This is a genomic window from uncultured Pseudomonas sp. (genome assembly GCF_943846705.1).
Lineage (GTDB): Bacteria > Pseudomonadota > Gammaproteobacteria > Pseudomonadales > Pseudomonadaceae > Aquipseudomonas.
Genome location: NZ_OX044366.1, coordinates 3925607 through 3981759, shown reverse-complemented (window position 1 = coordinate 3981759; position 56153 = coordinate 3925607). Strand labels below are relative to the sequence as shown.

52 protein-coding genes and 3 tRNA genes (1 of these 55 cut by a window edge) are annotated in these 56153 nt (G+C 57.9%); 24 read left to right on the top strand and 31 right to left on the bottom strand.

Annotated elements, in window-relative coordinates; all coding sequences use genetic code 11:
- Both Q0V31_RS18500 and Q0V31_RS18495 read right to left on the bottom strand, forming a co-directional pair.
- A protein-coding gene (locus Q0V31_RS18500) for a hypothetical protein (protein ID WP_298190268.1) crosses the window boundary here: on the bottom strand, positions 1-405 show its 5' portion. It extends 12 nt beyond the left edge of the window; the window shows 405 of its 417 coding nt (coding positions 1-405); the start codon lies at positions 403-405; its stop codon lies beyond the left edge, outside the window.
- Positions 406-502: 97 nt separating this feature from the next.
- Positions 503-1186, bottom strand: a complete 684-nt coding sequence (locus Q0V31_RS18495; RefSeq protein ID WP_298190266.1) for a hypothetical protein — start codon at positions 1184-1186, stop codon at positions 503-505.
- 150 nt (positions 1187-1336) lie between these two features.
- On the opposite strand from Q0V31_RS18495, the gene Q0V31_RS18490 reads away from it, so the two are divergent.
- Complete coding sequence (locus tag Q0V31_RS18490) at positions 1337-2380, top strand: IS110 family transposase (RefSeq protein WP_298190264.1); 1044 nt, start codon at positions 1337-1339, stop codon at positions 2378-2380.
- A 629-nt stretch (positions 2381-3009) separates the two neighbouring features.
- On the opposite strand, the gene Q0V31_RS18485 is transcribed toward Q0V31_RS18490, so the two are convergent.
- The gene (locus tag Q0V31_RS18485) at positions 3010-3549 is read right to left on the bottom strand and encodes a super-infection exclusion protein B (RefSeq protein ID WP_298190262.1); all 540 of its coding nucleotides are present in this window, start codon (positions 3547-3549) and stop codon (positions 3010-3012) included.
- Between the two features lie 93 nt (positions 3550-3642).
- Positions 3643-4296, bottom strand: a complete 654-nt coding sequence (locus Q0V31_RS18480) for a hypothetical protein (protein ID WP_298188872.1) — start codon at positions 4294-4296, stop codon at positions 3643-3645.
- A 599-nt stretch (positions 4297-4895) separates the two neighbouring features.
- Between Q0V31_RS18480 and Q0V31_RS18475 the strand changes: the two genes are divergently transcribed.
- Complete coding sequence (locus tag Q0V31_RS18475; RefSeq protein WP_298190260.1) at positions 4896-5864, top strand: integron integrase; 969 nt, start codon at positions 4896-4898, stop codon at positions 5862-5864.
- Between the two features lie 44 nt (positions 5865-5908).
- On the opposite strand, the gene rimO is transcribed toward Q0V31_RS18475, so the two are convergent.
- From rimO to Q0V31_RS18450, 5 genes are all read right to left on the bottom strand, one after another.
- Complete coding sequence (gene rimO, locus Q0V31_RS18470; protein WP_298190259.1) at positions 5909-7231, bottom strand: 30S ribosomal protein S12 methylthiotransferase RimO; 1323 nt, start codon at positions 7229-7231, stop codon at positions 5909-5911.
- 138 nt (positions 7232-7369) lie between these two features.
- Complete coding sequence (locus Q0V31_RS18465) at positions 7370-7921, bottom strand: cytochrome b (protein WP_298190257.1); 552 nt, start codon at positions 7919-7921, stop codon at positions 7370-7372.
- 130 nt (positions 7922-8051) lie between these two features.
- A tRNA-Met gene (locus Q0V31_RS18460) sits at positions 8052-8128 on the bottom strand.
- Between the two features lie 122 nt (positions 8129-8250).
- A tRNA-Met gene (locus Q0V31_RS18455) sits at positions 8251-8327 on the bottom strand.
- A 276-nt stretch (positions 8328-8603) separates the two neighbouring features.
- Positions 8604-8680 (bottom strand) — tRNA-Met (locus Q0V31_RS18450).
- 203 nt (positions 8681-8883) lie between these two features.
- On the opposite strand from Q0V31_RS18450, the gene Q0V31_RS18445 reads away from it, so the two are divergent.
- The gene (locus Q0V31_RS18445) at positions 8884-9099 is read left to right on the top strand and encodes a zinc ribbon domain-containing protein (RefSeq protein ID WP_298190255.1); all 216 of its coding nucleotides are present in this window, start codon (positions 8884-8886) and stop codon (positions 9097-9099) included.
- An 11-nt stretch (positions 9100-9110) separates the two neighbouring features.
- Complete coding sequence (gene dinB, locus Q0V31_RS18440) at positions 9111-10184, top strand: DNA polymerase IV (protein WP_298190253.1); 1074 nt, start codon at positions 9111-9113, stop codon at positions 10182-10184.
- Between the two features lie 258 nt (positions 10185-10442).
- Here the strand turns inward: dinB and rhlB are convergent, their stop codons facing one another.
- From rhlB to Q0V31_RS18420, 4 genes are all read right to left on the bottom strand, one after another.
- On the bottom strand, positions 10443-11885 hold the full coding sequence (gene rhlB / locus Q0V31_RS18435) for an ATP-dependent RNA helicase RhlB (RefSeq protein ID WP_298190251.1): 1443 nt from the start codon (positions 11883-11885) through the stop codon (positions 10443-10445).
- A gap of 226 nt (positions 11886-12111) precedes the next feature.
- Positions 12112-13050: a GGDEF domain-containing protein gene (locus Q0V31_RS18430; RefSeq protein ID WP_298190249.1), complete on the bottom strand. Its 939-nt coding sequence runs from the start codon at positions 13048-13050 to the stop codon at positions 12112-12114.
- 195 nt (positions 13051-13245) lie between these two features.
- Complete coding sequence (locus tag Q0V31_RS18425; RefSeq protein WP_298190247.1) at positions 13246-15147, bottom strand: acyl-CoA synthetase; 1902 nt, start codon at positions 15145-15147, stop codon at positions 13246-13248.
- 22 nt (positions 15148-15169) lie between these two features.
- Positions 15170-15829, bottom strand: a complete 660-nt coding sequence (locus Q0V31_RS18420) for an alpha/beta hydrolase (protein ID WP_298190245.1) — start codon at positions 15827-15829, stop codon at positions 15170-15172.
- 472 nt (positions 15830-16301) lie between these two features.
- Here Q0V31_RS18420 and Q0V31_RS18415 point away from each other — a divergent pair, with 472 nt between their 5' ends.
- The 4 genes from Q0V31_RS18415 (at position 16302) to Q0V31_RS18400 (ending at position 20496) form a co-directional block, all read left to right on the top strand.
- Entirely contained in the window at positions 16302-17330 is a 1029-nt protein-coding gene (locus Q0V31_RS18415; protein WP_298190243.1) for an amino acid ABC transporter substrate-binding protein, read from the top strand.
- Positions 17331-17431: 101 nt separating this feature from the next.
- On the top strand, positions 17432-18616 hold the full coding sequence (locus Q0V31_RS18410) for an amino acid ABC transporter permease (protein ID WP_298190241.1): 1185 nt from the start codon (positions 17432-17434) through the stop codon (positions 18614-18616).
- A gap of 9 nt (positions 18617-18625) precedes the next feature.
- Positions 18626-19723, top strand: a complete 1098-nt coding sequence (locus tag Q0V31_RS18405) for an amino acid ABC transporter permease (RefSeq protein WP_298190240.1) — start codon at positions 18626-18628, stop codon at positions 19721-19723.
- Positions 19724-19734: 11 nt separating this feature from the next.
- On the top strand, positions 19735-20496 hold the full coding sequence (locus Q0V31_RS18400) for an amino acid ABC transporter ATP-binding protein (RefSeq protein WP_298190238.1): 762 nt from the start codon (positions 19735-19737) through the stop codon (positions 20494-20496).
- A gap of 81 nt (positions 20497-20577) precedes the next feature.
- Here Q0V31_RS18400 and Q0V31_RS18395 read toward each other — a convergent pair whose 3' ends face one another.
- From Q0V31_RS18395 to Q0V31_RS18380, 4 genes are read right to left on the bottom strand one after another with little or no spacing between them, the layout of a single operon-like run.
- The gene (locus tag Q0V31_RS18395; RefSeq protein WP_298190236.1) at positions 20578-20979 is read right to left on the bottom strand and encodes an META domain-containing protein; all 402 of its coding nucleotides are present in this window, start codon (positions 20977-20979) and stop codon (positions 20578-20580) included.
- The gene (locus tag Q0V31_RS18390; RefSeq protein WP_298190234.1) at positions 20976-21416 is read right to left on the bottom strand and encodes a hypothetical protein; all 441 of its coding nucleotides are present in this window, start codon (positions 21414-21416) and stop codon (positions 20976-20978) included. The genes Q0V31_RS18395 and Q0V31_RS18390 overlap by 4 nt, the downstream gene beginning before the upstream one ends.
- Before the next feature lie 27 nt (positions 21417-21443).
- Entirely contained in the window at positions 21444-22436 is a 993-nt protein-coding gene (locus Q0V31_RS18385) for a 2-hydroxyacid dehydrogenase (protein ID WP_298190232.1), read from the bottom strand.
- A gap of 35 nt (positions 22437-22471) precedes the next feature.
- Positions 22472-25222 (bottom strand): ATP-binding protein, encoded by a 2751-nt coding sequence (locus tag Q0V31_RS18380; RefSeq protein ID WP_298190230.1) that lies wholly within the window; start codon positions 25220-25222, stop codon positions 22472-22474.
- A gap of 151 nt (positions 25223-25373) precedes the next feature.
- Between Q0V31_RS18380 and cysM the strand changes: the two genes are divergently transcribed.
- The 3 genes from cysM (at position 25374) to relA (ending at position 30021) form a co-directional block, all read left to right on the top strand.
- Positions 25374-26270, top strand: coding sequence for a cysteine synthase CysM (gene cysM, locus Q0V31_RS18375; protein WP_298190228.1), 897 nt, complete (start codon positions 25374-25376; stop codon positions 26268-26270).
- On the top strand, positions 26270-27622 hold the full coding sequence (gene rlmD / locus Q0V31_RS18370; RefSeq protein ID WP_298190226.1) for a 23S rRNA (uracil(1939)-C(5))-methyltransferase RlmD: 1353 nt from the start codon (positions 26270-26272) through the stop codon (positions 27620-27622). The genes cysM and rlmD overlap by 1 nt, the downstream gene beginning before the upstream one ends.
- A gap of 155 nt (positions 27623-27777) precedes the next feature.
- Positions 27778-30021 carry a GTP diphosphokinase gene (relA, locus tag Q0V31_RS18365; RefSeq protein WP_298190223.1) on the top strand — a complete coding sequence of 748 codons (2244 nt, stop codon included), beginning with the start codon at positions 27778-27780 and terminating at the stop codon, positions 30019-30021.
- Between the two features lie 133 nt (positions 30022-30154).
- On the opposite strand, the gene Q0V31_RS18360 is transcribed toward relA, so the two are convergent.
- Complete coding sequence (locus Q0V31_RS18360; RefSeq protein WP_298190221.1) at positions 30155-31162, bottom strand: NADP-dependent oxidoreductase; 1008 nt, start codon at positions 31160-31162, stop codon at positions 30155-30157.
- Between the two features lie 224 nt (positions 31163-31386).
- On the opposite strand from Q0V31_RS18360, the gene Q0V31_RS18355 reads away from it, so the two are divergent.
- Positions 31387-32148, top strand: a complete 762-nt coding sequence (locus tag Q0V31_RS18355) for an SDR family oxidoreductase (RefSeq protein WP_298190219.1) — start codon at positions 31387-31389, stop codon at positions 32146-32148.
- Between the two features lie 192 nt (positions 32149-32340).
- On the opposite strand, the gene cysB is transcribed toward Q0V31_RS18355, so the two are convergent.
- The 5 genes from cysB to Q0V31_RS18330 all read right to left on the bottom strand — a co-directional run bounded on the left by cysB (position 32341) and on the right by Q0V31_RS18330 (position 36286).
- Complete coding sequence (gene cysB, locus Q0V31_RS18350; protein WP_298190216.1) at positions 32341-33315, bottom strand: HTH-type transcriptional regulator CysB; 975 nt, start codon at positions 33313-33315, stop codon at positions 32341-32343.
- Between the two features lie 112 nt (positions 33316-33427).
- Positions 33428-33928, bottom strand: a complete 501-nt coding sequence (locus Q0V31_RS18345; RefSeq protein ID WP_298190213.1) for a universal stress protein — start codon at positions 33926-33928, stop codon at positions 33428-33430.
- 144 nt (positions 33929-34072) lie between these two features.
- On the bottom strand, positions 34073-34978 hold the full coding sequence (locus Q0V31_RS18340; RefSeq protein ID WP_298190212.1) for a 5'-nucleotidase: 906 nt from the start codon (positions 34976-34978) through the stop codon (positions 34073-34075).
- Positions 34971-35939 carry a putative 2-dehydropantoate 2-reductase gene (locus Q0V31_RS18335; protein WP_298190210.1) on the bottom strand — a complete coding sequence of 323 codons (969 nt, stop codon included), beginning with the start codon at positions 35937-35939 and terminating at the stop codon, positions 34971-34973. The genes Q0V31_RS18340 and Q0V31_RS18335 overlap by 8 nt, the downstream gene beginning before the upstream one ends.
- A complete protein-coding gene (locus Q0V31_RS18330; protein ID WP_298190208.1) occupies positions 35939-36286 on the bottom strand; it encodes a thioredoxin family protein in 348 nt (115 codons plus the stop codon). Before Q0V31_RS18330 ends, Q0V31_RS18335 begins: the two co-directional genes overlap by 1 nt.
- A 36-nt stretch (positions 36287-36322) precedes the next feature.
- Between Q0V31_RS18330 and Q0V31_RS18325 the strand changes: the two genes are divergently transcribed.
- Together Q0V31_RS18325 and Q0V31_RS18320 are read left to right on the top strand one after the other, a co-directional pair.
- On the top strand, positions 36323-36742 hold the full coding sequence (locus Q0V31_RS18325; RefSeq protein WP_298190206.1) for a PilZ domain-containing protein: 420 nt from the start codon (positions 36323-36325) through the stop codon (positions 36740-36742).
- 168 nt (positions 36743-36910) lie between these two features.
- Complete coding sequence (locus Q0V31_RS18320; RefSeq protein ID WP_298190203.1) at positions 36911-37987, top strand: 3-deoxy-7-phosphoheptulonate synthase; 1077 nt, start codon at positions 36911-36913, stop codon at positions 37985-37987.
- A gap of 259 nt (positions 37988-38246) precedes the next feature.
- Here the strand turns inward: Q0V31_RS18320 and Q0V31_RS18315 are convergent, their stop codons facing one another.
- On the bottom strand, positions 38247-39734 hold the full coding sequence (locus Q0V31_RS18315; RefSeq protein WP_298190201.1) for a PLP-dependent aminotransferase family protein: 1488 nt from the start codon (positions 39732-39734) through the stop codon (positions 38247-38249).
- Between the two features lie 364 nt (positions 39735-40098).
- Here Q0V31_RS18315 and Q0V31_RS18310 point away from each other — a divergent pair, with 364 nt between their 5' ends.
- From Q0V31_RS18310 to Q0V31_RS18290, 5 genes are all read left to right on the top strand, one after another.
- Entirely contained in the window at positions 40099-41103 is a 1005-nt protein-coding gene (locus Q0V31_RS18310; RefSeq protein ID WP_298190199.1) for a TRAP transporter substrate-binding protein, read from the top strand.
- Between the two features lie 116 nt (positions 41104-41219).
- Positions 41220-41801, top strand: coding sequence for a TRAP transporter small permease (locus Q0V31_RS18305; protein WP_298190197.1), 582 nt, complete (start codon positions 41220-41222; stop codon positions 41799-41801).
- Positions 41794-43137, top strand: a complete 1344-nt coding sequence (locus Q0V31_RS18300) for a TRAP transporter large permease (protein WP_298190195.1) — start codon at positions 41794-41796, stop codon at positions 43135-43137. The genes Q0V31_RS18305 and Q0V31_RS18300 overlap by 8 nt, the downstream gene beginning before the upstream one ends.
- A gap of 385 nt (positions 43138-43522) precedes the next feature.
- Positions 43523-44716 (top strand): 3-phosphoserine/phosphohydroxythreonine transaminase, encoded by a 1194-nt coding sequence (gene serC / locus Q0V31_RS18295; RefSeq protein ID WP_298190193.1) that lies wholly within the window; start codon positions 43523-43525, stop codon positions 44714-44716.
- A 388-nt stretch (positions 44717-45104) separates the two neighbouring features.
- Positions 45105-45860 (top strand): sulfite exporter TauE/SafE family protein, encoded by a 756-nt coding sequence (locus tag Q0V31_RS18290; RefSeq protein WP_298190191.1) that lies wholly within the window; start codon positions 45105-45107, stop codon positions 45858-45860.
- A gap of 186 nt (positions 45861-46046) precedes the next feature.
- On the opposite strand, the gene Q0V31_RS18285 is transcribed toward Q0V31_RS18290, so the two are convergent.
- The 3 genes from Q0V31_RS18285 to Q0V31_RS18275 all read right to left on the bottom strand — a co-directional run bounded on the left by Q0V31_RS18285 (position 46047) and on the right by Q0V31_RS18275 (position 48458).
- Positions 46047-47243, bottom strand: coding sequence for a benzoate/H(+) symporter BenE family transporter (locus Q0V31_RS18285; RefSeq protein ID WP_298190188.1), 1197 nt, complete (start codon positions 47241-47243; stop codon positions 46047-46049).
- Positions 47243-47854, bottom strand: a complete 612-nt coding sequence (locus tag Q0V31_RS18280; protein ID WP_298190186.1) for a LysE family translocator — start codon at positions 47852-47854, stop codon at positions 47243-47245. The genes Q0V31_RS18285 and Q0V31_RS18280 overlap by 1 nt, the downstream gene beginning before the upstream one ends.
- Before the next feature lie 169 nt (positions 47855-48023).
- Entirely contained in the window at positions 48024-48458 is a 435-nt protein-coding gene (locus Q0V31_RS18275; protein WP_298190184.1) for a MarR family transcriptional regulator, read from the bottom strand.
- A 110-nt stretch (positions 48459-48568) separates the two neighbouring features.
- Between Q0V31_RS18275 and Q0V31_RS18270 the strand changes: the two genes are divergently transcribed.
- From Q0V31_RS18270 to Q0V31_RS18260, 3 genes are all read left to right on the top strand, one after another.
- Positions 48569-49726, top strand: a complete 1158-nt coding sequence (locus Q0V31_RS18270) for a PLP-dependent aminotransferase family protein (protein ID WP_298190182.1) — start codon at positions 48569-48571, stop codon at positions 49724-49726.
- A gap of 29 nt (positions 49727-49755) precedes the next feature.
- Positions 49756-50358 carry a glutathione S-transferase family protein gene (locus tag Q0V31_RS18265; protein ID WP_298190180.1) on the top strand — a complete coding sequence of 201 codons (603 nt, stop codon included), beginning with the start codon at positions 49756-49758 and terminating at the stop codon, positions 50356-50358.
- 128 nt (positions 50359-50486) lie between these two features.
- Positions 50487-52430, top strand: coding sequence for a DEAD/DEAH box helicase (locus Q0V31_RS18260; RefSeq protein ID WP_298190178.1), 1944 nt, complete (start codon positions 50487-50489; stop codon positions 52428-52430).
- A 53-nt stretch (positions 52431-52483) separates the two neighbouring features.
- Here Q0V31_RS18260 and Q0V31_RS18255 read toward each other — a convergent pair whose 3' ends face one another.
- On the bottom strand, positions 52484-52954 hold the full coding sequence (locus Q0V31_RS18255; protein WP_298190176.1) for an Lrp/AsnC family transcriptional regulator: 471 nt from the start codon (positions 52952-52954) through the stop codon (positions 52484-52486).
- 126 nt (positions 52955-53080) lie between these two features.
- On the opposite strand from Q0V31_RS18255, the gene Q0V31_RS18250 reads away from it, so the two are divergent.
- Positions 53081-53500, top strand: a complete 420-nt coding sequence (locus Q0V31_RS18250) for a hypothetical protein (protein ID WP_298190174.1) — start codon at positions 53081-53083, stop codon at positions 53498-53500.
- 184 nt (positions 53501-53684) lie between these two features.
- Here Q0V31_RS18250 and Q0V31_RS18245 read toward each other — a convergent pair whose 3' ends face one another.
- On the bottom strand, positions 53685-54185 hold the full coding sequence (locus Q0V31_RS18245) for a lactoylglutathione lyase family protein (protein ID WP_298190172.1): 501 nt from the start codon (positions 54183-54185) through the stop codon (positions 53685-53687).
- Between the two features lie 96 nt (positions 54186-54281).
- Here Q0V31_RS18245 and Q0V31_RS18240 point away from each other — a divergent pair, with 96 nt between their 5' ends.
- Complete coding sequence (locus tag Q0V31_RS18240) at positions 54282-55163, top strand: LysR family transcriptional regulator (RefSeq protein WP_298190169.1); 882 nt, start codon at positions 54282-54284, stop codon at positions 55161-55163.
- Positions 55164-55182: 19 nt separating this feature from the next.
- Here the strand turns inward: Q0V31_RS18240 and Q0V31_RS18235 are convergent, their stop codons facing one another.
- Complete coding sequence (locus Q0V31_RS18235) at positions 55183-55584, bottom strand: hypothetical protein (protein WP_298190167.1); 402 nt, start codon at positions 55582-55584, stop codon at positions 55183-55185.
- A 129-nt stretch (positions 55585-55713) separates the two neighbouring features.
- Positions 55714-56085 (bottom strand): glutaredoxin, encoded by a 372-nt coding sequence (locus Q0V31_RS18230; protein WP_298190165.1) that lies wholly within the window; start codon positions 56083-56085, stop codon positions 55714-55716.
- Positions 56086-56153 lie beyond the last annotated feature (68 nt).

Sequence of the window (56153 nt, the reverse complement as noted above, 5' to 3'; positions counted from 1 at the left end):
GAGATTGGCGATTTCTGCGAGTAATTTTTTGTAGTCAATTTGGTCTGTGATATTTACAACGGTTCCATTGACCATGGTTATTCCAAGTGTATTTCGGTCAATAAAATTTAATGGTTCATGATTTTTGTCGAAATCAGACTTCCAGAGCCAGTTTACGTCTACCCAGTGCTCGATTTTATCCAGCTCTGCAAAGTCATGCCCCTTGAATCGTTCAAGCACGGCACCAACTGCAATTACACGATTTTGATTATGGTATAGAAGAACAAGATCGCCCTTTGCAATTTTGTCAATGGTTTCAGCTTTGTCATAAAATGCAGCGGCCTTGCTTTGTCTAAGCATGTATTTGTAAGCGTTTGGATTGCCGTTGTCATCTTTGCTATTGGTGTTTACGAGCCATGCTTTCATATCTGAATCCTTGATGTCGAGTTGAGGTTCTAACGTTTGGTTAAGGGGCGGGCTTTAGCCCGTCCCAGTGAGCGAAGCGAACGGTTTGAACCAATTGTTATACAAGCTTCCGATTGCTCGGTTTTGGTTCCAGGGCTATTCCAATATAGTTGTCGGAATCAGCTTTTCGCATGAAGCTCATTACTACTACGGCCATATAGAATAAAACTAGAGAGCCGTTCACCGGCTTTTCAATATACCAGGGGAACTGCTCAACGTAGCTTTGTATTTCAAATACTGTTGGCAACACCTCGGGCGGGGAGAGAGCCCATGCTGTAAAGGTTAATACTAAAATTCCTTGGGCGCAGGTTGAGATGAAATTTCGTGTTTCGATGTCTTGCTTGTGCTGTTCACAGTATCGAAGCAACGCCATGTTTCCTTCTTTGGCCGCACGGGCCATCAGCACTTCAGCTCGTGTAAAGCCATCGCTGGGCATTTTGCCGAAAAAGATACTACTATTTGTAATTTTTGATAATGCTATTTGCAGGAAAGGCCAGACAATGAACCAAAAGCCAGGTATTACGGCGGCAAAAACAAATGAAAATAGCCCCGTGCCAATAATCAGGTCTCTAATGTCTATATTTGTTTTTATCCATTCGAATGAGAGTATTGATACCCCGCTGCCGTGTTTTAAAATTAAATAGCAGTCAGCAAATGTAATTATGGTGAGCAGGCCAATAAGCCAGGAGAGCTGCATGGCTTTTTGCACTGCTGAGACTTTTACTTGACTCCAGACATCCATGTGATTTTCCAGTCTGTATAACGTTTGGTTAAGGGGCGGGCTTTAGCCCGTCCCAGTGAGCGAAGCGAACGGTTTGAATGCTGTAATGGACTCTCCCCGCGCCACAGTTCTATACCGAGAACAGTGGTGGCTGAAATTGGGAGTGTCGTGATGAAGCGAATAGCAGTTGATCTGGCCAAGTCCGTTTACCAAGTTGCCGAGAGTGTCCGTTCCGGCCAGGTGGTGCAGCGCAAGCGACTGAACCGAGAGGCGTTCAGGCGATATATACAGGAGCAAGCTGAGCCGGTCGAGTGGGTGATGGAAGCCTGTGGCACGGCTCACTATTGGGGGCGGGTCGCGCAGGCGCTGGGCCACCGGGTCAAACTGATCCATCCGCGCTATGTGCGGCCCTATCGCCGCCGTAACAAAACCGATCGCAATGACTGTGATGCGATGCTGGAAGCGGCGCGCTGCAAGGATATTCATCCGGTGCCGGTGAAAAACCAGGAGCAACAGCTGTTACAGCAACTGCACGGTATGCGCGAAACCTGGAAGAAGAGCCGTACCCAGCGCATCAACTTGCTGCGCGGTATTTTGCGCGAGGCGGGCATCGAAGCTCCAGCGTCCACCGCCGCGTTTATCCGCGCCGCCCATGAGCTGGTTGAACGCCCAGAGATCGCGCCTTTGAGTCATCAACTGCATATCGTTCTGGCAGAAATAAACCTGCACGAACAGTGCATGGCTGAGTGCGAGCAGCAACTCAAGCGCTGGCATGCCGACGATGACGTGGTGCGCAAACTCGATGAGGTCAGCGGTATTGGCCTGCTGACCGCCAGTGCCCTGAAAACCGCAGTCGGCAAGCCCGAGCGCTTTACCAGTGGTCGCCAACTCAGCGCTTGGTTGGGTATGACGCCGCGTGAATTCAGCAGCGGCGACCGACGCAAGCTGGGGCATATCAGCCGACAGGGCAACGTCTATGTGCGCACCTTATTGATCCACGGCTCGCGAGCGGCCTTGCTGGCGGCGCAGCGCTGTCAGGCCCGCACGCCGGAGAAGCTGACCCATTTACAACGCTGGGCCGTCGAGACGGCGGCGCGTATCGGCCACAACAAAGCGGCGGTGGCGCTGGCCAACAAGTTGGTGAGGATCTGCTGGGCGGTATGGTGCAACGAGCGACGTTTCAGCGGTGACTGGCAAAGCGTAAAGCCCGCCTGACGGCGGAGTGATCAGCAAGGCGTGATGGGTTTCTTGTGGTTGTGGTGAGCAGCAACACTGTCGGAACAGGCGAGTCCTGCAGCGGAATAAGGCCGATAACAATCATGATCTTGGTGATCGATTGAACGCTTGGCCCCCGCTGCGCGAACTACAGAATGGCCAGGGCGAAAAAGCCCAAAACAGGCCGGATATACGAATGCAACCGCGCTGACGACAGGGTTAGGAAAAGCTTTGCTCACTACTTGTGGGGAGAGTCCATATACCATTTGTTAGAACATGGATTAATATTAACGGCGTAGCCAGCGATCATGATCAAGATCGTTAAAGGCTGTAGAGTGCCCACCTAGGGTTGCTACAATAAATATGCATATAGCGCCTAGGCAGAGAGCAAGCTCGATATATTCCGAATTGAAAGAGAATATATAGCCTATAAATTTTCCTGACCATAGCCCTGCTGCGGCAGCAAGTGTTAAGCCAAATGAAAATAGTATGAGATATGTTATTGTTTCCATAGTCTTTCTGTAGTTTCAGCTGCTGAGTTAATTGAGTGTGTTCTAACGATTAAGCTAAGGGGCAGGCTTTAGCCTGTCCCAGCGAACGAAGTGAGCGATTTGAGCGCCTTGTTAGCTTTACCACGTTAACCCTCTTTTTTGCCTTGGAGTTCTTGGTTGACCAGCATGGCCATCCAAAAATTGAGGATTTTTCTCTAAATACTGACGTGCCCATGGCTGCAAGTTAAAAGCAAAGCCATTTAAAAGGTCGCCAACATTTGCTGCTAGATATGTTATGTCTTTTGACCTTAACCCTGCCATGATTCCGTCGTCCATGCCAACGTGAACAGTGTTCTGTTGGTCTTTAATATACGGTATTAGGTAGCCTTTTTCTTCCGGTGTTAAATTGTGTAAAGATTTTTGGCGTATTTTAGTATTTTTTCTTTGGTTGTACCCTTGCATAAAGAAAGTAAATACTCTTGCACTGCAAAATGAAATAACTAATAAAAATGCGGGCCCGAGGTAAACTCGAAACTCGTTCCTGAAGCCATCAACTGCAAGAATCTGTGCGTAATTTTCTGGCAGAAATAGAATTAACCCCAAAACAAATAGGATTGCGACTAGAAACGCTGCAGGTATTTTCCTGAAATAATCGAGAAGCTCAGTAAATTTATCCATAAGTGCTCGGTATCCAATAAAGAGCTAACGATTAAGCTAAGGGGCAGGCTTTAGCCTGTCCCAGCGAACGAAGTGAGCGATTTGAGCGCCTTGTTAGGTTCTTTTCCAAAACTCCCACCATTTTCGTATCTTCGGTTTTTCTGTGGTGCTAACTTGATAAGGTGATGTGAATGGTTTAGGCCATCCTTCTTTCTGGTTGCACTGGCCAGCAAGTTGGTACGACTCGCATTCTAGAAATTCTTCCTGATCCCACAAACCGATCAGATCAACCACACGCCTACTGAGTATTAACTCCCGCTTTTCTTTGCAGGAATTTATATGTTTAAGCGCAATGCGCAAGCTTTTTTCTAGCTCACCCGGCTGACTAAACCAAGATAGCTCTTCTGTACGGATGATTACGTTATTAAACTCTTCACTCTCTAAGCGTAAGATCCACTCTGAGAGCAGTGCAATTTGTACGGAATTTTTGGCAGTGCACTCGATAATTGAGTGCCAATCCGTGAGTTGCCGAATCGCTTTCTCTTTTTTGCAGATTAGATAAGGGTACGGGTGAGCATCAATATCTGCGCCTAAATCATCCGGCGAGATAATCTTTATATCTATCTCTTCATACATAAGCAGCCAGAATAAAGGGATACATGCTCCGGCTTCGTACTCTTTTCCTGATATAGAAAAGAAATTTTCTGTGCCAATCTCATGAGGCATTTCTGTTGCGTTTGTGCAGTAGAGGTAAACGCGATTGGTCATTGAGAACCTAACGTTTGGTTAAGGGGCGGGCTTTAGCCCGTCCCAGTGAGCGAAGCGAGCGATTTGAACCACTTGTTATGCTGTTACACAATATTTTGGTTTGGTGTATTGGTTTTTAGGCCGCAAATAAATGCTGATGCGCTACCTATTAAAAATATTAGCGAAAGCAGGGTGTAAGACATATAAAGTATTGTGTTGTATGGTTCTGGAGTAAAGCAATTTTCTGTGATGCATTGCGCTGATATGTTGGCTGGTATAAGAAATTGAACAAGACGCAAACATGTGCAGGTAAAGAAGCATGCAACAGAAAGCCAAGCGAAAAATGAAGATCGCTTACGAGCTAGAATAGTTGCTGAGGCCGTAAGTAAGGCAAACGCAAATGCCCATAATAATATTTCATAGTTTATAAGCGTCATTCCAATTGTAGCGGTCGGCTCGGTCATCGGGTTGCTCTAGGCATAACTATTATTAGGCGACATTGAATGTCGCGTTTGATGTCGTAAAAGCATGTCGGATAACGTTCCTTGTCGTCTCGTGAGACTACGTCTAGCTTGAAGGTGGTCGTGGCAAACGCGACATCATTCAGGGAGAAAAGCGACATGGAAGACGACAAGCCTCGGTTGCTCGATCAAGTCCGCCAGCAAATCCGGATCAGGGGCTATTCCATTCGTACCGAAAAGATCTACGTCGAGTGGGTAAAACGTTATATACGGTTTCACCAGTATCGTCATCCTGTAGAGATGGGGGCGCTGGAGGTTGAGGCGTTTCTGACTCATTTGGCCGTTACCCGTAATGTAGCGGCGGCCACGCAGAATCAGGCGTTGGCGGCGCTGTTGTTTCTGTACAAGGAGGTGTTGAAACTTGAGTTGCCTTGGCTGGAGGGGGTTGTGCGGGCGAAAAAGCCGGCGCATTTACCTACGGTCTTAACACGTGAGGAGGTGACTAGGGTGTTGGCCGAAATCTCGGGTGTGCACGGGTTGGTTGCCAGTTTGTTATATGGCTCTGGCCTCAGGTTGATGGAGGCGCTGCGTTTGCGGGTCAAGGATGTAGAGTTTTCCCGTGGCGAGATTTTAGTGCGTGACGGTAAGGGCCAGAAGGATCGCGTGACCATGTTGCCGCGTTCAGTGGTGGTTAGCCTGCATGAACATTTAGAGACGGTTAAGGCGTTGCATCAGCAAGACCTTGCCGAGGGGTTTGGTCGGGTTAACCTGCCGTTTGCGTTGGCTCGTAAGTACCCCAATGCGGCTGCGGAGTGGGGCTGGCAGTTTGTCTTTCCGTCAGGTAATCGCTCGCAAGACCCGCGTGGTGCTGGCACGTTTCGTCATCATTTGCATGAGAAAACCATCCAGCGCGCGGTGCGTGAAGCAGTGCGTCGTGCGGCGATAATCAAACCAGCGACGCCGCATACCTTACGTCACTCCTTTGCGACCCACTTGCTGGAGAGTGGTCAGGACATTCGCACCGTGCAGGAGTTACTGGGGCATGCGGATGTTAAAACCACGATGATTTATACCCATGTACTCAATCGCGGAGGGCTGGGTGTGCTGAGCCCGTTGGATCGCGCATAAAAAAGCCCCGCATGTGCGGGGCTTTTTAGGCTGTAGGCGAGGCGTTAGATCAGCTCAGCCCACATGTCGTATTCATCGGCATCTACGATGCGCACGCGGACTTTGTCGCCCGGCTTAACAGCGGTGCTGGCGATAAATACGCTGCCGTCGATCTCTGGGGCATCGGCGTAGCAGCGGGCGACGGCGCCTTGGTCGTCGACCTCGTCGATTAGGACGTCCATTTCTTTGCCGACCTTGAGTTGCAGGCGGGCGGTGCTGATGGCTTGTTGGTGGGCCATAAAGCGGTCCCAGCGGTCCTGCTTAACGTCATCCGGTACGTGGTTGTCGAGCAGGTTGGCGGGCGCACCCTCTACTGGCGAGTATTGGAAGCAGCCAACGCGGTCGAGTTGCGCTTCGGTCAGCCAGTTGAGTAGGTATTGGAAGTCTTCTTCGGTTTCACCGGGGAAGCCGACGATAAAGGTCGAGCGGATGGTCAGTTCCGGGCAGATTTCGCGCCAGTTTTTGATTCGCGCCAGGGTCTTGTCTTCGAAGGCTGGGCGCTTCATGGCTTTCAGCACTTTCGGGCTGGCGTGCTGGAAGGGGATATCCAGGTACGGCAGGATTTTGCCGGCGGCCATCAGCGGGATCAGTTCGTCGACGTGCGGGTAGGGGTAGACGTAGTGCAGGCGCACCCACACGCCCATGCTCGACAAGGCTTCGCACAGTTCGGTCATGCGGGTTTTCACCGGCTGGCCGTTCCAGAAGTCAGTCTTGTACTTCATGTCGACGCCGTAGGCGCTGGTGTCTTGGGAAATTACCAGCAGCTCTTTGACGCCGGATTTAACCAGGCGCTCGGCTTCGCTGAGCACTTCACCCACCGGGCGGCTGACCAGCTTGCCGCGCATGGAGGGGATGATGCAGAAGCTGCAGCTGTGGTTACAGCCTTCGGAAATCTTCAGGTAGGCATAGTGGCGCGGGGTCAGTTTGATGCCCTGTGGCGGCACCAGGTCGATCAGTGGGTTGTGTGAGGTCGAGGGCGGGACTACTTCGTGCACGGCGTTGAGCACTTGCTCATATTGTTGCGGGCCGGTGACCGAGAGCACGCTGGGGTGTACGTCGCGAATCGCGCCTTCTTCCACGCCCATGCAGCCGGTGACGATGACTTTGCCGTTTTCTTTAATGGCTTCGCCGATCACGTCCAGGGATTCGGCCTTGGCGCTGTCGATAAAGCCGCAGGTGTTGACCACCACCACGTCGGCGTCCTGATAGGTCGACACTACTTCATAACCTTCCATGCGCAGCTGGGTCAGGATGCGCTCGGAGTCCACCAGGGCTTTGGGGCAGCCGAGTGAAACGAAGCCGACTTTGGGCGTGGCGGGGGTGGACATGGCGGTAACCTCAGGCGTGTACGGACGGATGCTGGGCACTGAGTGTGCCTCTGATCAAAAAGTGCGCAATTCTAGCGGCGACGCTGGCAATTGACCAGCGCTGAGCGTCGCCTGAATAGGGATACGGTGCTCGTTAGTTCAGGCGTGCTTGCTCGGCAGAATGCGCGTCAGGGTGTTATCGCGGAGCACAAAGTGATGAAGCAAGCCGGCAGCGGCATGCAAGCCGATTAACCAGTAGCCAGCGCTGCCGGCAAGTTCGTGCCACTCTTTGATCTCTTTGGCCAGCTCCTTGTTCGGAGATAGCAGTGCAGGCAGTTCAAGGCCGAAGAAGGGAATAGGCTTGTCGGCGGCGCTGAGAATCAACCAGCCGGCCAGTGGTGCGCCGATCATCAGGGCGTAGAGCGCCAGGTGCATCAGCTTGGCCGGGATGGCTTGCCAGGCGGGCAGGGTGGGTGTGATGGCGGGTGTCGGTGCGATTACACGTGCCAGCAGGCGCAGCCAGACCAGGGCGAATACGCTGAGGCCGAGCATAAAGTGCCACTGCTTGAGCAGTTCGCGGGTATCGCTGCCCTTGGGGAAGTTGCCTTTGAGTTCAATGCAGGCATACACGCCGGCAATCAGCACCAGCATCAGCCAATGCAAGGCGATAGACAGGCTGCCGTAGCGGGCTTCGGTGTTTTTCCAGGGCATGGTGGTGTGGGCTCTGAGGAGGAGTGATGGCTGCCTTCATTCTAGGCGGGCAATGCTTAAGCTTTGCTGAAATCACTTAAATCGCGCACAAACAAAAAAGCCACTCGATTGAGTGGCCTTTTTGAGTATCTGGTTGCGGGAGCCGGATTTGAACCGACGACCTTCGGGTTATGAGCCCGACGAGCTACCAGACTGCTCCATCCCGCGCCGGCCATTCTATATAGATATCGTAAGCTGTCAACAGAATTGTGTTTTTAATCAAATGCTTAGGCTTGCTATAGGCGAGAAACAAAAAAGGCCACTCGTTTGAGTGGCCTTCTTTGAGTATCTGGTTGCGGGAGCCGGATTTGAACCGACGACCTTCGGGTTATGAGCCCGACGAGCTACCAGACTGCTCCATCCCGCGCCGGCCATTCTATATAGAAACGAACTCTTGTCAATCGATTAGTGGTTTTTAATCAATAACTTAAATCGCGGGTGGTGGAAATGCGGGAGGGAGCGATGCCTGAGTTGGCCGTTGCGGGCATGTTCAGCGCTTGTCAGGCGAGGGCTGAGGTCAATGCGCGGGCACTCTGTCGAGGTCGACCCGGCGAGCTGCGCAGAGGTCGCGAGCAATGTGGCTGGCGCTTGATTAAAACGCAGCCAAAAAAAAGACCACTCATTGAGTGGTCTTTTTAATATTTGGTTGCGGAAGCCGGATTTGAACCGACGACCTTCGGGTTATGAGCCCGACGAGCTACCAGACTGCTCCATTCCGCGGGGCCAATTGTAGCGCCTGAATGGATCATGTCAACCTGAATGTGGATTTAAGTCGTTTTTATTCAGATGTTTAGCCATATTGGCTCGGCTTTATGCATCTGCGTCCTATGAGAGGGCGGGCTGGAGGTACGCCGGTGTTTTCGCCGTAGCCTGTAACCGGACTGTTGGGCTAGAGTCCGTGCCCATTGAATGGGAGCAGTGTTATGAGTGGTGAATGCGAGTCTTGCGGTGCCCAGGTTTCAGCCGACGCTAAAACCTGCCCTGGTTGTGGTGCGGCGTTGGCGGCGAAGACCAAGCTGTTGCCGTTGGCGGCTTTTATGTTGATTGTGATCCTGATTATTCAGTCCTATATCAGCAAGCCAGATGAGGCGGAGAGTGAAGCCAAACCGGCCGCGCCGGTGAGTTCAGCCGCGCAATAGCGGCAGGGTTGATGAGTTTGACGATAAGCAGCCGCAAGATCATCCACGTTGACTGCGATTGCTTCTATGCCGCCATCGAGATGCGTGATGACCCGAGCCTGGCGAGCAAGCCCTTGGCGGTCGGCGGCTTGGCGGATCGGCGTGGGGTGATTGCGACCTGCAACTATGAGGCGCGCAGTTACGGTGTGCGTTCTGCGATGGCCTCCGGTCAGGCGCTGAAGTTGTGTCCGGATCTGCTGATCGTCAAACCGCGCATGGAGGTTTACAGGGCGGTATCACGGGAGATTCAAGCGATTTTCCGTGATTACACCGAGCTGATTGAGCCGTTGTCGCTGGATGAGGCCTACTTGGATGTAAGTGACAGCCCGCATTTCGCCGGCAGCGCCACACGCATCGCCCAGGACATTCGTCGGCGGGTGTCGCAGGAGTTGCACATCACTGTTTCTGCAGGCGTGGCGCCGAATAAGTTCCTCGCCAAGATTGCCAGTGACTGGAAGAAGCCCAACGGCCTGTTTGTCATCACTCCAGACCAGGTGGGGGACTTTGTTGCCACTTTACCGGTAAATAAGCTGCACGGCGTGGGCAAGGTCACGGCCGACAAGCTCGGACGTTTGGGCATTCGCACCTGCAGCGACCTGCGAGCGTGGAACAAGCTGGCGCTGGTCAAGGAATTTGGCAGTTTCGGCGAGCGCCTGTCGGGGCTCGCCCATGGCATTGATGAGCGCCTGGTACGCAATGACAGCCGGCGGCAGTCGGTCAGCGTGGAAAATACCTTCGACAAGGACCTGCCCGATCTGGCCGCTTGCCTGGAGCAGCTGCCCGCGTTGCTGGAGCAGCTGGAAACGCGCATGGCGCGGCTCGATCCGACTTATCGGCCGGACAAGCCCTTCGTCAAAATCAAGTTCCACGATTTCAGTCAGACCACTCTGGAACAGGCTGGAGCGCGGCGTGACCTGGACAGCTACAAGCGGCTGCTGAGTGCGGCTTTTGCCCGTGGCAACAAGGCGGTGCGCCTGCTGGGCGTAGGCGTGCGTTTGCATGACCTGCGCGGCAAGCACGAACAGCTGGAGTTATTTGCGCCCTGACGACAGGTGTCTGTTAGAGGTTGCCGCCTCGGATCGGTTAGCGCTGAGCGAAGCCCAACACGCAGCATCAGGGGCATGCCGCGACTGGAGGATTTTATCGCCGTTAAAGCGTCTCCTGCGGGCTGTGTGCGCTGCACAATAGCCAGTCAGTGCTAGCTCAGTCGCTTAAGTGCGCAGGCCGCCGATAACAGCGACTTCAAACAGGCAGCCATAAAAAAGGCGAAGCCGCAGGGCTTCGCCTTTTTCGTTACGCGCGGATCAGTTTTTGCGTGGCACCGGCTTGAGCAGCTCGTCGGGCGGCATTTCACAGGCGATCTTGCGGCCCAGCAGCGCTTCGATGCCTGGCAGGGCGTAAGCGTCGTCTTCGCCGGCAAAGCTGATTGAAGTGCCGCTGGTGCCGGCACGGCCGGTACGACCGATACGGTGCACGTAGTCGTCCGGAGTTTCTGGCAGGGTGAAGTTGATCACGTGGCTGATGGCATCCACATGGATGCCACGGCCGGCCACGTCGGTGGCGACCATGACGCGGATCTTGCCTTCACGGAAGCCTTCCAGGGCGCGGATGCGCTTGTGCTGCGGCACGTCGCCAGACATTTGTACGGCGCTGATGCCGTCGCGGGTCAGGCGTTCTTCGATGCGCCGTACTTCATCCTTGCGGTTGGCGAAAACCATCACGCGAATCCAGTCATTCTGGGTGATCAGGTTGTACAGCAGCTTGTACTTGTCGCTGCCGGCTACTGCATAGACGTGCTGTTCGACCGTGTCGCTGGCGACGTTTTCCGGCTCGATCTCGACGATTGCCGGGTTGGTGGTCCATTGCTTGGCCAGGTTCATCACGTCTTCGGTGAAGGTGGCGGAGAACAGCAGCGTCTGGCGTTCGTCCTTCATCGGGGTCTGGCGGATGATCTGGCGTACCTGGGGGATAAAGCCCATGTCGAGCATGCGGTCGGCTTCATCGAGCACCATCACTTCGACCATATCCAGGTGCACTTCACCGCGCTGGTTGAAGTCGAGCAGGCGACCTGGTGTGGCCACCAGAATGTCGCAGAAACGAGATTCGAGCAGCTTCAGCTGTTTGTCGAAGTCCATCCCGCCGACAAAGCTCATCACGTTGAGGCCGGTGTACTTGGTCAGGTCAGCAGCGTCTTTGGCAATCTGCACCACCAGCTCACGGGTTGGCGCGATGATCAGCGCACGCGGTTCGCCCATATAGCGCTCTTTCGGCGGTGGGGTTTGCAGCAACTGAGTGATGATCGAGATCAGAAAGGCGGCGGTTTTGCCGGTGCCGGTCTGGGCGCGGCCGATGGCGTCGCGACCGCTGAGGGTGTAGCCCAGTACCTGCGCCTGGATCGGCGTGCAGTAGGGGAAACCGAGGTCGTGGATGGCGTGCATCAGCTCGGGGGAGAGCTTGAAATCGTGAAAACGGGTTTTGCCCTCGGCCGGCGCTACAGCGAAGTCTTCCAGTTTCCAGGTGTCGACGGGCTTTACGGGACGTTCGCGGCGCGGTTTCGCCGGTTTTTCCTTGGCCGGTAACGATTTCTCAGCCGTTTTAGGGGAGCTTTGCGTGGCGCGGCGGCTGGTTTTCTCAGCGTTGGCGTCAGGCTGGACGCGCGGTGCGCTGGGCGTTGCAGGCGTTGTTGTGGTTGGGCTGGATTGCTCGCCCTCGGCTTTGCCGAATATTTTCTTAAGTGCTTTGAGCACGGTCATCTCATCAATTGGCTAAGGAGTGAACAGCCGCCAGTGTAATGCAAGAAGCCGGCGCGGCGAAGTGCCGCGCCAGATCGCGCCTGGCGGCGGGGATTTGTCGGTTATTTCAGTGTGCCGGCAGGCCGCTCAAATGCAGGAACTGTGCCTTGGCGCCTGTGAGTTGGGAGGGGGCTTGCATGGCTGAAACTCGCGTTAAACCGGTATGAAAGAGCGATATGTTTTAGCCGCAGAGGCAGTCGCGGCCCTGTTGTTTAGCTTGATACAGTGCGTTGTCGGCGCGCGCTATCAGGCCGGGCAGGTGGTCTTTTGGCAGCATCTGCGCGAGGCCGATGGACACGGTCACCCCAGGCAGTTCGCCAATTGGCGAGTGGAACGAGCTGATCCGATTAAGGGCCGTGCGCAGGCGATCGCCAATGCTGCGGGCCTCATCGGCGCTGATTTCCGGCAGCAAAATGATGAACTCTTCACCGCCGTAGCGGATCAGGCTGTCCTTGGGGCGCAGCTGGTTGCGCAGGGTGTTGGCCAGCAGGCACAGCGCATAGTCGCCGGCGAGGTGGCCGTGCTGGTCGTTGTAGCTTTTGAAGTGGTCGACATCGAGCATCAGCATGCACAGTGGGTTGCCGTTGAAGGCGCTGCGGGTGCTTTCGCGCTCGAAGATATGTTCTAGCCAGCGGCGGTTATAAGCCCCAGTCAGGGCATCGATATTGGCGGTCTGCTCGCTGTCGAGAATGATTCGATTGCCCAGGCGCACGCGTTCGCAGAGCAACTCCAGTAGGTTCTGCATCAGCTCGGGTGATTGGCGGAACAAATTGAACAGTGATTCGCGGTGCAAGCGCAGCACGCAGCAGGGCTCACTCGCCACCACAAAGGCAGAAGGCGGGGCATTGTCGATAAAGCTGATTTCACCGGCGCAGTCGCCGACGTTCAAGGTGCTGACGGCCTGGCTGTCGAGTGAGCCGAGGTGGACTTTGAGTTGGCCCTTGAGCAGCAGATAGAGGTATTGATTGCGATTGGTGGGCGAGAGCAGTACTTCACCAGCATCCAGGTCGCACGCCAGAAAATCTTTGAGCAGATGATCAATGCTGCTGGCGGCAACATTATTGAACAGTCGCAGATGACGAAGCTGTTGCAGGTCGGCCTGCCAAGGGGCGCTTTTCATCGGGGAGATGGGCGTAACGGCATGACAGATGGACGGGGCATCGTTAACGCTCCCTGTTGTTTGGACGATTACCGCGTTCGACCTTATGCCGCTGCCTGTGGGCTGACAATCCTTGTCTTACCCTCGGGCGACCAGCGGTATCAAAGTTGAATGGTTGGTCACAATTTCGGCGCGATCCCAGCGCCGGGCTATTGCTTACTCGGCTGGATGCAGCTCTATGGCGACGGCAAAGCCGCCCAAGCGCTGAGACACAGCGTCTGCCAGGGCGTTTTGGCCAGCAGGCAAATAGATGTGCGCAACCTGGCCGCGTTTATCGTCACTGAGGACTTCTACGCGCAGGCGTTGATCCAGCGCCGTGAGTGCCGCCTGGAGCACGCGAGCAATGGCGTCGTAACGCAGCGCCGGTTTAAAGGTCTTGCCCACGGCGGTCAGCGGAATTGTCTCGATGATCCAGGCGTCCTTGGGGATAGCGGCGCGTTCCGGAATGTGCTCGGCAGCATGCGCCAGCAATTCGGCTTCGCTGGCCTGAGCACCGGGTTTGAGCTGGACATACACCACTGGTAGCTCGCCGGCTTTCTCATCGGGCTTGCCAACCGCCGCTGCCATCGCAACGGCGGGGTGTTTGTGCAGCGCCTCCTCGATCATCTGCGGGTCGATATTGTGGCCGCCGCGGATAATCAGGTCCTTGCTGCGCCCCGTTAGCCAGATGTAACCATCGACATCCACGCGGCCCAGATCGCCGGTATTGAACCAGTCACCGTCAACCCAGATGCCGGCATTTTTGCTGCTCTGCAGGTAGCCCTTAAATACCGTGGCGCCACGGATGCACAGGTTGCCGATTTCATTGGGGGCGGCATTTCTTAGGTAGTTGCCTTGCTCGTCGAGCACCTTGATTGCCACTTCACAATACGGCATCGGCAGGCCGATTGAGCCAGGACGGCGTTCGCCTGCCGTTGGGTTGGCGCAACTGCCGCAGGTGCCTTCGGTAAGGCCGTACCCTTCGATCAGGGTCAAGCCGGTTTTGCTCTCGAACTGGCGTATTAGCTCCACTGGCATTGGCGCTGCGCCGCACAGGGCGAATTTCAGCGAGCTGAGGTCGTGGCCGTCGCTCGGGACTTGCAGCAGGCCGGCGTAGATGGTCGGCACGCCACTGAAGAAGCTGACTTTATGGCGTTCGATGATCTTCCAGAAATTACCGACCAGGTTTGGATTGCGATAACCCTGCGGTGTGGCTAGCAGCACTTCGGCCCCGCCGATAAACGCAGTGAGGCCGGTGACGATCACGCCATTGACGTGAAACAGCGGTAGGCCACAGAGGGTGACATCGCCGGGCGCAAAACCGGTGACCAGGTTCATGCTGTAGGCCATGGCCACTTCGTTGGCGTGGCTGTGTGGGGCCAGTTTCGGCGTGCCGGTGGTGCCGCCGGTGTGGAAGTAACTGGCAATCTCCTCGGGGGTGATGACCCGGCCGCTTTCCAGGTGATCGTCCGGGCAGTCGGCGATCAACTCGTCGAAATCCAATACGCCAGCCGGCAGCGAACCACGCTGCGCCTTGAGCGCACTGCGCTGCGGTTCAGGCAGCAGGTTGGCCATGTCCACGCAGATAATGGCCTTGAGGTTGGGCAGTTGCTCGCGCAGACCGTCGACTTTGGCCCATAAGTCGGTGCCTGGGAAGGGCGCGAGGGTGACCAGCAGCTCCGAGTCCGAGGCCAGGATCAGTTCGGCGATATGTTCAGGGTCGAGCATGGGGTTGATCGCGTTGACGATCCCGGCCGCTTCACCGCCCCAGATGGTGAAGTGGGTGTGCGGCAGGTTCGGCAGCAGAAACGACACCGCCTTGCCTGGGCGCAGGCCCAGGCGATGAAAAGCGTTAGCGGTTTGGTTGATCTTGCCCAGCAACTGCCCGTAGGTGAGGCGGTAAGTCGCCTCGTCTGCCGCACCCTGGAGGATAAACGACAGGGCCGGCGCATCAGGTTGACGCACTGCGCTGCGGCGGATCAGCTCATAGGTGCTGGTCGGCAGATTGCGCTCGGCCAACGGCGTTTGCTCGATCTGCTGGATGTCGCGCAGGGTCTTGATGGCGGGGATGGCAGGCATAGGCGTTCTCGCTCGCAGGCAGTCAACTGTTTAAGCGTTGCTCCAGCCAATCGGCAATATCGCGAATTTCCTCATTTACCACTTCGTGGCCCATCGGGTAATCACGCCATTGCACGTTGACGCCGGAGGCGCTCAGGTAATCATGGGCTGCGCGGCCCATGGCCGGCAGTACGATGTCGTCGAATGTGCCATGCAAACACAGCACGGGCAGTTGTTTTTTTGTATCTGCGAGGGAGATGTCGTCGCCAAAGGTCGGGGCGTAGGTCGACAGCGCCATTACCCCGCCCAGACTGAACTGCCAGCGCAGAAAGGCGGTGTGCAGCACCACGGCACCGCCTTGCGAGAAGCCCGCGAGGATGATGCGCGCCGGGTCAATGCCGCAGTCGCGTTGCGCTTCGATTAACTCGATAACCTGCTGCGCTGAAGCTTCCAGTTGATCGCGGTTGATCGCGCGGGCCGGGCTCATCGCCAGAATGTCGTACCAGCTGGGCATGGCGTAGCCGCCATTAATAGTCACCGCCTGGGTTGGTGCCTGCGGCAGGACGAAGCGGGTGCTGTGCAAGCGCTGCTGTAAAGCCTCGGCGACGGGCATGAAGTCGTAACGGTCGGCACCCAGGCCGTGCAACCAAATGACGCACGCGTCGGCCGTAAGTGTGGGGTGAAGAATCAAAGGTTCGCTCATATAAAGCTCCGCTGCGGTGCGTTCGCACTGATTTGGTGCGAGGTGAAATAGAGAGTGTGGCTATTATGGAAAGAAGATGTCGCCAGGCTGAAAGTTTTGCCCTTGACCTGTTCGTGTGGCCGCTGGGGCGCGCGACTGGTACGGCCCTTGCAATATACCTTGGAGACTGAGGCTGCCTGGAAGTGGTAACACTGCCACTCAACTGGGCGCGGAGACCGAACCGTCTTTACCGGCGCTTCACGGATTCGCTAGGCGCTGCAGGCTGTACGACAAGTCACTTGCTATCTGTCTCTAGCTCATTCAAATAATGAGCGGGTAAGAGTTTATGGCCGCTGGAGCAATCGGCAACTAGACTCGAACTAAGGTTTGATCCCCGGTTGAGTGTGTTGCTGCCGACACAGTCAACGAGCCCCATAAGGGTACGGTGGTAGAACCGAGACTCCAAACACAACAAAAGCAACTGGAGGTTTTAATGAAGATGGTGAAATCCACATTGGCAGTACTGACCACCGCCGCGGTTCTCGGCGTCAGCAGTTTTGCTCAAGCTGGCGCTACTCTGGAAGCAGTCCAGAAGAAAGGTTTTGTTCAGTGCGGCATCAGCGATGGTCTGCCTGGCTTCTCCTACGCTGACGAGAAAGGCAACTACTTGGGCCTCGACGTCGACGTATGTCGCGCCGTTGCTGCTGCAGTGTTCGGCGATGCAACCAAGGTCAAGTACAGCCCGCTGACCGCCAAAGAGCGCTTCACCGCGTTGCAGTCTGGCGAAGTCGATGTCCTTTCGCGTAATACCACCTGGACCAGTTCGCGCGATTCCGGCCTGGGCTTGAACTTTGCTGGCGTTAACTACTACGACGGCCAAGGCTTCCTGGTTAACAAGAAGCTCGGCGTTTCCAGCGCTAAGGAACTCGACGGTGCGACTGTCTGCATCCAGGCAGGTACCACTACCGAGCTGAACCTCTCCGACTACTTCCGCGCGAACAACCTGAAGTACACCCCAATCACCTACGACACCTCAGACGAGAGCGCCAAGTCGGTTGAGGCAGGCCGTTGCGACGTACTGACCTCCGACCAGTCGCAGCTGTATGCACAGCGCATCAAGCTGGCCGATCCTGAGGCCTATGTCGTGCTGCCGGAAGTGATCTCGAAAGAGCCACTGGGCCCGGTTGTACGTCAGGGTGACGAAGAGTGGTTCGACATCGTGCGCTGGTCGCTGTACGCGATGGTCAACGCCGAAGAGCTGGGCATCACTTCAGCGAACGTCGAAGAACAAGCCAAATCCACCAAAAACCCCGACGTAGCGCGTCTGCTCGGTGCTGAAGGTGAGTTCGGTAAAGATCTGAAACTGCCGAAAGACTGGGCCGTGAAGATCGTTAAGCAAGTCGGTAACTACGGCGAAAGCTTTGAGCGCAACGTTGGTGTCGGCAGTCAGCTGAAGATCGAACGTGGCCTCAACGCCCTATGGAACAAGGGTGGTCTGCAGTACGCACCGCCAGTGCGCTGACCGTCTGCTGCCAGCCACTCGCCCTGAGTGGCTGGCATTGTTCTGATTGATGTGAACTGCATGCCCGCCGACGCGGGCATGCGGGTTCCAAGAGGGCTCCTATGCAAACTACTGTAAATGCCCCGCGACCCGGTGGATCGGTCTGGACCGACCCCAAGGCACGTGCCTGGCTATTTCAAATTCTTGCCGTTATCGCCGTTGTGGCGCTCGGCTGGTTCCTGTTTGACAACACCCAGACCAACCTGGAGAAGCGCGGGATCACCTCTGGGTTTTCCTTTCTCAATAACAGCGCCGGCTTCGGCATCGCCCAGCACCTGATCGACTACGACGAAAGCAACTCCTATGGGCGTGTTTTCGTGGTGGGCCTGCTCAACACCTTGCTGGTGTCGGTGATTGGTATTGTCCTGGCGACGCTATTGGGTTTCCTGCTGGGGGTGGCGCGCTTGTCGCCCAACTGGTTGCTCAGCAAGCTGGCAACCGTGTACATCGAGATCTTCCGTAACATCCCGCCGCTGCTGCAAATTTTCTTCTGGTACTTCGCGGTGATGCTTTCCCTTCCTGGACCGCGGCAAAGTATGGGGGTGGCCGAGACGTTTTTCCTCAACAGCCGTGGCCTGTATATGCCAGCGCCAAGCCCGGGGGACAACTTCGGTCTGTTTGCCGGCGCGGTGATAGTGGCGATCATTGCTGTGCTGCTGCTGTCGCGTTGGTCGAAGGCACGGTTTGAGGCCACCGGCCGGTACTTCCCGGTGTCTCTGGGCGCAATCCCGCTGTTGCTCGGGCTGCCAGGGCTGGCGATCCTGCTCGGGGGGGATCCGCTGCAATGGAGTATGCCAGCGCTTACTGGCTTCAACTTCACGGGAGGCTGGGTGCTGATTCCTGAGTTGATGGCCCTGACTCTGGCGTTGACCATCTACACCGCCGCTTTTATCGCCGAGAACGTGCGCTCTGGTATCCAGGCGGTTAGTCATGGTCAGACTGAGGCCGCACGCTCATTGGGTCTGCCTGCGGGCAAGACCTTGCGTCTGGTGATTATTCCGCAGGCGTTGCGGGTGATTATTCCGCCGTTGACCAGCCAATACCTAAACCTGGCCAAGAACTCCTCGCTGGCTGCCGGTATCGGCTATCCGGACATGGTTTCGTTGTTCGCCGGCACGGTACTCAACCAGACCGGGCAAGCCATCGAGGTGATTGCCATCACCATGAGCGTTTACCTGGCGATCAGTATCAGTATTTCCATGCTGATGAACTGGTACAACAAGCGCATTGCGCTGATCGAGCGGTAAGGAGCAGCCATGCAAACTCATACCTTCAAACCTGATCAGCCGCCACCCGCGTTGAGCGTCGGTGCGGTCGGTTGGCTGCGTGCCAACCTGTTTTCCAGCTGGTTCAATACGCTGTTGACGCTGTTCGCGGCTTATTTGGTCTGGCTGACTGTACCGCCATTGATCCAGTGGGCCTTGATTGATGCCGACTGGACCGGCACTACCCGCGAAGACTGCACCAGCGGCGGGGCATGCTGGGTGTTTGTGCAGCAGCGTTTCGGTCAGTTTATGTACGGCTTCTACCCTGAAAGCCTGCGCTGGCGTGTTGACCTGACCATGTGGTTGGCGGTCATTGGCGCTGCGCCGTTGTTCGTCCCGCAAATGCCACGTAAAGCGTTATACGGCTTGGTGTTCCTGGTGGTCTATCCGCTGGTGGCTTATTGGCTGCTGCACGGTGGCTTCTTCGGTCTGTCGACTGTCTCGACCAGCCGTTGGGGTGGCTTGATGTTGACCCTGGTGATTGCTGCCGTCGGCATTTCTGGCGCCATGCCACTGGGTATTGCTCTGGCGCTGGGGCGACGTTCGGATATGCCGGCGATTCGGGTTATCTGCGTGACCTTTATCGAGTTCTGGCGCGGCGTACCCTTGATCACCGTGCTGTTTATGTCCTCGGTGATGCTGCCGTTATTCCTCCCGGAAGGCATGAGCTTCGACAAACTGATGCGGGCGTTGATCGGGGTGATTCTGTTCCAGTCGGCCTACATCGCCGAAGTTGTGCGGGGTGGCTTGCAGGCGATTCCCAAAGGCCAGTACGAGGCCGCTGCGGCCATGGGCCTGGGCTATTGGCGGACGATGGGCCTGGTGATTCTGCCGCAAGCCCTGAAGCTGGTGATCCCCGGCATCGTTAACACCTTTATTGGTCTGTTCAAGGACACCAGCCTGGTGATCATCATCGGCCTGTTCGACCTGCTCAACAGCATCAAGCAAGCCACCACTGATCCGGCTTGGCTGGGCATGGCCACTGAGGGCTATGTGTTCGCTGCGCTGATTTTCTGGATTTTCTGTTTTGGTATGTCCCGCTACTCCATGCACCTGGAGCGCAAGCTGGACACCGGCCATAAGCGTTAGGAGACCTTTCAATGCCTGAAGCAATTAAACAAGCCAACGCCGAGCCGACGATCCTTATGGAAGGCGTGCACAAGTGGTACGGCCAGTTCCACGTGCTCAAGGACATCAACCTGAGCGTGCAGCAAGGCGAACGCATCGTGCTTTGCGGCCCGTCCGGTTCCGGCAAGTCCACCGCGATTCGCTGCCTTAACCGTTTGGAAGAGCACCAGCAGGGGCGCATCGTCATCGATGGCACCGAGCTGACCCACGACCTCAAGCACATCGAGGCCGTGCGCCGTGAAGTAGGCATGGTGTTCCAGCACTTCAATCTGTTTCCGCACCTCACCGTGCTGCAGAACTGCACCCTGGCGCCCATGTGGGTGCGCAAGATGCCCAAGCGTGAAGCCGAGGAAGTGGCCATGCATTACCTGGAGCGTGTTCGCATTCCAGAGCAGGCCCACAAGTACCCGGGTCAGCTCTCCGGTGGCCAGCAGCAGCGCGTGGCGATTGCCCGTGCGCTGTGCATGAAGCCGAAGATCATGCTGTTCGACGAGCCGACCTCGGCCCTTGATCCGGAGATGGTCAAGGAAGTACTGGACACCATGGTTGGCCTGGCTGAAGACGGCATGACCATGCTTTGCGTAACCCACGAGATGGGTTTTGCCCGCACCGTGGCGAACCGGGTGATTTTCCTCGACAAAGGCGAGATCGTTGAGGAAAACGAGCCAGAAGCCTTCTTCACCAACCCGCAGAACGAGCGGACCCAACTGTTCCTCAGTCAGATCATTCACTGAGGTTCAGCGGCAACAAGAAAGGGAGCCTTCGGGCTCCCTTTCTTGTGGTGCGTGCATTTGCAGCACTGTGCATTTGTGCACTTAACCTTCGGGCCACAGGCGCAGCGGCTTGCCTGCTGCTGGCCATAAACGCAGCTGCTCAGTAGGGGAGAAGTCCCAGCGCTGCACCTTGCTCAGGCTCTCGAGAAAGCGCGCTTCTTGTTCCATCAGGGCCGGCGCGCACATTTTTCGTGTGCTACCGGCGGCGCTGAAGCTCAGCGTGTCACCGGTCAACGTATAGCCGGCAAACCAGTGGTTGCAGCCTGCGTTACCGTAGGCGCGGCCGTCATCACCGAAGGTGATGGTCAGGTGGCTGCGGTCGATCAGCGGGCGTTCACCAATCCATTCCACCTGGTAGGTGTGCTCGGTTTCCAGTTGCGGCGCGGATGTGGCGCAGCCGGCGAGGCCTGCAGCGAGCAGGCTGATAGTCAATGCGCGTTTCATACAGCCTCCTTGTTGGAGCATTTAGGGCACAGGTGCTTGGCGTTTTTCGACTGCCAGCCGAGCTCCTTGATCCGCGCTTCGGCGGCAGGAGCCTGGGCTTTTTTGCCGAGGGCGGCGTCGACCGCGAACTCGAAATCTAATTGCTTAGTGCAGCTGTCGCAATTGACCTGCCAATTGAAAATGGCCAGCTCGCCGAACACCGGGCCGGTGGCGACGGCCACCCACTGGCCACGCGGGTTGATCAGGTGGCGAACCTTGTCGGCCTGCAGGCGCATGGACAGTTCACGGCTGCCTTTGAGAGTGACCAGCAGGCTGTCGCCGCTCTGGATCGAACCACCGTTGCCGGTAACTTGATAGCGGCCTGGCGCCAGCGCGCGGCATTCAATCAGGGTGTGCTCGGGGTTGAGCAGGTTGTAGCGAAAGTCGTGTTCAGCCATGGATCCTCCAAATGTGCGCAAATGCTATCACGCGCCAGGAAGTAGCTGATTGATTGGCTTGCCGGCCCGCCAGGCGGCGATATTCTCGCGGGTGGTGGCGGCAATTGCCGCCAACGCTTCGTGGGTGAGAAAAGCTTGGTGCGCGGTAATCAATACATTGGGAAAGCTCAACAGGCGCGCCAGCACATCATCCTGCAGCGGTTGCTCGGAGCAGTCCTCGAAAAACAACTCGGCCTCTTCTTCGTAGACATCCAGGCCCAGATAGCCCAGCTGGCCGCTTTTCAGTGCGTCGATCAGCGCTGGAGTATCAATCAAGGCACCGCGTCCGGTATTGATCAACATGACGCCGCGCGGCATCTGCTGCAAACGTGCGGCGTTGATCAAGTGGTGAGTGGCGGCGTTTAGCGGGCAGTGCAGGCTGATGATGTCACTGCCTTCGAGCAGCTGTTCCAGCTCAACCTGGCGCGCGCCGGCCGGTAGGTCGGCAATCGGCTGTGGGTCGTGGATCATTAGCTGGCAGCCGCAGCCGGCCATGATCCGCGCAAAGGTCAGGCCGATCTGTCCGGCACCAATGATGCCGACGTGCTTGCCATGCAGGTCAAAGCCAATCAGCCCGTGCAGGGAAAAATCGCCTTCGCGGGTGCGGTTGAAGGCGCGGTGGGTGCGCCGGTTGAGGGTCATGATCAGCGCCAGGGCATGTTCGGCGACGGCGTGGGGTGAGTAGGCGGGCACTCGCACCACGGTCAGGCCGAGGGCTTGCGCAGCGTGCAGGTCGACATGGTTGTAGCCGGCAGAGCGCAGGGCAATCAGCCGCGTGCCGCCTGCTGCGAGTTGCTGCAATACCGCAGCGCTAAGGTCGTCATTGATAAAGGCGCACACCACCTCATAGCCTGCGGCCAGGCCGGCAGTATCCGGGCGCAGGTGGACTGGCTGAACGTTCAGTTGCCAGTCATCCGGGAAGCCGGCCGCATTAAAGCTTTGCTGGTCGTAGGGCTTACTGCTGAACAGAATAATGCGCATAAGATTCCTCGGCTCGCGGTTTAGCTCTGCCTGGTTCAGGCGCTGACCTGGGCGTGCTGAGCCAGCCGCTCGATGGCCGCGTCCAGTTCATCCAGGGCTTGCTGAGCGGCGGGGTCGTTCTGTTTCAGTAAGGTTTCGCTGCGCTGGCAGGCGGCGCGCAGCTGGGGCACGCCACAGTAGCGAGTGGCCCCGTGCAGGCGGTGCACGCGTTCGATCAGGCTGGTGCGTTCGCCGCTGTCGCGGGCTTGGCGAATGGCCTGGCGGTCGCCGGGCAGGCCGGCCAGCAGCATGCTCAGCATGTCGGCGGCCAGGTCGGCTTTACCGGCGGCCAGGCGCAGGCCTTCATCGCTATCCAGGATGCTGAGGTTGTTATGCGTTGCGCTGATCCCGGTGTGTTCGCTGCTCTGGTTGCGCAGGGCCAGACCGGTCCACTTGAGCACCACCTGTGCCAGTTGGCGCTCGCTGATTGGCTTGCTTAGGTAGTCATCCAGGCCGCTTTGCAGCAGCGCGCGCTTTTCGTTGGCCAGGGCGTGGGCGGTCAGCGCGATAATCGGCACCGGGCTTTGGTTGCGCTGGTTTTCCGCTTGGCGAATCGCTTCGGTGGCCTGGCGGCCGTCCATGCCGGGCATCTGCACGTCCATAAAAATCAGGTCGAAGGTCTGCTCGGCGGCTTTTTTAACGGCTTCATAGCCGTTGTTGGCGATGCTGACGTGTGCGCCCATATCGCCCAGCAGGGTTTGCACCAACAGCAGGTTGGCGGGATTGTCGTCGACGCAGAGAATCAGCGGTGGACGGCTGGGCGCGCTGTGGGTGTTCTCGGCGCGGTTGTGCCGCGGGCTGAGCAACTCGGCCAGGCCACGTTGCAGCTTGCGTGTGCAGGCCGGCTTGGCTTGCAGCTGGCTGTACGCATCCGGAAGCAGGCTCTGGTACAGCGATTGCTCGGTGGTGGGGCACAGCAGCAAGGTTTTACAGGCCAGGCGTTCAAGCTCCCAGATGCGCTGATCGAGGCGCTCGGGCGGTAGGGTCTGGGAGCTGACACCGAGCACCGCCAGTTCAATCGGCAGCGCGCTATGTTGTGCTTCGGCGACCGCGCTGAGCAGGCTGTCGAGGTTGTCAAAACCACTGACCTGCAGGCCGCAGTCTTCCAGTTGATGTTGCAGAGCCTGGCGGGCCAGGTCGTGGCTTTCCAAAGCCGCCACACGGCGGCCAAGCAGCGGCGGGCGTGGCAGGTCTTCGGCATCATCACGAGCCTTGGGCAGGCTCAGGGTGATCCAGAATTCCGAGCCCTCTTCGGGGGTACTGTCGACGCCGATCTCGCCGCCCATTTGCTCGATCAGACGCTTGGAAATCACCAGGCCCAAACCGGTGCCACCGGCCTGGCGGCTTAGTGAGTTGTCGGCCTGGCTGAAGGCCTGGAACAGCTCGCGCAAGTCTTCATCGGAGAGGCCGATGCCGGTGTCCTGCACGCTGATGCGCAGCTGGGCGCGGTCGGCGCTTTCGTCTTCGAGCATGGCGCGGATGACGACGGTGCCGGCGCGGGTGAACTTGATCGCATTGCTCACCAAGTTGGTCAGCACTTGCTTGAGTCGCAGCGGGTCACCGATCAGCGACAGTGGCGTGTCGCGATAAACCAGGCTGAGCAGCTCCAGCTGTTTGGCGTGGGCGGCCGGGGCGAGGATGGTCAGGGTGTCCTGCAGCAGGTCACGCAGGTTGAACGGGATATTCTCCAGCACCAGTTTGCCGGCTTCGATCTTCGAGAAATCGAGGATCTCATTGATGATCGCCAACAGGCTGTCGGCGGATTGTTCAATGGTGCCCAGGTAGTCCTGCTGGCGCGGGGTCAGCTCGCTTTTTTGCAGCAGGTTGGTGAAACCGAGGATGCCGTTGAGCGGCGTGCGGATTTCATGGCTCATGTTGGCGAGGAATTCAGACTTGATCCGGCTGGCTTCCAGGGCCTCTTTGCGCGCCAAGTCCAACTCGATGTTCTGGATTTCAATGGTTTCCAGGTTTTGCCGCACATCCTCGGTGGCTTGGTCGACGCTGTGTTGCAGTTCTTCCTGGGCGTTGTGCAGGGATTCGGCCATGCGGTTGATGCCGGAGGCCAGCTCGTCCAGCTCATGGCTGCCGAGTGGCGGCAGGCGGGTTTCCAGGCGGCCGTCCTTAAGCTGGGCCACGCCGTGTTTGATCCGGCGTAATGGGTCGTTGATGGTGTGGCTCATGCGTACGGCGAGCAGGGCGGTGACCATCAGCCCGGCGGCAATCAACAGCAGGCTGGCGAGTAGGCTGCGGTAGCCGATGATCAGGGTGCTGTGATGCGAGAGTTCCAGCTCGACCCAGCCGAGCAACTGCGTATCTGGCAGGCTAGCGGTCTTGCCGGTGAGGCTCAGGTGCTGCGGATACACCGGCAGGAGAAAGCGCGTCGCGTTCTGGTTGCTGTTTTGCGCGAGCAGCAACTGGCCAGTCGCCGGTGAGTCGTTGAGCATGCTGGGCCCCGCGTGGGCCAGGACGCTGCGCTCGGCGCTGAGGAAGCTCACGGCACGCACGTCCGGCTGCTCGAGTGCCTGGTTGGCAATGCGCTGCAACAACTCTGCATCGCTCGTTCGCAGCGCTGGCGCGGCCAGGGGGGCGAGTTGCTCGATGATCATCTGCCCGCGTTGCAGCAGTTGCTCCTGTAAGCCGGACAACTGCATCCAGGTGAAATAACCACCGAGCACCAGTGCCAACAGGCTGGTGGGCAATAGGGTGAGCATGAGCACTCGCCCTTTGATGCCTAAATTCGTTATCACGCGCTGACTCCTGTACTGACGTGGCGGCAGTTTAGCGGTTGCGCCGACTCTCATGGCAAATGCTGTCGCGCAAAGCGGGACGGTTATATGGCCGACGGTGGTTTGCCGGTATCATGAGGGTCTTCTTCGCTTCTGGATCCTCTCGTCCGCCATGAGCCTGCATTACCCAACGATCGCCGATTGCGTCGGCAACACCCCACTGGTTCGCCTGCAGCGTTTGCCGGGTAACACCAGCAATACCTTGCTGTTGAAGCTTGAAGGTAATAATCCGGCGGGTTCGGTTAAAGACCGTCCGGCGCTGTCGATGATTAGCCGCGCCGAATCGCGTGGTGATATCACCCCCGGTGATGTATTGATCGAGGCCACCAGCGGCAACACCGGGATTGCCTTGGCCATGGCCGCCGCGATCAAGGGTTACCGCATGGTATTGATCATGCCGGACAACTCCACCGCAGAACGCAAAGCGGCGATGACCGCATACGGCGCGCAGTTGATTCTGGTGGGCGGTATGGAGGAGGCCCGCGACCTGGCCTTGCAGATGCAGGCCGATGGCAAGGGCAAGGTCCTCGATCAGTTCGCCAATGGCGACAACCCGATTGCTCACTACACCAGCACCGGTCCGGAAATCTGGCAGCAGACGGGTGGCGAGATCACGCACTTCATCAGCTCGATGGGCACCACGGGCACCATCATGGGCGTGTCGCGCTTCTTGAAGGAGCAAAAGCCCGAGGTGCAGATCATCGGCCTGCAGCCGATGGAGGGGGCGTCGATTCCCGGTATCCGCCGTTGGCCGCAGGAGTACTTGCCGTCGATCTATCAGGCTGAGCGGGTTGACCGGATTATCGATATGGGCCAGCAGGAAGCCGAAGAGGTGATGCGCCGTCTGGCGCGCGAAGAAGGCATCTTCTGCGGGGTGTCTTCCGGCGGCTCGGTGGCGGCCATGCTGCGGCTGTCCCAAGAGGTCGAGAATGCCGTGATGGTGGCCATCATCTGCGACCGTGGCGACCGCTACCTGTCCAGTGGCATTTACGACGCGCCGAGCAACTGATGGCGAAGAAAGACGGCGGTCTACGTTTTCAACCCAGCGGCGGTTCCCGTGCGCCACAGGTGCCGGTGGGCAAGAAGCAGAAGCTGCTTATCGAGCGCCTGGCCAACGATGGCCGCGGTATCGGTTTTGTCGAAGGGCGGACCTGGTTTGTCAGCGGCGCGTTGGCCGGTGAGCAGATCGAGGCGCGGGTGCTGGGTGCCCATGGCAAGGTGGTCGAGGCGCGGGCCGAGCGCATCCTGACTGCCAGCGCCGAGCGTCGCGATGAGGCCTGCCGTCACGCCAAGGTGTGTGGCGGTTGCAGCCTGCAGCATATGCCGCAGACCGACCAGCTTGCCCTAAAACAGCGCATGCTTGCCGAGCAACTGAGTCGTTTGGCCAATCTTGAGCCGCGTGAGTGGGCCGCGCCGTTGGTTGGTCCGGAGCTGGCTTATCGCCGCCGCGCGCGGATTGCCGTGCGCTGGGACCACAAGGCCAAGCGTCTGGATGTGGGTTTCCGTGCCGTGGCGAGCCAAGACATTATCGCTATCGATGCGTGCCCGGTACTGGTACAGCCCTTACAACCGATTCTGCGTGGTTTGCCGCAGGTCTTACGAGAATTGGATAAACCCCAGGCCATTGGTCATGTCGAGTTATTCAGCGGCAGCTGCAATGCTGTGCTGATCCGCCATACCGCCGCATTGAGCGAGGCGGATCTGGCACGCTTGCAGGCGTTCTGCTCGCAACAGGATGCGCAGTTATGGTTGCACGGCAGTGCCGAGCCGCAGCCGTTCAATCCTGCGCATGAGCTGAGTTATCGTCTGGAGGCCTACAACCTTAGCCTGGCCTATCGCCCAGGAGACTTTGTCCAGGTCAACCAGTCGGTCAACGACGCCATGATCGCCCAGGCCCTGGATTGGCTCGCGCCGCAGGCCGATGAGCGGGTGCTGGATCTGTTTTGTGGCTTGGGTAACTTTGCCTTGCCGCTGGCTCAGCGGGTGCGTGAGTTGATAGCGGTGGAGGGCGTGCAGGCAATGGTCGAACGCGCCGCGTTGAATGCCGAGACGAATGGTCTGCGCAACGCGCACTTTTTCCAGGCCGATCTGTCCAACCCGCTGGCTGAGGCGGGCTGGGCACAGGGCGGTTTTGCCGCTGTGCTGCTGGACCCGCCGCGCGATGGCGCGTTGCAGGCGGTCAAGCAGCTGGCGACGTTGGGCGTCAAACGGGTGCTGTATGTGTCGTGTAACCCGACGACCCTGGCCCGCGACAGCGCCGAATTGCTGGCGCAGGGCTACCAGCTTGAGCGGGCCGGTATTCTCGATATGTTTCCGCAAACCGCGCACGTTGAAGCGATGGCGCTGTTTGTTAAGCCGTAGGCTTACGCTAGGCGGCTTGGTTTTGCCGGGGCGAGACCCCAGTTAGTTGTAACAAGGCGCACAGGAATTGCGTTTTCACGCGGTTAAACCGCCCGGCTCAGCGTAGCCGGGACTATTCGGCAGGCTTTCAGCTTGCCGTAGGGAAGGTAAGCAAGATGGTTCAGGTCAGAGCGCATCAGCCGATCAACGACGACGGCAGTGTCAATCTTGAGGCATGGCTCGAGCATGTACTGAGTGTCGACCCAGCGTTGGATCGCGAGGCCCTGCGTGAGGCTTGCGAGTTCGCCCGTGCGGCTGAGCAGCAGGCCAATGCGGCGAAGAATCTATGGACCGAGGGCGCGTCGAGTTTTCGCTCCGGCCTGGAAATCGCCGAAATTCTCGCCGACCTCAAGCTCGATCAGGACACCCTGGTCGCTGCCGTCATCTACCGCTGCGTGCGTGAGGGCAAAGTGCCGTTGGTCATGGTCCACCAGCGCTTTGGCCCGGTGGTGGCCAAGCTGGTTGAAGGCGTGCTGCGCATGGCCGCGATCAGTGCCTCGATGAACCCGCGTGACTCTCTGGTGCTTGGCTCCCAGGGCCAGGTGGAAAACCTGCGCAAGATGCTCGTGGCGATGGTCGATGATGTGCGCGTGGCGCTGATCAAGCTGGCTGAGCGCACCTGTGCGATCCGTGCGGTGAAAGAGGCCGACGACGAGAAACGTCAGCGCGTGGCCCGAGAGGTCTTCGACATCTATGCACCGCTGGCTCACCGTTTGGGTATCGGGCATATCAAGTGGGAGCTCGAAGACCTGTCTTTTCGGTATCTGGAGCCTGAGCAGTACAAGCAAATCGCCAAACTGCTGCACGAGCGCCGCCTGGACCGCGAGCACTACATCAACGAAGTGATGGGCCAGCTGCGGGGCGAGCTGGAAATCACGGGGATCAAGGCCGATATCAGTGGCCGGGTGAAGCACATCTACTCAATCTGGCGAAAAATGCAGCGCAAAGGGCTGCAGTTCAACCAGATTTATGACGTGCGCGCGGTGCGTGTGCTGGTGCCGGAAGTGCGTGATTGCTACACCGCGCTGGGTATCGTGCATACGCTGTGGCGGCACATTCCCAAGGAGTTTGACGACTACATCGCCAACCCTAAAGAGAACGGCTACCGCTCGCTGCACACCGCCGTACTGGGCCCGGAAGGCAAGGTGCTGGAAGTGCAAATTCGCACCCAGTCCATGCACGAAGAAGCCGAGCTGGGTGTGTGTGCGCACTGGCGCTACAAGGGCACCGACGTCAAGGCCAGCTCCAACCATTACGAGGAGAAGATTTCCTGGTTGCGTCAGGTGCTCGAATGGCATGAAGAACTCGGCGATATCGGCGGCCTGGCCGAACAGCTGCGCGTGGATATCGAGCCGGACCGGGTTTACGTGTTCACCCCGGACGGGCATGCCATCGACCTGCCAAAAGGGGCGACGCCGCTGGATTTTGCCTACCGCGTACACACCGAAATTGGCCACAATTGCCGTGGCGCGAAGATCAATGGGCGCATCGTGCCGCTCAACTACAGCCTGCAGACCGGTGAGCAGGTGGAAATTATCACCAGCAAGCACGGCACGCCGAGCCGCGACTGGCTGAACTCCAACCTCGGGTACGTCACCACCTCGCGGGCGCGGGCGAAGATCGTCCACTGGTTCAAGCTGCAGGACCGCGATCAGAACGTCGCGGCTGGTAAAGTCCAGCTGGAGCGCGAGCTGCAACGCCTGGCATTACCGCATGTGGACTTCGAAAAGTTGGCCGAGAAGGCCAACATGAAGACCAGCGAAGACCTGTTCGCCTCGCTCGGCGCCGGCGATCTGCGCCTGGCGCAACTGATCAACCTGGCGCAGCAACTGGTTGAGCCCGACCGGGTCAACGAGCAGCTTGAGCTGATCCCGCGCAAGGCCTTGGGCTTCAAGCCGGGCAAACGTGGCGACATTCAGATTCAGGGCGTGGGTAACCTGCTGACGCAGATGGCAGGTTGCTGCCAGCCGCTGCCGGGTGATCCGATTGTCGGCTATATCACCCTCGGCCGTGGTGTCAGTATCCACCGTCAGGATTGTGCCTCGGTGCTGCAACTGGCCGGGCGTGAGCCGGAGCGGATCATCCAGGTTGGCTGGGGGCCGGTACCGGTGCAAACCTATCCGGTGGACATCATCATTCGCGCCTACGACCGCTCTGGTCTGTTGCGCGACGTGACCCAGATGCTGCTTAACGAAAAGCTCAATGTGCTGGCGCTCAATACGCGCTCGAACAAAGAGGACAACACCGCGTCGATGTCGATCACCGTGGAGATTCCGGGGCTGGATGCCTTGGGGCGTTTGCTGGGGCGCATTTCGCGTTTGCCGAACATTATTGAAGTACGCCGTCATCGGGCGTCCTAAGTCGGTGATAGACCGAGGCAGGTAGGAGAGGAGCAGGGTTTCTGCGTGGTGTTGATGAAAAGGGGTTTAACCGCGACGCGGTTAAACCCCTTTTTGCTAAAGCGACTTAAAAACGGGTGTGAAACCCAGTCACTTAGTCGACTTTCAGAACCAGTTTGCCGAAGTTCTCGCCGCTGAACAGCTTGAGCAGGGTCTCGGGGAAGGTCTGCAGGCCGCTGACGATGTCTTCCTTGGACTTCAGCTGGCCGCTGGCCAGCCAGCCGCCCATCTCCGCAGCCGCTTCAGCAAAGCGTGGGGCGTAGGTCATTACGACCATGCCTTCCATGCGCGCACTGTTGACCAGCAGGTTGAGGTAATTGGCTGGGCCCTTAACGGCCTGTTTGTTGTTGTATTGGCTGATCGCACCGCAGATCACCACCCGCGCCTTGAACGCCAGGCGGGTGAGTACGGCATCGAGAATATCTCCGCCGACGTTGTCGAAATACACGTCCACACCTTTAGGGCATTCGCGCTTGAGACCGGCGACGACATCTTCGCTCTTGTAATCGATGGCGCCATCAAAGCCCAGCTCGTCGATGAGGAACTTGCACTTGTCCGCGCCGCCGGCAATGCCGACCACACGGCAGCCTTTGAGCTTGGCAATTTGCCCGGCCACACTGCCCACGGCACCGGCTGCACCGGAGATCACCACGGTTTCACCGGCTTGTGGCGCGCCGACATCGAGCAGGGCGAAATAGGCGGTCATGCCGGTCATGCCCAACGCCGACAGGTAAAGCGGCAGTGGCGCACGCTTGGGGTCGACCTTGTAGAAGCCCTTGGGCTCGCCGAGGAAGTAGTCCTGCACGCCGAGTGCGCCGTTGACATGGTCACCGACAGCAAAATCCGGGTGCTGCGAGGCGATCACCTCACCCACGCCGAGGGCGCGCATGACTTCGCCAATACCGACTGGCGGGATATAGGACTTGGCGTCATTCATCCAGCCACGCATGGCCGGGTCCAGCGACAGGTAGGCGTTTTTCACCAGAATCTGGCCAGGGCCAGGTGCGCCGACGCTGTTTTCTACATAACTGAAGGTCTCGCGGCTAGGCAGGCCGACTGGGCGTTGCGCTAGCAGGAATTGGCGATTGAGTGGGGCGGTCATGGTGTGTACTCGTTGAGCGGAAACACTGTTGATAGTCCTTACAGAGGCAATCAGCAAGATTTGCCCAGGGTACGAATGGCTGCTAATCCATTCGAGTGATAGCGCGCCTGGGGTGTTAATCACTCATTTGGATGGAAGAATCACCGCCAACCTGATAATGCTGCCTTGACCCCGGGCTGCTGATTAGACTCGACGCAGTTTTTATTCCTTGCGAGGACACGCAGATGAGCTTGAGCTTTTCCGGCCGGGTTGCCCTGGTCACTGGTGGTGCTGCTGGTATTGGTCGTGCTACCGCACTGGCGTTCGCCAATGAAGGCCTACAAGTGGTTGTGTCTGATGTCGATGTGGCTGGCGGCGAGGGCACAGTCGCGCTGATCCGTGAGGCAGGTGGCGAGGCGCTGTTCGTGCGCTGTGACGTGACTCGCGATGCTGAGGTTAAGGTGCTGATGGAACGTACGCTGGGGGCTTATGGCCGTCTGGATTACGCCTTCAACAATGCCGGCATCGAGATCGAGAAGGGCAAGCTGGCCGAAGGCAGTGAGAGCGAGTTCGATGCAATCATGGGCGTTAACGTCAAAGGCGTGTGGCTGTGCATGAAGCACCAGATCCCACTGCTGCTGGCGCAGGGCGGTGGCGCCATCGTCAACACGGCATCGGTGGCGGGCCTTGGCGCTGCGCCGAAGATGAGCATCTACTCGGCGTCCAAGCATGCCGTTATTGGCCTGACCAAGTCCGCTGCGATTGAGTACGCGAAGAAAAAAGTACGGGTTAACGCCGTTTGCCCGGCGGTGATTGACACCGCGATGTTCCGCCGCGCCTATGAGGCCGACCCGAAAAAAGGTGAGTTTGCGGCGGCCATGCATCCGGTCGGGCGTATCGGTAAGGTCGAGGAGATCGCCACCGCCGTGCTGTACCTGTGCTGCGATAACGCGGCGTTCACCACTGGCCATGCGTTGGCCGTGGATGGCGGTGCAACGGCGATCTGATTTGCCGGTGTGGCGATAAACAAGGTGCCCGTGTGGCACCTTTTTGCATATAGGGTTCTCGGTGCCGACGAGTGCGTTGGGTGGGGGATGAACGCCGCCCACGGCAAGGAACTGCAGCGCGGCGAGTGAGCGGCAGGTTATCGCAGGCAGAAAAAAGCCGGTCAGGTGACCGGCTTTTTTGTTAGCGCGGCGTTAGTGCAGCGGTAATTCAAACCCTTCAAACAGTTCTTCCAGTTCGACCTTGTTGTGGCACTGCACGGCTTTGGCCATGACGTCGCGGGTCAGGTGCGGGGCGAATTTTTCGATAAAGTCGCACATGAAGCCCCGCAGGAAGGTGCCGCGGCGGAAGCCGATTTTGGTCACGCTGGATTCGAAGAGATCGCCGGCATCCAGCACCACCAGGTCCGGGTCGAGGGTTTCATCGACTGCCATTTTGGCCACGATGCCAACGCCCAGGCCGAGGCGCACATAGGTCTTGATCACGTCGGCATCGGCCGCGGTGAACACCACTTTGGGCGTCAGGCCACGGTGGCTGAAGGCCTCGTCGAGCTTGGAGCGGCCGGTAAAACCGAATACGTAGGTGACGATGGCGTATTCGGCCAGGGCTTCGAGGGTCAGCTTCGGCAGTTTGCTCAGCGGATGGCCTTGGGGCACCACCACGCAGCGGTTCCAGCGGTAGCAGGGCATCATGATCAGGTCGTTGAACAGCTCCAGGCCCTCGGTGGCAATGGCGAAATCAACCGTGCCATCGGCGGCCATTTCGGCGATCTGCATCGGCGTGCCTTGGTGCATGTGCAGGGAGACGTCTGGGTATTGCTTGATAAACGCGCTGATCACCGGCGGCAGGGCGTAACGCGCCTGAGTGTGGGTGGTGGCAATCGACAAGGTGCCTTTTTTCTCGTTGGAGAATTCCTGGGCGATCTGCTTGATGCTTTCAACCTTGCGCAGGATCTCGCCAGCGGTGTTGATGATGCGCTCACCCGCCGGAGTGATGCGGGTCAGGTGTTTACCGCTGCGGGCGAAGACTTCAACCCCCAGCTCGTCTTCCAGCAGGCGGATCTGCTTACTGATGCCGGGCTGCGAGGTGTAGAGACTTTGCGCTGTGGCAGAGACGTTGAGGTCGTGATGCGCGACTTCCCAGATGTAGCGCAATTGCTGGAGCTTCATAAAAATCCCTCAAAGCAGAAAGACAGCCGTTTAGGTTGCCGGCGTTTTATATAACCATAATGATTAGATAAGCGTTAAATCTAGACCAAAAATTAAAACCTGGCTTGCTTGTTTAAAAATCAGCCCGGCAGCGGTGCTGTAGCATCGGTACCAGGTACACCGGTACCTCGGCTAACTGCACCAGGCGCGACGCGGTACGCCCCAGCGGGATATCCATGTCGGTGCCGTGGCTGTGGCTACCTAGGACCAGCAGGTCCACCCCAAGTTGCTGCGCTTCACCGAGTATCACCAGCGGTGGGTCGCCTTGCACCACACGCACTGCCTTGATCAGCTCAAGGTCTTGTATGGCTTCGCCAATCTCATCACGAAAGCCTTCCAATACACGCTGCTCAATGCTTGCCATCACCGTGCTCAGGCCGGTACTGCGCAGTTCCTTGAGGCGTTTTTCATCCAGATAGGTTTGTAAAACTGACTCGGCAAATAGACCCATGGGCTCCACGGCATGCACCACATACAGGCTGGCATTGAAGGAGCGGGTCAGCTCCAGCGCATGCTGCAAGATGTAGGGCGCGTAGAGCCCGAGATCAGTGGCATAAAGAATCGAGCGAATCATTCGGCCTCCTTGACTGCCTGACTGGCGGGCCTGATTTGAGCTTAGCAGTGCAATTGACAGGTCAAGGGTGGCAAAGGTTTTAAGGATCAATGGTTATATATGTGGCGGGGCTGAAGGGGCATGAGCGCCCCTATAGCGGGGGGCTTAAAGCGGTGGCTCGTTACTGATACCGTGCGGCACATGCCCGGTGGCGACTACTTCGCGGGCTTTTTCGCAGTGCCCGGCCTGGTCGTCGAAGAACACATCAGCGCCGAAGGTTTCCAGAATCGCGGCTTTCTCCAGGCCACCGAGGAAGTAGGACTCATCCAGGCGAATATTCCACTCGCGCAGGGTGCGGATCACCCGCTCATGAGCAGGAGCAGAGCGCGCGGTGACCAGCGCGGTGCGAATCGGGCAACTGTCCTCGGGAAACTCCTGTTGCAGGCGGTGCAGGGCGGCGAGGAATGGCTTGAATGGGCCGCCGCCAAGTAGTTCGCGGGCCGACTGGCGTTCGTGGCTCTGGAAGGCCTCCAGGCCACCCTGTTGATAGACCCGCTCGGACTCATCGGAAAACAATACGGCATCGCCGTCGAAGGCGATGCGCAGCTCATTGCTGGCCGCCCGCCGCGCACCGCCGGAAAGAATGGTCGCCGCACCAAAGCCTGCGCGCAGTGCGCTGCGCACATCCTCGGCATGGGTGGAGAGAAACAACTGGCAGCCAAATGCGGCGAGATAGGGGTCAGGGCTGCGCCCACCGACAAAGGCCGCGCGGGAGATACCCAGGCCGTAGTGCTGGATTGAGTTGAACGCACGCAGCCCGGTGTCTGCACTGTTGCGTGAGACCAGAATCACCTCAACCCGTTGTTGTTTGAGGGTGGCGTTCAGCGCCAGCAGCTTTTCGACCAGGGGGAAGGCATCGCCGGGGGCGAGAATCTCGTCTTCATGCTCGATCTGGTATTGCCGGTAGGCTTCGACGCCTTGGCTTTCATAGACATGATGGCTTTCGCGCAGGTCGAACAGCGCGCGCGAGGAGATCGCCAGTACCAGTTTGTCGCCTAATCCCTTACTCATGGCTGCTCCGGTCTGGCTGTTGGCGTTGTTCGAGGTAACGCAGGGCTTGATAGAGCATCTCAGTGCGCGGCATGGCGCAGCCGACCTTGGCCGCGGCGGCCAGCGGCGCGGCATAGATGGCGTGCAACTCAAGTGGGCGCTGCAGGGCAAAGTCGTGGTACATGCTGGGCAGGTAATCCGGCGCGCGTTCGGTGGCCGCCAGCAGCTTGCTGGCAAAGCCAGTGGGGAGCTGATAGCCGCACGCGCTGGCAGCATCGACCAGCTCTTGCATCATCGCCGCGATCAGCGTGCGGCTCTCGGCGTTACTCATCAGGGCGGTGGTGTTGCTGTTCAGCAGTACGGCAAGGCCGTTAAAGGGCGCGTTCCACACCAGCTTCTGCCAGCGTGCTTGGGTGAGCTCGGCCATGGCCTTGGAATCCAGGCCCGCCGTTTGAAACAAGCTGGTGCCTTGCTCGAGCAGCCACTGGCGACTTTCTGCATCGTCCGCCGGACCTGAGTGATAGCCGAGGTTTATGCCGCCAAGGGCTTGATGCTCAACCACCCCTGGGGCGCTACGGTGCGCGTAGATGTAGCAAAGGCCGCCGAGCAAGTGCAGCGAGTCTGGCAGCAGCGGACGCAGTTGGTCTTCCACGGCCAGCCCATTCTGCATCAACACCACCTTGGCGCCGGGGGCCGCCGCCTGGCAGATCAATGGGGCCAGCTCGCTGTTGCTGGTGGTCTTGGCGCCAACCAGCAGCCAGTCGCACGGTGGCATATCGGCAGCTGACTGGTAGGCCTGCACCGGCTGTAGGTGCAGGTTGCCGTGCACCACGCTGTTGACCCGCAGGCCGTCGCTGGCCACGGCAGTAAATTCGCTGCGCAGCAGAAAGTGCACATCAAAGCCGGCGCGGGCCAGCATCAGGCCATAAAAGCCGCCAATCGCGCCGCAACCGATAATGCCGATACGGGGTGCTGCAGTCATCAGGGAAGCTCCTCAGCGGGGCGCGACAGGGCAGTGTCCAGCGCCAGGGTTAATTCGGCGGTCTGCAGGCGGGCCTGCACGGCGCCATAAAATTGGCCGTCTCGCACAACAAACAGTGCCGGCAGATGGAAGACCTCGTAGCGTGTTACTAAACCGCCATTATTGCCGGCGTCGACCCACGCCAGGCGCTGCACCGGCAGGCTTAGTTTGGCCAATTCACGGCGCGCCCAGCGGCAGCTGGCACAGCCTATGCTGGTGAATATCAGCAATGACGTACCGGGCAGGTCGAGCAGGTGACGGTCGGCATCTAGATCGGTGAGTTCCAGCTCAGTCGCTATACTGTTCATGTGGTATCAAATTGATGGCATCTGAGGTAGTAACCGATGCGTCACTTTCTGCGTCATCCCAGTGATATGCCGGTTGAGTTAGTGCTGCGCAAGCACGCGTGCATGCCGAAACAGCGGCTCAACAATATCAGTCTCGGCGGTGTGGCTTGCAACTCCAGCCGTACATTTCGCCGTGGTACGGCCATTGAAATGCGTATTCCACTGTTCGGCGAGCAGGCCCGCTACCCAGGGGTGGTGGCTTGGTGTCGTAAAGAGGGGGATCATTATCTGGTCGGTATCGCCTTTATTGATGAAGACACCTTGTTTCGGGCGCGCATGGTCGAGCAGGTCTGCCACATCGAGCACTATCGCCGGCAGTGTGAGCAGCAGCAGGGCTGCAGCCTATCGGCTGAGGCTGTGGCTCAAGAGTGGATCAGCCAGCACGCTGCCGAGTTTTCCCGCGCCAGTCTGCGCTAGTTAACTCAGCCGCCGCAGCGGTTCATACCGTCAAGCCCATTGTCGAGCCGGGCCTTTACGCGCTAAGGTTCGGCTTCCCCGCTGTGCTCATATTGCTGTGCTCCGCCACACGGGGATCGCTGGCGGCCGGCACCCGTGACCTGATGACTCTGACTGATGAATAGCACGATGGCTGATTTACCGATTGATGACCTGAACGTTGCCTCCAACGACACCCTGATAACCCCTGCACAGCTCAAGCGTGAAATTCCGCTGACTGCAGCTGCCCAGCGCACGGTTTCCAGCGGTCGTGAGGTAATCCGCAATATTCTCGATGGCAAGGATCATCGCCTGTTCGTGGTAGTCGGGCCGTGCTCGATCCACGATATCAAGGCTGCCCACGAGTATGCCGAGCGCCTTAAAGCGCTGGCTGCCGAGGTATCGGACAGTCTGTATCTGGTGATGCGCGTGTATTTCGAGAAACCACGCACCACCGTGGGCTGGAAAGGCTTGATCAACGATCCGTTTATGGACGACTCGTTCAAGATTCAGGACGGTCTGCACATCGGTCGCCAGCTGCTGCTTGACCTGGCCGAGATGGGCCTGCCGACGGCTACCGAAGCCCTCGACCCGATCTCCCCGCAGTACCTGCAGGATTTGATCAGCTGGTCGGCCATTGGCGCGCGCACCACCGAATCGCAAACCCACCGCGAAATGGCCTCCGGCCTGTCTTCCTCGGTCGGTTTCAAGAACGGCACCGATGGCGGCCTGACGGTGGCGATCAACGCCCTGCAGTCGGTGTCCAACCCGCATCGTTTCCTCGGTATCAACCAGGAAGGTGGCGTGTCCATCGTTACCACCAAGGGCAATGCCTACGGTCACGTGGTATTGCGCGGTGGTAATGGCAAGCCGAATTACGACTCGGTGAGTGTCGCCGTGTGTGAGCAGGAGCTGACCAAAGCCGGCATCCGCCCGAACATCATGGTCGATTGCAGTCACGCCAACTCCAACAAGGATCCGGCCCTGCAGCCGCTGGTGATGGACAACGTCGCCAACCAGATTCTCGAAGGCAACCAGTCCATCGTCGGCCTGATGGTCGAAAGCCATTTGGGCTGGGGCGCTCAGTCGATCCCCAAGGACCTGAGCCAACTCAAATACGGCGTATCCATCACCGATGCCTGCATCGACTGGGAAAGCACCGAGAAAACCCTGCGCGGCATGCACGCCAAACTCAAGGATGTGCTGCCTAAGCGCCAGCGCAGCTGATTTAGCTAGCTGCAAAAAAAAACGGGCTTATGCGTGATGCATAAGCCCGTTTTTTTTATGGCAGTTCCCAGGCTGTCTGCCCAGTGTGCAGTGAAGATGTGGCGGGCCTAAATCGGCCAAAACCAGTCATCCAACGCATCTACAAAAGTAGAGTCGATTCAGTGCTCGATAGAGGTTTGATCGAGAACCAGGCTGACCGAATAGGACAATCGCTCTACGACATCCGTTGCCTGACAGCAGCACGAGGAGAGACGCGGGGTCAGCTTGCCAGTCGGCACTGGTTCGTCTGAGCCTTGTAGCAACGATCAATTAGCGCTCCCAGATGCTTTAGCCCCGGAAGTATGCTCTCAATGGGAATGGCCGCAAAACCTAAGCGGAAATATCCAGCCGGAGCTGGCTGTACCTGAAATAGTGGGTCGCCCGGCTCAATGAGAATACCCAGCTCTGAGGCTTGCCACGACAGCTCTACAGCACACAGCGACTCGGGCAGCCTGATCCAAAAACAAAAGCTGCCCGGAGTTGCCTTTATATGGCATTGAGGCAGATGAGCTTCCAGGCCTTCAGCCATCAGTTTCCACTTGTGTTGATACAGTTGACGCATGCTACGGATGTGACAGTCGTAGTGGCCCTGGGCAATGAACAGCGCAGTAGTGCGCTGGTTATTCAGCGGTGGATGGCGATAGATGAGGCGCCGCAAGGCGCGTAACTGGGTAATGAGCGCCTTGTCCGCCACCATGTAACCAAGCCTTAGTCCGGGCGATAGGCATTTTGATAGGCTGCTCATGTAGATCACGCGCCCATGCTGATCTAGGCTCTTGAGCGCCGGCTGGGGAGCCGCGAGAAAATTAACCTCACTTTCATAATCATCCTCAATGAGGATGAAGTCGTCGTCATAGGCCTGCTGCAGCAATGCCTTGCGACGATCAAGCGACATGGTGACCGTAGTCGGATATTGATGGCTGGGGGTCACATAGAGGTAATCGCAGCCACTCAGCTGAGCGCCGGTACGCACCCCCTCATCATCCAGTTGCAGCGGCCGCAGTTTGGCTCCCGCTTGGGTGAAGATATTGCGCACATCGGCATAGCCGGGCTCCTCTGAACCTAGCAGGGTTTCGTCCCCCGCCAGCAGGGTCGCCAGCATGTAGAGGGCATTCTGGGAGCCCAGGGTGAGCAGAATTTCGTCGGGGCCGGCGCAAATGCCACGCTTACTCAGCAGTTGATGGCGGATCTGTTCAACCAGCATTGGGTCGTCAGCATCCACCAGATCCTCGACCCATTCCCGAACCATGCTCCGACTCTGTGCCTGGCGAGTACAGTCACGCCAGGCGTTAAGTGGAAACTGCTCAGGATCCACTTGGCCATAGATGAAGGGATAGGGATAGGACATCCAGTTGCGGTCTTTGTCCAGCGCTGGCATTTGCGACGGCAATTGCTGGAAGCGTTTGCACCAATTTGGTTCGTCGCCACGCCGCAGCGGCAGTGATTGCACCTTTGTAAGGCGCTGCTCGCCACGTAACGCATCATTAACAAAAAAACCGCTGCGCTCCCGAGAGACTAGGTAGCCATCGTCCACCAGTCCCTCATAGACCAGTACCACCGTATTGCGTGACACCCCCAGTAATTGGGCCATCTTGCGGCTGGAGGGGAGCGGTTGCTGGCCAAACTGATCATGCTGAATCAAGCCAATCAGCTTTTCGCGGATCTGTTGCTGGTAGCTACGCTCTTGGGAAAGCTCAAGGTGCAGCAAAAAATCCGACATACCCTCTCCTCATATCGCCTCAGGTTATGACTTTGCCGCCCCTTGCGGTTCGGCGACCCCCGCGCACAGCATGCTTAAGCAATTTTCAGGCCATAGGCAGTGAATATTGCGGTCAAGCCAATACGAACCCCGACAATCTGGCCCACTAATAAACGCGCTCTGGCCCTATGAGCAGTTAATTGACTGTCATTAAGTTAAATAAGCGCCTGGCCACAAGCTCTCTCGTGCCTGCCGAAGCCGCCCCTGGAGGCGAGGCCACGCAGGGGCTCGAGGATCAAGAGTTATGAAATCGCCACAGTTTCCTCACCAAGAGTGACCTCATACCAACCTCTACATGCAAGGAAATATCACCATGAAAAAAAGCACTCTACTTAAGGCAATTTCGTTGGCGGCAGGCCTCATCATCTCTAACCACAGCTACGCGGCAGAGCAGTTCAGGATGGCAGTCGGTGATGGCGGCGGTAGCACCCAGGAGGCGTTAGGTCTGAAGTTCTCGGAGTTGTTGTCGGAGAAAACTGGCGGTAAATACAGCGCCACGCTATTCGTCAACGGACAGCTCGGGGACGAGCAGGCCACAGTCAACGAGGTGGCCATGGGGACGCTAGACATGTCCGTGCTGGGCAGCAACAACCTAGCGCCATTCAGCCCCTCCATCGGCATTCTTGCACTGCCCTATATCTTCGAGAACATCGACCAGGCTGAGGCTGTCATCAGCAGCGATATCGCTGAGGAGCTGAATCAGCAAGTAATCAAGCAGGCCAATGCGCGCATCCTGGCCTGGACCTACTCAGGTTTTCGCATGCTGACCAACTCCAAGCGTGCGGTGACCAAACTGAGCGACTTGGATGGATTGTCCATCCGTGTACCCAAGAGCGAAATCATCCTCGACACGTATAGCGCGCTGGGCATCAATGCGACCCCCATTGCCTGGTCTGAAACCTTCACCGCACTACAGCAGGGGGTGGTCGCCGGCCAGGAAACCCCCTATGCCGCCATCCACTCAATGAAGTTCGCCGATATTCAGAAGCACCTGACTGAAACTCACTATTTGTTCCAGCTTGAGCCGCTAATCATCTCCGAGTCCTTATTCCAGGAGCAATCGCCGGAAGTGCAGAAGGCGATGCTGGAGGCTGGCAAGGAATCAACCGTCTTCAGTCTGCAATGGCTGAAGAACAAGGAGGCCGCGATCAAACAAGAGCTGGTCTCGAAATCTGGCATGCAGATCTCCCAGCTCGAAGACGAGAGCGAATGGGTCAAAAAATCCCAGGACGAGGTCTGGCCGAAGTTTTATGAACAAGTAGGCGGAAAGGAAAAAGTCAACGCTATATTGCGCCTGCTCAACCGCCAAGAAATCTGACACTTGTCGCTGACCCCACTCCAGCGCAGTGGGGTCAGTTTGATTTTTGTGCTGCGTTTATTAGGCGTGTTGTCTTGAACAGTAAACAAGCAACCCACCATAGAGAGTTGTAATTCATGCGAACAGTTCTATCCATTGCTAACAACATTGAAGGCTATCTATGCCGCATCTTGCTGGTAGCATTTATCACTCTGCTGTTCGCGCAGATCATTTCCCGCGAACTATTCGGCTACTCCATTACGTGGAGTGAAGAATTGTCCGTTTATATGTTTATTTGGTTTGTCTTTCTCGGCGCCAGTCATGCCACCCGGTTATCCGCACATAATCGGGTCACTTTTCAATACCGCTGGCTGCCCGAAAAAATAAAACACTTGTGCATGCTTCTTTCCGACATCGCCTGGCTCTTCTTCAATGGCTACTTTCTCTATCTGAGTTACGATTTTGTATTTAATAAGATGAACCTATTCTGGAAATCCCAGACCTTGGGGATTCCGATGAAGTACATCTATTTGATCCTCCCAATTGCCTTTGCCCTGATGAGCGTACGCCTCATTCAAGTGAACTATCTGAAATATGTAAAGGGCATCGATATTGAGGACCCTGAGTCGAAAGAGATGAACAAGCTGATAAACGCCAATGCCTCGGAAACAGGCTCAGGTATCGAAACCGCTAATCGGAACCAGATGAAGCATGACTGAGACATCCATAATCCTGATCCTGTTTGGAACTTTCTTAGGGATGCTGCTGCTGGGTGCGCCTGTAGTGGTGTCGCTGGGGCTGGCGGCACTGGCTTCCTTCCTGTACCTAGATGAGAACCCAATCAAGCTGGTCCAAATCGCCTTCAATTCAGTTGGTTCATTCCCACTGATGGCGCTGCCGGCCTTCATCCTCGCAGGCTCTCTGATGGAGGCCGCTGGCATCTCCAAGCGTTTAGTGAGCCTAGCCGAAAGCTTTGCCGGGCCGGTCACGGGCGGCATCTCGGCGGCCGCAGTGCTTGCCTGTATGTTCTTCGGTGCCATCTCGGGCTCGGGGCCGGCCACTACGGCGGCGGTCGGCATGCTAATGATCCCGGCGATGACCCGCCGTGGCTATGACAGAGGGTATGCCTCGGCGATCACTGCCTCGTCAGGCGGCCTGGGTATCATCATTCCACCGTCTATCCCTATGGTGATTTTCGGTATCTCGGCTCTGGGCTTGGCCGTCCCAGCCGATGCCATCGCTAAATACGGCACCTTCGAAAGCGTGTCGATCCCTAAGCTATTTGTCGCTGGCGTGCTACCGGGCATTGCGGTTTCCATCAGCCTACTGGTGCTTAACTACCTTCACTGTAAAAAGCTCGGCTATAAAGGCAGCTCTGAGTCTTGGTCACGCGCGCAGATTAAAAGGGCTATGCGCTCGGGGGTTTGGTCCATGCTGGCCCCACTGGTCATCTTGGGCGGTATCTACACGGGTTTATTCACACCCACGGAATCCGCCATCATCGCGATTTTCTACACCCTGCTCATCGGTATCTTTGTACATAAAGAGCTGAAGTGGGCCGACTTCGTGCGGTCGCTCGAGACCACCACCTGGCTATCCGGCAGGGTGCTATTGATCCTGTTTACCGCCACGGCCTTCGGCCGCCTGCTAGTGGAAAACCAGATACCGGCCGTTGTCGCCGAATCGATGCTGGGGTTGACCGATAATATCTATCTGATCTGGCTGCTCATAATCGCCTTCCTGCTCTTCGTCGGCATGTTTATGGAGACATTGGCCGCGATCATGATTCTAACCCCGGTGCTTCTGCCGGTGGCCTACAGCCTGGGAATCGACCCGACCCACTTTGGCATCGTCATGATCTGCACCTTGTCTATCGGTTTTGCGACGCCGCCACTGGGCGAAAATCTCTTCGTTGCATCGGGTATATCCAAAACCCCGCTGGAAGAGGTGACGGCCAAGGCAATCCCCTTTGCCCTCATCATGACATTTGCCGTAGTGGTGATTGCCTTCGTACCGCAGATATCGCTGTTGCTGCCCAAGCTACTTGGCTATTGATACAACAAGTAGAGAGCATGACTGGCAATGCCCTCATCAATTGAGGGCTCAGGGCTCATATTTGGAAACAAACTATGAGCCAGCCCAGATAGGGCTGGCACCATAGAAAAAATAGGTTGGCGCTAAATGCTCAAGCGTCGACATTGGATACTGAGTGCAGTCTCGTTTCGAATAATAATTTAAGAACAGTAATGAGAGCTTGCGGGTCTCGATGAGCGTCTCTCGCAGGCTTATTAGTCAGTTGGTAGGTTTATTTGAAATAAACCTGCCTTCAGGTAGTTCAATTTAATCCCTCGGTGCGTGGCACTCCAGAACAGTAATAAGACAGCAGTTGCTGATTTATTGCTGAAAGCAAGTCATCTTTATTGTGAGGTCGGAAAATCAAATGAATACCAATGCTGACGGGAATGCAACGATCCATCCGGCCCTGGTTGGCTCACTCAGTACTACCGCTCCCTCCGATGCAGTCATCAACTTCAGTCCCGGCCCTACATCACTGCCCAAAGCGGTGGAAAAAGAGATTACCGCTAATTTCAATAAGCCGGGGCTCACTTCCTTGGCCCTGTCTCACCGCTCTCCCGAATTCGTGACAATACTTGATCACGCTATCGCTTCGGCCAGAAGAGTCATGGCGATACCTGACGATTACGTGGTGTTGTTCACCCATGGCGGCGGCCACGGCCAGTTTGCCGCTCTGCCGCTGAACCTTTGCCAAACGCAGTCCGACGTGGCCACCTATGTGGTCAACGGCACGTGGTCATCCCGGGGGCGTGACGAAGCCCAGAAATACTGCCAGGTGCAGACCGTCGATGGGCGCGACCCCAAGACAGGCCAATTCACGACCTTTCCCGAACTGACCGAGGCGAACATCGACGCCAAGAGCCGTTTTGTCTATGTCTGCTCCAATGAAACGGTCAACGGTATTGAATTGCATCGGCTGCCAAAGCTGCCGGAGTCACGTCGCCATATCCCTCTAGTGGTGGATGCCAGTTCCGACTTCAGCACCAAGCCCATCGCCTGGCATGATGACGGCGTTGGGGTGCTCTTTGCCTGCGCCTCCAAGAATATCGGCCACCCTGGCCTGACCATGACGGTCGTGCGCAAGGATCTGCTCGGCAAAGCCTCGCCACTGTGCCCTGGCGTTTTCAACTACAGCATCAACAACGAGGCAGGCAACCTCTGGAACACACCCGCTACCTTCAATATTGAAGTGGTCGGCCTCGTTATGGACTGGCTCGAACGCGAAGGCGGCGTGGTCGAAAATGAGCGCCGCTGCATTGCCAAGGCCAAAGTGCTCTACGAGGTTATCGATAACTCCAGTGGGTTCTATGCCACCCCAGTGCAGAACAAGGCGCTGAGAAGTCGGATGAATATCCCCTTCAACGTTAAGGGCGGCGACGAGGCGTTGACTAACAAATTCCTCATCAAGAGTTGGGAGGAAGGGATGATCGGGCTGCGCACTTTGACGCCTTTCGGTGCTGGGGATTACCTGCGAGCGAGCCTTTACAACGGGGTCACCATAGAGGAGGCAACACGTCTCGCTGACTTCATGCAACAGTTCGCTAGAGAAAACGCCTGACCAGCATCGTCGAAAACCAATGAAATACACGCGGCAGGGCTGTCTGCCTTGCCATGTGAGCCTCCAGATTCACCGCCACTTTTTACACTCTCAATGCGTGTGCTTGCACAAATCGAACTGAAGGTGCCCGCGCCAGAAATGCTCCGCTCAGCAATACGGCAAAACTTATGTCTGGGCATTTACTGCATTTAAATCAGTAAATTGCATAAGCCAGCTTCTGTGCTCAGCACTAAAACTAGTTGGCAGATGAGCGATGGTCTAACCAGCAGCGTTAGCCCATCAAATTCATGGAACCGCCTGGCGCCATGAATGCGAGGCACTGGCTCTACTCATTGTCATCGCAATGGCTATATTCGCCGCATGAGAACTATCACTGTAAGGAAACTCCATGATGATTGAGCAGGCGTTGCCGGCCCTGCCGTTTGTGCTGTTAGCCGCACTAGTGCGTGGCTACAGTGGCTTTGGTTTTGCCGCCATCGCTATCGTCGGTATGAACCTAGCCTTCGACCCTAGCCTCAGCGTGCCGGTGATCCTGGCCCTAGATCTGGCATGCAGTATCGGCATATGGAAACAAGCGAAAGCTCAAGCGGACAAGGTCACCTTCGGTCAGCTAACAACCGGATCATTGCTGGGTATCCCTCTGGGAGTGGCGGTGCTTTTCGTGCTGCCAACCATGCTGCTGAAACTCGGCACGAGCTTACTGGTGTTGCTGTTTGTGCTGTTACTCGCATTTCGACTGCCGACACCGAATTTCAACTCGCCCCTGAGCCGCTACGGAATAGGGTTAGGCTCTGGCACATGTACGGCGGCCGCGTCAGTTGGAGGGCCACTTATCATCTATTACATGCTTTCCAGTCGCCTTTCGATTCCGCAACAGCGGGCAACCATGATTCTGTATTTCATCGTGTCCGAGTTGCTGGCACTGATAGCCATCGTCGCCAGCAGTGTGCTCAGTGATACCTTCGATGCCGCCAGCTTCTATCTGTTCCTTGTCTTGGTAGTGCCCGTTTTTCTGAGTGTTCACCTGGGGCAGTACCTGTTCAACAAGCGGCCACCGTCGTCATTTAAATACGTAGCCCTGCCAGTAATGGCATTGGTGGGCACGGTCGGGTTGTGGGTGTCTGCCAGCGAGTTGCTGGCCTGAACCGGACACAGCAGTAGGACCGGTAAGCCGAGCGGGTTGAAACGCGCGGCTGTTAACGAATGCTGAATCGCTCCAGATACTACGATCGTTCGCCTGGGGGCTCTGCCGGTTGCCTAAGTGCTGACGGGTGATCAATGCCAGTGCGATCTGCGTTGCAGGATGGTCGAGCCCATCGACACCCAGCACTCAAGCTTCCCGCTTACCCCAGTTGAGAATCGCCAGGGTCAACAGCCCCGCAACAATCCCCCAGAACGCCGAACCCACGGAAAACAATGTCATGCCCGAGGCGGTCACGAGAAAGGTGATCAGTGCCGCTTCGCGCTCTTTTGGCTCGCTCATGGCCTGGGTCAGCCCGCCGATGATTGAGGCGAACAGGGCGAGGGCGGCGATCGACAGGATCAGGGCTTTTGGCAGGGCGGTGAACAGCGCGGCCAGGGTGGCGCCGAAGATACCGGCGATGCCGTAGAACACACCACACCAGATCGCGGCGGTGTAGCGCTTCTTCGGGTCTTCATGGGCTTCTGGGCCGGCGCAGATGGCGGCGCTGATGGCGGCCATATGAATACCGTGGCTGCCGAACGGCGCCAGCAGTATCGAGGTCAGCCCGGTGGTAGTGAGTAGCGGACTGGCCGGTACGTCATAGCCATTGGCGCGCAGCACCGCCATGCCCGGCAGGTTCTGCGAGGCCATGGCGACGATAAACAGCGGGATGCCGATGCTGATGGCCGCCGCGAGAGAGAAGCTCGGCGTGGTCCATTCCGGCACCGCCAGTTGCAACTCGAACTGTTCGAAGTTGAGCAGGCCGAACACCCCAGCCAGCACGCTGCCGACAATCAGCGCGGCCAGCACCGCATAGCGCGGCAGCAGGCGTTTGCCAAACAGATAGGCCAGCAGCATGGCTACTACCAACACCGGTTGTTGTTCGGCAGCCACGCAAATTTCCAGGCCGATTTTAAACAGCACACCGGCCAGAAGGGCAGCCGCCAGGGAGCCGGGGATACGCCGCATGATGCGGTCGAAGGTGCCGGTCAGGCCGATCAATACAATCAAGCCTGAGGCCACGATATACGCGCCAATCGCTTCGCCATACGGCACGCCGGGCAGGCTGGTGATCAGCAGCGCGGCACCGGGCGTCGACCAGGCGATCATGATCGGTGCGCGGTAGCGCAGTGACAGGCCGATGCAGCAGATCGCCATGCCAATCGACAGCGACCAGATCCACGAAGAAATCTGCCCGCTGCTCAGCCCGGCGGCCTGGCCAGCCTGAAACATCAGCACCAGGGAGCTGGTGTAACCGGTGAGCATGGCGATAAAGCCGGCGACTACCGCTGAGGTGGAGGTGTCGGCCAGCGGCCGCAGGCGCGCCTGTTGTAAGTCGTGCATCAAAATAGTCCGCTATCGAGGAAGATGGGGTACAGCGACGCCACTAAAAGCAGCGCCATACCGATATTAAATACGCGCAATCGCCGTGCATCCTGCAGCCAGTTGCGCAATAGGCTGCCGAGCACGGTCCAGACGCTCATGGTCGGGCAATTGACCACGGCAAACAGTGCTGAGATCAGCAGCACATTGACCACGAAATTTTCCTGCGGGGTGTAGGTGGTGATGGCACCAATGGCCATGATCCACGCCTTGGGGTTGACCCACTGGAAGGCCGCCGCCTGGAGAAAACTGAACGGCTTGCCGCTGGCCGAGGCTTGGCTGCTGGGCGCGCCGGCATTAGCGATCTTCCAGGCCAGGTACAGCAGGTACGCCGCGCCGACGTAACGCAGCACGCTGTACAGCACGGGCACTTGTTCGAACACCTGGCCGAGCCCCAGGCCAACCGAGAGCACCAGCAGCATCAGGCCCAGGCTAATACCGAGCATGTGCGGCAGGGTACGGCGCAAGCCGAAATTCGCGCCGGAGGCGAGCAGCATGGTGTTGTTGGGGCCGGGTGTGACTGAGGTGACAAAGGCAAACGCGACGAAGGCAATCAGCAATTCGAGGGTCATGGTGCGGCACTCATAGACAGTGCTGATCAGCCTAGGGACAGATGGCCAGGGCGTCGCGGTACAGCAATGCGGGCAATGATAGGTACAGTTTTGATTAGCCAGTTAGCGGCAGCGGTACAGTTAAGCTGTCGCTAAGCGCAGGTAAGTGTCAGCCATCGCGCGCGCCCCATTAGCGAATGTTGCCCAGCGTCTGGTTGACCTGTAACCAGCCACTGACGGCCGTTTCCCCAGCTTCGTCGAAGACGCGCTGCAGCAGCTTGCTCTGTTCACGGCGCAGGGCTTTTTCAAGTTTGGTGCCTTCGGCGGTAAAGCCGAGCAGGCGTTTGCGCTTGTCATCTTCGGCGGTAAGGCTCTGCACCAAGCCCATTTCCAGCAACTGACGCAGCGGGGTATTCAGTGCCTGCTTGCTCACGCCCAGATAGGCGAGCAGTTCCTTCATGCTCAAGCCTGGGTACTTGGCGATAAAAAACAGGATGCGGTGGTGCACCCGCGACAAGCCACGGCGCGCCAACATTTCATCGGCTTTGGCGGTAAACGCCTGGTAGCCGAAGAAGAAGGCTTCCATGGCCACTTGCTGAGTGGCTGTGCTCTTGAAATCAATCATTAAGGTCAAGCCTATTGACGTATATGTGGTGGCCGGCGTAGTTTCTGGCAACCAGAGTTTCCGTCAATCAGTTTGACCTATTTTTATTTGCCTTTGCTACCGGTGTATCCATGGCCTTCTCCGAACGTGTTGCCCGCCTGAAAAGCTCCCTAATCCGTGAAATTCTGGCTGCAGCGCAGCGTCCAGAAGTGATGTCGTTTGCCGGCGGCTTGCCCGCCGAGCCGATGTTACCGAAGGTCGAGTGGGACGCGATGCCCGCGAGCATGGGTCAGTACGGCACCAGTGAAGGCGAGCCGGCGCTGCGCGAGGCGATTGCCGCCGAGGCCCGCGCCTTGGGCGTGCCTTGCGACGCCAGCCAGGTGCTGATTGTCAGCGGCTCGCAGCAAACCCTCGACTTGGCCAGCAAACTGTTTATTGATCCGGGTACCGAAGTGCTGCTTGAGGCGCCGACCTATTTGGCCGCGCTGCAAGCCTTCCAGCTGTTCGGTGCCGATTGCATCGCCGTGCCGCAGGAGGCCGATGGCCCGCAGCTCGATGCGTTGCGTGAGCGCCTGCAGAATCACAAGCCGGCGTTTGCCTATCTGATCCCAACCTTCCAGAACCCCTCGGCTGTGCGCTACAGCGAAGCCAAACGCGACGCCGTGGCGGCGCTACTGGACGAGTTTGGCGTGACCCTGATTGAAGACGAGCCTTACCGCGAGTTGGTGTTCGATGACGGTAGCGCCACGCCGATCGTTAGCCGTTTGCAAAAGGCCAGCTGGATCTACACCGGCACTGTGTCGAAAACCCTGCTGCCGGGGTTGCGCATCGGCTACCTGATTGCCACGCCAGATCTATATCCCTACCTGCTGCGCCTTAAGCAGTCGGCGGACCTGCACACCAATCGCATCGGTCAGTGGCAGGCATTACAGTGGCTGGGTAGCGAGAAATATCGCGGCCACCTGGCTGAACTGCGCGACTTTTACCGCATCCGCCGTGATGCTATGCAGGCGGTGCTGGCAGAGCACTTTAGCGACCTGGCTGACTGGCAGATCCCCCAGGGCGGGTTGTTCTTCTGGCTAACCCTGAAACAGCCGCTGGATACCCGCACCCTGTTGGCCCCAGCGCTGGCGCAGAACGTGGCGTTCATGCCGGGCGAGCCGTTCTTTATTGACCCGGATGCTCATCCGGGTCACCTGCGATTGAACTTCAGCCACGTGGCCCCGGAGCGTTTAAGCGAAGGCCTCAAGCGTCTGGCCGAGGTGATCCGACAGGCCCAAGCGAGCTAGTTAAGCGGGTTCCGTAAGAAGAGGGTGATATGTACAAGGTGTATGGCGATTACCGTTCGGGCAACTGCTACAAGGTCAAGCTGATGCTGCACCTGCTGGATCAGCCGTATGAGTGGATAGCGATCGATATCCTCAAGGGCGAAACCCAGAGCGAGGCCTTTCTGGCGAAGAACCCCAACGGCAAGATCCCGGTGCTGGAGCTTGAAGACGGCACCTGCCTGTGGGAATCCAACGCCATTCTGAATTTCCTCGCCGATGGCAGCGCGTTTTTGCCGACCGAACCGCGCTTGCGCACGCAGGTGCTGCAGTGGCAGTTCTTCGAGCAATACAGTCACGAGCCTAATGTTGCGGTGGCGCGTTTTATCCAGCTGTATCAGGGCCTGCCTGCAGCACGGCGCGCAGAGTATGAGGCGTGCCAGGCGCTCGGCTACAAGGCGCTCAAGGTGATGGAGAAGCAGCTGCAACGCACCGCCTATCTGGTCGGTGAGGATTTCTCGATTGCCGATATCGCCCTGTACGCCTACACCCATGTGGCGGATGAGGGTGGCTTTGACCTGACCGAACTTCCGGCTGTGCGCAGCTGGCTGGCGCGGGTGGCCAGCCACCCACGTTACGTCGGCATGCTTGACTGACAGCCGATCAACAACAGTTCGGGGTTGCCGTGACGGCTGAGACGCCTGGGCCGGTTTATCTGTCCGTCCCCAGCTCAGGCTAAAAAGCACTTATCATTCAACGATCTATCTACATGACTGGGTCGCGGATGCCATCTGTTGTTCAGCGCTACAAGCGGCGGCTTGCCGCTGCCTTGGCGCGCTACTTTCCCCACACCACCGCGTATCTGCGTGCCGAGCGCGAAGCGAACGCGTTGCCGAAGAAACCTGGCGCACGCACCAAGAAGTCGTCCGCTACGGCTAAGCCAAAAACCACTAACGCCAAGCAACCGGCCAAACCACGCCGGGCCGGCACCGCGACCAGAGTTCAGGGTATCTACGGGCCGGCCATGCTCACTGTCGATGCTGCGCAGTGCCAAGGCATGCGCGAGCAGGTGGCCCGTGCCGTGACGGCAGGCGTGCTCAGTGCGCCCTCGGAGGAGCAGTGGGCGATGATCCTTAGTCATCACCCGCTGACGCGCATCTTCGCCGGTGCCGGCTCGGGCAAGTCCACCACGCTGGTGCTGCGGGTGGCCTTTATGCTCTGCCACCTGGGCATCAAACCTGAGCAGTTGACGGTGATCTCCTTCACCAATGCCTCCTGCAGCGAGCTGCGTGAGCGGCTGCTCAAGGTGCTGGAGTTCTTCAACTACCCCTTTGATGCAGCCCAGGCGCGTCAGACGGTGCGCACCTTCCATTCGGCCATGGGCGGCATGGCCAAGAGCCTGCTCGATAATCCGCGTTGGTTCGAGCAGCTAGATGATCGCCAGGCCGCCGCCCGCGAGCTGGATAACCCGCTGATGGCGGGGCGTCTTCGCACGGCGCAGCAGCGTTTACTCAAGCAGGCATATCAGCAGTGCTATGCCGAGCAGCCAGTGTTCCGTGAGCAGGTCCACAGCCTCTTGCAGCTGCCGTTGCCGCTGGCTGAGGCCAAGCGTGTGCCCAAGGCGCCGCTGGATGCCTTCAAGTTGCAGGGTGAGTTCAGTGCCGTGCCGCTGTATGAGGCGTTCTATGCCCAGGCCGGCTTTATCGAGAGCATCGGCATTGACCTGAGCACTTTGCCGCCCCAGGCGCTCAGCGGCCCAGAGCAGGTGCGCAGCTTTAGCGCGGCGTTGCTGCTGTTCTGGCCGTACTTCGAGCGTTGCCTGCAGGAACAAGGGGTGATGACCTTCAATGCGGCGTTTGCACAGCTGACGACGCGGCTCAACGCCGGCGGGCAGGGCGTTACGGCGCAGCTGCTGGCGCCTTTCAGTCACTTGCTGATCGACGAGTTTCAGGATATCTCGCCGCAAATCGTGCAGTGGCTGCAGGCTGTGCAGCGCGCTCAGGCGGGGCAGGGCAACAGCGTCAGCCTGATGGCGATTGGTGACGACTGGCAATCGATCTATGGCTGGCGCGGTAGCTCGCCGGAGCTGTTTATCGACTTCGATCGGCACTTCCCAGGTAAAGGACGGGCCAAATGCAGCGCCGTATTGAACCTGGCCAATAACTACCGCTCGATTGAACCGATCATCCGTGACGGCGAGGCGTTGCTCGGCGGTGTGCGGCACAAGCAGGCAAAAACCAGCCAGGCGATCAGGCCTACTCAGCCCGGTGAGCACGGTGTGCGGCTGATCCAGCGTTTTGATGCCAAGGCGCGGTTGCCGGAGCTGCTCAAACAGATCCACGAGCAATGCACCTATGCGGCTGAACGTAACAGCGCTGAGCGCAACGCGGTGTTGCTGCTCAGTCGGCGCAACGAGCCCTTGCAGGCCATCAGCGCGCAACTGGACAAGAAACTGCCGGTCAAGGCTTACACCATTCACCGCGCCAAAGGTTTGCAAGCCGAGGTGGCGATCATTCTCGATGACTGCATGCCGCCTGAGCCGCACCCGCTGCGCAATGCGCTTTACGCCTACTCGAGCTTTTTCAACAACAGTTACGACCAGGCCATGCAGGATGAAAGCCTGCGCTTGGCCTATGTCGCGGTTACTCGGGGTGTTAGTCGGGTGTTTTGGTACTGCCAGAAAACCCAAGGGGCGACGCAGGTCTTGGCGGGGCGGGGGCGGTTATAGGATGGTTGAAGCTACCCGCTAAAGCTACCAACTGCACGCCCGGCAATGGTGCGTTAGCCCAACAGGGGCAAGCTGGTGGTCGACTTGATTTCCGACAGCGCGACGGTCGAGTTCACCTCCTGAATGCCCGGAACCAGTGAGAGCTTCTCGAAGAAGAAGCGCTCATACGCTTCGATGTCCTGAGTGACGATGCGCAGCAGAAAGTCCACTGAGCCCATCAACACATAACACTCCAGCACTTCGGGAAACTCGCGCATGGCCTCGGCGAATTCGGTGAGATTGGAGCGGCCGTGGGCATTGAGTTTGACCTCGGCGAAAATCTGCGTGTTCAGGCCGATTTTCTTGCGATCGAGCAGGATCACCTGGCGGCGAATCACCCCCTCTTCCTTCAAGCGCTGAATCCGCCGCCAGCAGGGGGACTGCGACAAACCGACCTGTTCGGCAATCTCGGCACTGGAAAGCGATGAGTCTTCCTGCAGCAAGGTCAGAATCCGCCGGTCATAGGCGTCCAAGGTGCTGAGCATAAAAAAACCTCACTTATTAATAGCTACGAATAAACAATCTAAATTAATAGGCTATGGCTCGATCATAGAATAAAAGTATCCCTAGAGGTCTGTAATAATTTTCCACATTATTTGTGGAGAACGACCATGGCCAACCTCGAAGCTTTCAGCCGACCCTTTGTCGACTTCAGTCATCTTGCTGCCGAGCCATCGAGGGCCGATGTCTGGGCCGCCAATGCGGCACGCACCCACGTGCAGTACCGCATCCTGGCCGAGGCTGAGCCGGACACCCTCTGCCGACTGTTCAGCTATTTCGCGCAACAGTTGATGACGCCCCAGCAGGTCAACGTCCAGCAGTCCCAGGAGCAGTTTCTGATCGAAGTGCAGCAAGCCGATATCAGCTGGCACCGGGCCGAAGTCATCGCCCAGAAGATGCGCTCACTGGTCAGCGTGTTCGCGGTCGAGCTCGAGCCGTGCAGCCAAGCGGGCATCTCGCCCGCAGCATGCCCTCAGCAGCTGCCCGTGGTAGTCGACATGCAAGCTCATCGTGTTTTAGACGGGTGTTGATCTACACCGCTCTGTTAGGCGGTTAGCCTTGGTCGCTGGGGACTCACAGCGGCCAATCGCAGAAGGCAGGTGGGCAAGTGAGTGTTGCCCACCGTACACAGTCCCCAACTCCGCGCTGGGGTAAGCTCGCGCAGCATTTTGCGCTAATTTCCTTCCCGGCTGGTTGGCTCTACAGCGGCCCCCTTTACTGGTAAGCGCCGGCCGCGTAGGTCAGCTCGTAGCTGTGGCTGTAAATTTCCAGGATGTTGCCGAAGGGGTCTTCCATATAGACCATGCGGAACGGCTTCTCGCCTGGGAAGTACTCGCGCACCGGCATGCGCTGTTTGCCGCCGGCGGCGACCACTTTGGCGGCCAGGCCTTCGACGTCCGGATCCTGCACGCAGAAGTGGAATATTCCGGTCTTCCAGTATTCGAAGTTGTTCTCTGGTTTTACTGCATTGCGGAATTGAAAGATTTCCACGCCAATGCGGTCGCCGGTGGACAGGTGGGCGATGCGAAATGATCCCCAGCCGGCGCCGAATACGTCGGTACACATGACGCCGATGGCTGAGTCGTCTTCGCTGATGGTGGTCGGGGGCATGATCAGGTACCAGCCCATGACTTCGGTGTAGAACTTTACGGCTGCGTCGAGATCGGTGACCGACAGGCCGATGTGAGAAAAGCTGCGGGGATAGACGGGAGACATAACCAGTACCTCGTGTTGAGTTGTTAGTGGTCAGTCTAGGTGTGCTGAACCATAATCAAAATAATCATAATGTTATGGTTTCAATAAGAGATTGTTATGCTTAATCCGCAATGGCTGCGTACTTTTACGACGCTCGCCGAACAGGGCAACTTCACTCGCAGCGCCGAGCATCTGGACTTGACGCAAGCGGCGGTCAGCCAGCATGTGCAGCGGCTGGAGGAGCGTTTGGGCCCGCTGTTAATACGCCGCCCGCGTCAGCTCGAACTCACCCCTGCCGGGCACGCTTTGCTCGAATACTGCGCAGAGGTCAATGCGGCCGACCAACGCTTGCAGCAGCGCCTGTCAGAGCGCGACGCAGAACGTGGGGAAGTCGGCTTGATCTGCCCCGGCAGCATCGGCTTGGCCCTCTATCCACTGTTGCTGGAGTTACAGCAAACACACCCGGGGTTGAGTATTCGGCAGCGTTTTGCCCCGGATCATGAGGTTCTTGATGCGGTGTTGCACAACCGCTTTGAACTTGGCCTGGTGACGCTCAAACCGGACGATCCGCGCTTAAGCGTGAGTCGCTTTGCAGAGGAACCATTGGAGCTGGTGGTGCCAGCCGGCGAGAACGTTCAGGGTTGGGCTGATCTAGAGCGCCTGGGTTTTATTGATCATCCAGATGGCCAGGCCATGGCAGGTCGGCTACTTAGCCGCTATTACCCTGGTGCGCCGGGTGTCGGCGGCCTCCCTTGGCATGGTTTCACCAACCAAATCGGTCTGATTCTTGAGCCGGTGTCCCGCGGCCTAGGCTTTACCGTATTGCCGCGCTATGCGCGTTTGGCTTTTTCACGGCCGCAATCCATTAAGGTCATTGAAGGGGCGCGGCCGGTAGTCGATACCCTTTGGCTGTTGCACCGAGCTGAGTGGCCGCTATCGGCCCGGGCTGATTTGCTTATCCAGCGCGTTAAGCCGCATTTCTGCTCCGTTGGCCGCTGATGTGCCTTTACCCAGCGCCTCAAATATCCCGAAACAGGTCGTGGGAGTTGAGCAGGCTGTAGGCGATCTCTGGGCGTTTTTCCAGGGCGCGGCGGATGGCTGTGGGGATGGCTTGGCGGGTTTTTCGGCACAGCCCGGGAAGCGAATCGATCTCGATAGCCATGCCGCGCATGCTGCGCACTTCATTGAAGCCGGGGGCGACGGCGACGCGTAGGCCCAGTTGTTCATAGATGCGTTGCTGCATCCGTTCCAGGTCGGCCAGGCTCTCAAGGTTTTCCAGGCGCTCTAGCAGGCGCTTTTCCTCGGTGCGGGTAAGCAGCAGGATGCGCGCGTCGCTGTCGGCGTTTTGCAACAACGCCTCACGCCCGCAGTCGCAGGCACCGGGAGGGCAGGGTTGGCGTAATGCTGGTGTGGGCGTCATGGTGTTCGATCATAGCCATCTCTTGTGGCTTTTGCCCAGAGTGCCACGTTGCGCTGCTGGGGCAGGCAAAGTTTTTAGATCGGTATGTTGGCTGAGCAATGGGGCCGTTGAACGGCCCCGGTTGCCTGATCACGCTGTGGTGAAGCGCTCGTTGAGGTAGGCAATGATTGCCTTGGACTCATACAGCCAGGTGCTCTGGCCGTTTTCTTCGATGCGCAGGCACGGCACCTTGATCTTGCCACCTTGTTGCTCCAGATCGCTGCGTGCCTGGGCGTCATTTTTCGCATCACGCAGGGCCACCGGCACGTTCAGTTTGTGCAGGGTGCGGCGAGTTTTCACGCAGAACGGGCAAGCGTGGAATTGGTACAGCGCCAGGTTGCTGGCGCTTTGCGCGACGGCGGCCTGGGCTTCAGGTGTGCGCTTAAGCTTGGCCGGACGGCTGATCCAGTCGAGGAAGATGATCAACTGGCCGAGGCCGATGCGCAGTGCCTTGATAATCATGCTGAGGTAAACCTTGGGTCGATAAACACGGGCGCGCAGCTTACCCGAGTTTGTCGACGCTGGCCTGC

Bases quoted from the DNA above. Each gene is read 5' to 3' on its own strand.
- Q0V31_RS18360 (WP_298190221.1), bottom strand. From the start codon at position 31,162: ATGACCGCCCCACTCAATCGCCAATTCCTGCTAGCGCAACGCCCAGTC.
- Q0V31_RS18335 (WP_298190210.1), bottom strand. From the start codon at position 35,939: ATGACTGCAGCACCCCGTATCGGCATTATCGGTTGCGGCGCGATTGGC.
- Q0V31_RS18300 (WP_298190195.1), top strand. From the start codon at position 41,794: ATGACTGAGACATCCATAATCCTGATCCTGTTTGGAACTTTCTTAGGG.
- Q0V31_RS18270 (WP_298190182.1), top strand. From the start codon at position 48,569: ATGGCCTTCTCCGAACGTGTTGCCCGCCTGAAAAGCTCCCTAATCCGT.
- Q0V31_RS18305 (WP_298190197.1), top strand. From the start codon at position 41,220: ATGCGAACAGTTCTATCCATTGCTAACAACATTGAAGGCTATCTATGC.
- Q0V31_RS18235 (WP_298190167.1), bottom strand. From the start codon at position 55,584: ATGACGCCCACACCAGCATTACGCCAACCCTGCCCTCCCGGTGCCTGC.
- serC (WP_298190193.1), top strand. From the start codon at position 43,523: ATGAATACCAATGCTGACGGGAATGCAACGATCCATCCGGCCCTGGTT.
- Q0V31_RS18245 (WP_298190172.1), bottom strand. From the start codon at position 54,185: ATGTCTCCCGTCTATCCCCGCAGCTTTTCTCACATCGGCCTGTCGGTC.
- Q0V31_RS18250 (WP_298190174.1), top strand. From the start codon at position 53,081: ATGGCCAACCTCGAAGCTTTCAGCCGACCCTTTGTCGACTTCAGTCAT.
- Q0V31_RS18415 (WP_298190243.1), top strand. From the start codon at position 16,302: ATGAAGATGGTGAAATCCACATTGGCAGTACTGACCACCGCCGCGGTT.
- Q0V31_RS18355 (WP_298190219.1), top strand. From the start codon at position 31,387: ATGAGCTTGAGCTTTTCCGGCCGGGTTGCCCTGGTCACTGGTGGTGCT.
- Q0V31_RS18495 (WP_298190266.1), bottom strand. From the start codon at position 1,186: ATGGATGTCTGGAGTCAAGTAAAAGTCTCAGCAGTGCAAAAAGCCATG.
- Q0V31_RS18340 (WP_298190212.1), bottom strand. From the start codon at position 34,978: ATGAGTAAGGGATTAGGCGACAAACTGGTACTGGCGATCTCCTCGCGC.
- Q0V31_RS18230 (WP_298190165.1), bottom strand. From the start codon at position 56,085: ATGATTATCAAGGCACTGCGCATCGGCCTCGGCCAGTTGATCATCTTC.
- dinB (WP_298190253.1), top strand. From the start codon at position 9,111: ATGAGTTTGACGATAAGCAGCCGCAAGATCATCCACGTTGACTGCGAT.
- Q0V31_RS18280 (WP_298190186.1), bottom strand. From the start codon at position 47,854: ATGACCCTCGAATTGCTGATTGCCTTCGTCGCGTTTGCCTTTGTCACC.
- cysB (WP_298190216.1), bottom strand. From the start codon at position 33,315: ATGAAGCTCCAGCAATTGCGCTACATCTGGGAAGTCGCGCATCACGAC.
- Q0V31_RS18485 (WP_298190262.1), bottom strand. From the start codon at position 3,549: ATGGATAAATTTACTGAGCTTCTCGATTATTTCAGGAAAATACCTGCA.
- rimO (WP_298190259.1), bottom strand. From the start codon at position 7,231: ATGTCCACCCCCGCCACGCCCAAAGTCGGCTTCGTTTCACTCGGCTGC.
- Q0V31_RS18390 (WP_298190234.1), bottom strand. From the start codon at position 21,416: ATGGCTGAACACGACTTTCGCTACAACCTGCTCAACCCCGAGCACACC.
- Q0V31_RS18405 (WP_298190240.1), top strand. From the start codon at position 18,626: ATGCAAACTCATACCTTCAAACCTGATCAGCCGCCACCCGCGTTGAGC.
- Q0V31_RS18310 (WP_298190199.1), top strand. From the start codon at position 40,099: ATGAAAAAAAGCACTCTACTTAAGGCAATTTCGTTGGCGGCAGGCCTC.
- Q0V31_RS18320 (WP_298190203.1), top strand. From the start codon at position 36,911: ATGGCTGATTTACCGATTGATGACCTGAACGTTGCCTCCAACGACACC.
- Q0V31_RS18425 (WP_298190247.1), bottom strand. From the start codon at position 15,147: ATGCCTGCCATCCCCGCCATCAAGACCCTGCGCGACATCCAGCAGATC.
- Q0V31_RS18285 (WP_298190188.1), bottom strand. From the start codon at position 47,243: ATGCACGACTTACAACAGGCGCGCCTGCGGCCGCTGGCCGACACCTCC.
- cysM (WP_298190228.1), top strand. From the start codon at position 25,374: ATGAGCCTGCATTACCCAACGATCGCCGATTGCGTCGGCAACACCCCA.
- Q0V31_RS18240 (WP_298190169.1), top strand. From the start codon at position 54,282: ATGCTTAATCCGCAATGGCTGCGTACTTTTACGACGCTCGCCGAACAG.
- Q0V31_RS18400 (WP_298190238.1), top strand. From the start codon at position 19,735: ATGCCTGAAGCAATTAAACAAGCCAACGCCGAGCCGACGATCCTTATG.
- Q0V31_RS18490 (WP_298190264.1), top strand. From the start codon at position 1,337: ATGAAGCGAATAGCAGTTGATCTGGCCAAGTCCGTTTACCAAGTTGCC.
- Q0V31_RS18265 (WP_298190180.1), top strand. From the start codon at position 49,756: ATGTACAAGGTGTATGGCGATTACCGTTCGGGCAACTGCTACAAGGTC.
- Q0V31_RS18345 (WP_298190213.1), bottom strand. From the start codon at position 33,928: ATGATTCGCTCGATTCTTTATGCCACTGATCTCGGGCTCTACGCGCCC.
- Q0V31_RS18475 (WP_298190260.1), top strand. From the start codon at position 4,896: ATGGAAGACGACAAGCCTCGGTTGCTCGATCAAGTCCGCCAGCAAATC.
- Q0V31_RS18290 (WP_298190191.1), top strand. From the start codon at position 45,105: ATGATGATTGAGCAGGCGTTGCCGGCCCTGCCGTTTGTGCTGTTAGCC.
- rlmD (WP_298190226.1), top strand. From the start codon at position 26,270: ATGGCGAAGAAAGACGGCGGTCTACGTTTTCAACCCAGCGGCGGTTCC.
- Q0V31_RS18430 (WP_298190249.1), bottom strand. From the start codon at position 13,050: ATGAAAAGCGCCCCTTGGCAGGCCGACCTGCAACAGCTTCGTCATCTG.
- Q0V31_RS18275 (WP_298190184.1), bottom strand. From the start codon at position 48,458: ATGATTGATTTCAAGAGCACAGCCACTCAGCAAGTGGCCATGGAAGCC.
- relA (WP_298190223.1), top strand. From the start codon at position 27,778: ATGGTTCAGGTCAGAGCGCATCAGCCGATCAACGACGACGGCAGTGTC.
- Q0V31_RS18445 (WP_298190255.1), top strand. From the start codon at position 8,884: ATGAGTGGTGAATGCGAGTCTTGCGGTGCCCAGGTTTCAGCCGACGCT.
- Q0V31_RS18420 (WP_298190245.1), bottom strand. From the start codon at position 15,829: ATGAGCGAACCTTTGATTCTTCACCCCACACTTACGGCCGACGCGTGC.
- Q0V31_RS18255 (WP_298190176.1), bottom strand. From the start codon at position 52,954: ATGCTCAGCACCTTGGACGCCTATGACCGGCGGATTCTGACCTTGCTG.
- Q0V31_RS18325 (WP_298190206.1), top strand. From the start codon at position 36,323: ATGCGTCACTTTCTGCGTCATCCCAGTGATATGCCGGTTGAGTTAGTG.
- Q0V31_RS18410 (WP_298190241.1), top strand. From the start codon at position 17,432: ATGCAAACTACTGTAAATGCCCCGCGACCCGGTGGATCGGTCTGGACC.
- Q0V31_RS18480 (WP_298188872.1), bottom strand. From the start codon at position 4,296: ATGACCAATCGCGTTTACCTCTACTGCACAAACGCAACAGAAATGCCT.
- Q0V31_RS18465 (WP_298190257.1), bottom strand. From the start codon at position 7,921: ATGCCCTGGAAAAACACCGAAGCCCGCTACGGCAGCCTGTCTATCGCC.
- Q0V31_RS18330 (WP_298190208.1), bottom strand. From the start codon at position 36,286: ATGAACAGTATAGCGACTGAGCTGGAACTCACCGATCTAGATGCCGAC.
- Q0V31_RS18385 (WP_298190232.1), bottom strand. From the start codon at position 22,436: ATGCGCATTATTCTGTTCAGCAGTAAGCCCTACGACCAGCAAAGCTTT.
- Q0V31_RS18260 (WP_298190178.1), top strand. From the start codon at position 50,487: ATGCCATCTGTTGTTCAGCGCTACAAGCGGCGGCTTGCCGCTGCCTTG.
- Q0V31_RS18395 (WP_298190236.1), bottom strand. From the start codon at position 20,979: ATGAAACGCGCATTGACTATCAGCCTGCTCGCTGCAGGCCTCGCCGGC.